Here is a 53,239-nt window from a genome sequence, read left to right as displayed (position 1 = left end):
CGGCAGGACGCCGGCGTCGTACTCCTCTGCAGCCACCAGGATCGGCTCGGACTGGTCAGTATCGACGAGTACCGGGGCCCCATAGGAGACCTGCAGTGCTCGCGCGCCCAGGACGCGGGCCTTCTCGTACCGATTGTACTGGGTTCGTCCGCTCATTGGTAGGGGGCCACGACGTCGACGAGGTCTTTGTGCGAGACCATCATCCGTCGACAGCAGTGCCTCTCGACCCCGAGGTCGTCGAGGACTTTCGCCGGGTCCTCGTCGCCCTCGCGGGCGCGGTCTTTGAATTCGTCCCAGTGTTCACCGACGACGTTGCCGCACGTGAAACACCGAACTGGTATCATCATAGGTGGATCACCTCAGCGGTAGGACTTCTGGTAGCGCGCTCGGGCACCCGGTCCGCCCCACTTCTTGGGCTCGGACTGGCGCACGTCGTTGACGAGCAGCGAGCGGTCGAAGTCCATATACGCGTCGCGGAGTTCGGCGTCGTTGAGATACTGCACCAGCCCGCGGGCGATCGCTGTCCGCGTAGCGTCAGCCTGTCCGGCGAAACCGCCGCCGGAGACGCTGACGTCGATGTCGACCTGCGAGCGGAGATCCTCGCCGGCGATGCGGAACGGTTCCAGCATCTTCAGGCGGGCCATCTCCGGCTCGACGAGTTCGACCGGCTGGGAGTCGATTCGGACGCGGCCCTCGCCCTCGCGCACGGTGGCGCGGGCGATGGCCGTCTTCTTCTTGCCAGAGGTATTCGTTACCATGTGACTTTTGCACCCAGGTTCTCGGAAATCTCTCCGAGCGAGAGGAACTTGATGTTCGAGAGTCGGTCGAGCGTGGTACCCTCGATCGCGTCGCCGTCCTCGTCGAAGGGGTTACCCACGTAGACGCGGACGTTGCCGACGGCCTCGCGGCCCTCGGTCTTGTCGGTCGGCAGCATCCCGCGCACCGCGCGCTTGAAGATGCCGTCCGGACGCGAGGGGTAGTTCGGTCCGCGGTCGGAGCCGACGTCCGCACGCTTGCGGTACGTCGACATCACGTCCTCCTCGGAGCCGGTAATCACGGCGTCCTCGGCGTTGATGATCGCGACGCGCTCGCCGTCGAGGGCGCGCTGGGCGACCTCGCTGGCGACGCGACCGACGATGCAGTTTCGCGCGTCGACGACGACGTCGGCGTCGAACTCGGAGAGACTCATCGAATCACCCGGACGTTGCTTCCTTCGGGGTTCTCTTCGATGGCGCGTTCGAGCGCCACCGTGTCCCCGACCTGTTCGATCTTTGTTCGAGCGGACGACGAGAAGTCGACCGCTGCGACTGTAACATTCTTCTGCAGCGCACCACTCCCCAGCACTTTGCCGGGGACGACGACGGTCTCGTCCTCGCGCGCGTACCGTTCGATACGCCCGAGGTTGACCTCCGCGTGTGTGCGCCGTGGCTTCTCCAGACGGTCCGCGACGTCCTGCCACACGTTGGCACCGGACTCACGGGAGACCGCCTTCAGCTCGGCGATGAGACTGTTGAGTCTCGGATTCGTCTTACTCATTGTCTACCTCCTGAGAGTTGGACGATCGGTGCACACTGGCACTGATCGTCCGAGAGAATTCGGAGTGCAGGGAGCAGGATTTGAACCGCTGGGAGACGCGTCGCGCCTCCCGTGGTGCAAATCGGTATGCTATGCACGCGGCTCGTCCGTTCGGTCGAGCCGAAAAGTGCAGGGAGCAGGATTTGAACCTGCGGACCCCTATGGGACAGCGCCCTGAACGCTGCGCCGTTGGCCAGACTTGGCTATCCCTGCTCGCACTCCGATGTACTGCGTGTCCCTTCAAACCCCTTTCGGTCTGGCGACGCTCGCTGCTCTGGAAGCCCGCGACGGACGCGGCGCTCCCGGCTGTCGTCACCGGGTTCGGTGACGGCGCGGCGGGCGAGCGTCGGGCAGTGGGTGAGGGGACAGAGATCATACGTGACGTTAGATCGCGACTTTGTCTTCGAGTTCGGCCGCGCGGTCGCCAAGCGATTCGGCGGCCCGCAGGACGAGTTCCTCGACGCTGAACGACCCGTCAGTCTCCACGTGGAAGACGAACGCTTCGGGCACGTCGTGGACCTCGACCTCTTTCCCCGGGTACCGGTTCGTGAGGTCGTTGTCGAACGCGTCCGTCGCGACGAGATCGCCGTCTTCGGCGCGCTCGTCAGCGGCGTGTTCGGCGGCCGCCTCTTCGATGACGCCCCGCAGGATGTTCGGCTCCTGTGAGGCGAACTCGCCGGCGTCGCCGACGACCTCCACGCGCTGGAGGTGTCGGTAGCCGACGGAGACGCCGCCCTGGTGTTTGGCGTGCGCCTTGCCGGTGTCGAGCACCGCATCGGCCTCGAACTCGAGGTGTTGGTTGTCTTTGAGTTCGACGATCGGGACGTTCTCGTCGGCCGGCTGGACGAGGTCGTCGGACGACTCGAGGTCGCCCGAGTACGCCGTCGCCGGCCCCTCGACGTCGAGTGCGAGGGTGACGACGTCACCCTCCTCGAAGTCGTCGAGCGGCGTCGTCAGGGGCACGAGCCCCAGACGCAGCCCGATCATCTCGTCGAACATCACCGACGAGTTCTCGACGAACCGGACGGTGTCGATACTGAACGTCGGCACGTCGGCCACCATCGCCCGGCGGATGCCGTTGGCGACCGCTGGCGACGCGCCGCGGACGAGGAAGCGGGCCTTCCGTTCGCCGCGTTCGATGAACTCGACCTCGAAATCGTTCGTCATTGGTTACTCACAGACGGCTGTTTTTCGGCGCACGCGTCCCGTCGTGCGGGATCGGCGTGACGTCCTCGATGCGGCCGATCTCGAGGCCGGCGCGAGCCAGCGCACGGATCGTCGCCTGCGCACCGGGACCGGGACTCTTGTTGCCGTTCCCGCCCGGACCGCGGACGCGAACGTGCAGGCCCTCGATGCCGGCCGCCTTGATGTCCTCAGCGACTGACTCGGCCATCTGCATCGCCGCGTACGGCGACGCCTCGTCGCGGTTCTGCTTCACCACGGCGCCGCCGGACGACTTCACGATCGTCTCGGCGCCGGTCATATCCGTGACCGTGATGAGCGTGTTGTTGAACGACGCGTGGACGTGGGCGATTCCCCACTTGTCTCGAGTTGTCTCGGATTCGCTCATTGGTTACTCCTGTCCCTCCGCGCGTTCGGGGTGGAGATCGTCCGCGAGCGGACTGTTCTCGTCGAACGCGATGGCATCTTCTTCGGCGACCTCGACCGTCTTCGAGGGGCGCGTGACGCGCGCTCCGTCGACGACGACGTGGCCGTGAACGATGAACTGTCGCGCCTGGTCGGGCGTGCTCGCGAGGCCCTTGCGGTACGCGACGGTCTGGAGTCGACGCTCGAGAATGTCGGTGACGTCGAGTCCGAGGACGCGACTGATGTCGTCCTCGTCGGAGAGGATGCCGTAGCGGCGGAGCCGTGCGAGGAACTCCTCGCCGGCTGCCTCCGCCACGTCGAGTTCGCCCTGCGCCTCGCCGATGAGACGTCGGGCCTCGCGTCGGTAGTTGCGGAGCTCGGACTGTGCGCGCCAGAGCTCCTCTTTGTTCTTCAGGCCGTAGCGTCCGAGCAGGTCGCCCTCCTGGGCGATTCGTTCACCCTGGAACGGGTGATTCGGAGTCTCGTAACGCTTCGTGTTGTTTCCGGTCGCCATCGGTTATTCTTCCTCGCCGCCTTCTGCGGCCTCCTCTTCGGCCTCTTCTCTGATCTCCTCGACGTTGACGCCGATCGTCCCCTCAGTCCGGCCGGTGGACTTCGTCCGCTGTCCGCGGACCTTCTGTCCGCGCTTGTGTCGGACGCCTTTGTAGGAGTCGATCATCTTCATCCGGTTGATGTCGTGACGGCGTTTTTCGTTGAGGTCCGAGCCCGTGACGTGGGTGGTCTCTCCGCTGAAGAAGTCGCTTCGGCGGTTGGCCATCCACTCGGGGACGTAGTCGTCGATGTTCTCGACGACCTCGACGACGGAGTCGATCTCGTCGTCGTCGAGCAGTCCGAACGTCGCGTGTCGGTCTACGTCTGCGGCCTCGGAGACGATGCGCGCTGTGCGCTTTCCGATACCTTTCATGTCAGTGAGACTCCGCTCGACCGCCTTCGTCCCGTCCAGATCGGTTTGCCCGATCCTGACGAAGTATCGGAGGTCTTCTTCCTCCTCGGGAGCGTCGTCCTGTGGTTCTTCTGCACTCATGACTTTTGGGAGTCTGGTGAGCGTTGCGGCGGGGATTCGAACCCCGGAGGCTTGACGCCACAGAGTTAGCAACCCTGCGCCTTGGGCCAGGCTTGGCTACCGCAACACACTCGATCTTGTACTGTCGCCCTCTCGGACTCGGGAGCCGACCCCCCTACAGCGTATCGCAGTCTGAACAAGTCGGGGTCGCTACTTAAACATCACGATAGGGTGTAGGGATGAGAGCGGGCCACACACGCGCCGATACGGCCGAAATCGGCCGACGACTGTGTCACGTCATCGCATACCGGGTGTGCGCTCGCGCGAACAGCGCGCGGATCATATATAGGTGTGGGCCGTCACTACACAACTGTGACTACCGCGACAGCAACTGACTCGACACCGGACCACCCCGCCACCCTCGAGAGCGAGCGCGCGCTCGACGAATTCCTGACGGCGCACGACCGCGTCCTCGTCGACTTCTACACCGAAGGCTGTACCCTGTGTGCGAGCATCGAGCCCGTGATCGGGAACGTCGCTCGCGCCCACGACGACCTCGCAGTCGCGACGATCAATCCCCGCGACGATCCGGCGCTGATCGATCGGTTCGCGATCACGAGCGCACCGACGCTCGTGCTCTTCGAAGACGGCGAGGAACGAGGCCGCCTCGCCGATGGGTTCCAGGGCGGCGACGCCATCGACGCGTTCCTGGACGGCGCGAGCGACGAGTAAGGAAGCCGAGATTGCCCCGAGAACGACGCTCAGGACTCTACTTCTACCGTTTCGGGCGGCTGTCCGTCAACCGCCTCGACGACAGTGAGGAAGTTCTCGAACACCCGCGCTGCCGTCTGTGTCTCGGCGTGGCGTTCCGGCGTGGCGTCGGCCAGAACGGCGTCGATTCGCTCCGGGTCGATCCCTTCGGAGCGCTTGCCCTCCGTGACTGACCGCACGGTCTCGATGTCGTACTCGGGGTGGAACTGGACCCCGAATGTCGGGCCGAGCGAAAACGCCTGACACGAGCGGTCGTTGCCGGCGAGTTCGACGGCGCCGTGCGGGAGTCGCACCACCTCGTCGGAGTGCGTCTCAAAGGCGACGAACTCCGCAGGGAAGTCCTCGAACAGCGGCGACTCGTCGTACCGTTCGATGGATCGATACCCGAGTTCGTACCGGTCCATCGAGGCGACGCACCCGCCGAGAGCCTGTGCGAGGAACTGATGGCCCCAGCAGACGCCCAGCATCGGAACGCCGAGTTCGTGGAGGTCTCGGACCAGTTCCTCGAGCGTCTCCATCCAGGGTTCGGTGTCGTAGACGGACGTCTGCGAGCCGGAGATCACGGCCGCGTCGTAGGCCCACGACCCGTCCGCGCCGGGCCACTCCGGGAACTCGCTCTCGCTCACTTTGAACGACGTGACCTGCGCATCGAGTTCGCGTCGGAAGTTGCGTTCCGCAGGCGTTGGTCCCACCGAGGCGTCGAACAGCGCGATGTGAGGCGTGGTCATATACTCGGATATGCGGTCAGCACGCTTTAATATTGGCTAGTATGTTATTTTCTATGCACAACCGGTGGCATACGCGGTGGACGAGAGCGGCGCTCGCGAACACGGGCGAGAAGCGCGATGTCGGGTCGGAGGGCCGAACGCGGGGGACGACGGGAGGGTCGGGCCAGCGGGAGGCCGGTCAGGAGTAGGTGGCGGCGGCGTCGATGTACTCGTCGTTGACGACCCACTCACCGTCCTCTTTGACCATATACTCCCCGTAGTAGGGAACGCGGTTCGCGACGGTCTCGCGGAACGTCTCTCGGATCTCCGCTTTGCTCATCGCGCCCATCGAGCGCAGGTCGTCGTTCCGGTTGAGGCATCCCTTGAGGTAGCCCTCGTGGGTGACGCGTACGCGGTGGCAGTTCGCACAGAAGTGGGGGTTCTCGACGGGGTCGACGATTTCGACCATCCCGCCCTCGCCGTCGCCGTCCTCGCCGACGAAGTACCGCCGGCGGTTGTGCATCTCCCGGGTCTCGATGCGGTCGGCTTTCTCGGTGAGCCAGTCGTGGACGCGCCCGATGTCGATGTTCCACTCGGGGTGCCCAGTCAGTTCAGGCATGTACTCGATCAACTGGAGTTGGAGCCCCGAGTTCTCGGCGACGTGGTCGACCATCCCCTCGACGTAGCCCGCGGTGTGTTCGAAAACGACCATATTCAGTTTCACCGGGTCTAGCCCGGCGTCGAGCGCGGCCTCGACGCCTTCGATGACCTTCTCGTAGGCCCCGGACTTCGTGATCTCCGCGAAGGCGTCAGGGTCGATCGCGTCCTGTGAGACGTTGACGCGTTCGAGTCCCGCTTCGCGCAGCGCCTCGGCGCGGCCGGGGAGGAACGAGCCGTTGGTCGTCATCGAGACCTCCATCGAGTCCGGCGTGCGCGAGATGATCTCCTCGAGATCACCGCGGAGCATCGGCTCCCCACCGGTGAACTTCACCTTCTTGACGCCGAACTCTGAGGCCACCTCGAGGAACCGAACGACCTCGTCGGCGGTCATCTCGTCGTCCTGCGGGTCCATCGGGCCACGAGTGTCGCCGAGCCCCTCGTTGTGACAGTAGACGCAGTCGAAGTTGCATCGGTCTGTCAGGGAGACGCGGACGCCCGACACCTCGCGCCCGAAGTCGTCTTCGAGCATCGTCGGATTCTTCGTGAGGAGGTAGTTAAATTCGCCGTCGTTCCGGCGGGTGATGTAACTATATTCAGTTTCGTTCGGCCGGTTGGTAACCGGTTCTCCCCCGGGTACTCGGTCACAACGCTTATCGGCCGCTCCGACCCAGGACGGATATGAACGTCGAAGCCGTCCGGGAGCGCCTCAGCGCGGTCTCGGACCCGGATCTCGGTGACGACATCGTCTCGCTGGGACTCGTCAACGCGATCGATGTCGACGACGACGCCGGCGTGGTACGGATCTCGCTCGCGCTCGGTGCGCCGTTCTCGCCCGCCGAATCGGCCATCGCCGACAGCGTCCGCGACGCCCTCTCGGATACCGGATACGACGTCGACCTCTCGGCGCGGATCGCATCGCCCATCTCGCCCGACGAGGACGTGCTCCCCGGCGTCCAGAACGTCATCGCAGTGGCCTCCGGAAAGGGCGGCGTCGGCAAGTCGACCGTGGCGGTCAACCTCGCGGCCGGACTCTCGAAACTCGGCGCGCGCGTCGGCCTCTTCGACGCCGACGTCTACGGCCCGAACGTCCCGCGGATGGTCGACGCCGAACAGGCCCCCCAGGCGACGGGCGACGACACCATCGTCCCGCCGGAGCAGTACGGGATGAAGCTGATGTCGATGGCGTTTCTGGTCGGCGACGACGATCCGGTGATCTGGCGCGGACCGATGGTTCACAAGCTACTCACCCAACTCGTCGAGGACGTCCAGTGGGGCGAACTGGACTATCTCGTCCTCGACCTCCCGCCGGGCACCGGCGACACCCAACTGACGGTGCTCCAGACGCTGCCGCTCACGGGCGCGGTGATCGTCACGACGCCGCAGGACGTCGCGGTCGACGACGCCCGGAAGGGACTGGAGATGTTCGGCAAGCACGACACCGACGTCCTCGGTATCGTCGAGAACATGTCCACGTTCCGGTGTCCGGACTGCGGGTCGAACCACGACATCTTCGGCGCCGGCGGCGGGAAGGCGTTCGCAGCCGAGAACGACCTCCCGTTCTTAGGCGCACTCCCGCTCGATCCCGACGTGCGGACCGGCGGCGACGGGGGCGAGCCGGTGGTCCTCGAGGCGGGCGAGACCGCAGACGCGTTCCGGGTGATGACCGAGAACGTGGCGGATATGGCCGGCGTGGTCCGGCGGCGCGAGGCGTCCCGGCAGAGTCAGTAACCGCAGTCGGGACCAGTCGGCCGAGCGGAGTCTTGCCCCGTACCCGACAGTTTTTGACCGATCGGGCCCACATTCGACTGTGGACGCCGAACAGGACACCCTCGAAAACCCGTTCAATATGGACGCCGACTGCCGGAACTGCGACGGGCTCTGCGACGCCCGCACGAACGTCGTCCACGGATACGGCGACGCGGGCGCGGAGTTCCTCTTCGTCGCCGAACGACCCCACACCGGCGCGGACCGCAGCGGCGTCCCCTTCACCGGCGACGACGCCGGACGGCGGCTCCAGTCGATGCTCGCCGAACTCGGGTTCGCTCGCTCGGATCCCGACAGCGACGAGCCAGACCTCCAGAACGTCTATCTCACGTACCTCACGCGGTGTCGGCATCCCGAGCGCGAACCGACCGAGACGGAGATCCGGACGTGTGAACCGTATCTCAACGCCGAGATCAGGATGATCAATCCCGAGATCATCGTCCCGATCGGACAGCGGACGCTCGACGCCCTGGCGACGGACTACACGACCAACCGCCCGGGCGACGTCGACGTCGCAGACGCGCACGCGACGACGATCCGCGGCCGCGGCTTCGAACTCGTACCGATGCTCGAACTGACGGCGCAGACCGACGCCGACAGCGACGCGTTCGTCGAGCACCTGGTGGAAAACGTCTTCTCGCGCGACTACCGCCAGACCAAGGGCCGTCGCGGGCGGTGAAGCGCTCCGGCGGACGGGACCGGAGAACGTCGGGTTGAAGAGCGCCGCCCGCCGAGGATACGCTATGACCGTCGTCGCCGTCTTGGCCGATCCCCCGCGTCCGGGACTCACACTGCCGCGACTCGCAGAGACCAGCCCGCTCTCGGAAGCTGAGGCCGCCGCCCTCGGCGAGGCGATGCTCCGTGACACCCTCCGCGCCGTCGAACGCTCGGGCGGCGAGTTGCTCGTGAACTACCGGCCGGACGACGCCCTGCCCGATGCGTACGTCGACACCGAGCAGTCGGCCGAGGAGGCGATCCGGACTCTCGCAGACGAGGCGCTCGACGCGCCCGAGGAGGCCCGCTTCGAGGTCCAGGTCGGGTCGACGTTCGATGCGCGCGCTGGCAACACACTCACGCACTTGCTCCGCGAGGAGGGCGTCCAGTCGGCGGCCGTCGTTCGCGCCGACGCGCCCTTCCTCCTCCGCTCGACGGTCGACTCGGCGGCGATGAAACTCCGGACTAACGGGGTCGTCCTCGGACCCTCGACGGACGGGCGGGTCTACTTCGCCGGCTTCCGGGAGCCAGTCGATTACGACGGCGCGTTCGCGCTCCCCGAGATGGAGACGCTCGTCGACCGCGCGAACGACGCCGACCGCGACGTCGGCTTCATAGGGATGCAACCCACGGTCAGGACGGGCGAGGACCTCACGACGCTGGTGTCGTCGATCCGTGCGCGGTGGCAGGCCGATCGCGTCGTCCCGGCGCACACCGCGGAGTTCGTCGTCGAGACGGGACTGGCGGTCGTCGCGGACGACGACGGCGAACCCACGCTCGTCCGGGAGTGACCGGGTCGCGGTCCCGACCGTGACCGACAATCATTAGATGCACCACCGAAAACGACCACGTGCGGTGGGATGGCAGAGTGGACTATTGCGCCTGCCTTGAAAGCAGGTGGCCTTTGGCCTCCGCATTACCCCGTCAGTTCACCCGGTAGACGGCTTCTACCAGATGCTCAGTTGACTGAGCGTTATAAAACTATAGGTCTGTTGTGTTAGGACTAATCGTTCCTATCTTGACCCTTCGGGGGGCTTCTTGCTACGTGTAAATAATGGGTCGACTTTCGTGACGCACCTGTATGTGCCGTTGAAGCGGGCCTGTGCTTCCCCGGTCAGCCCGTTACTGTAGACTTGGTGCTGAGAGCCGCGTGAAGCCTCGGAGAGCGATTCCTTTCTTTGCCGGGTCGCTTTCCTCACAGAGCACACTCCCACAAAGAGAGCGGTCGCTACGCCGTCTGCTGGTTTCGGAGATATGAGGGAACAAGTCTCGGAAATTTTTCCATAGACCGATACCGTTGCTTCGTCCGACACAGGAGGTATCAGTACGCCGCTCCAACAGTTGTGTATGGTTGACCGTCCCGACGAGGACGCGAGTGCCGCAGAGATAGCGCGGTGGATGGAGGAGGACTTCGGTGAAGCCCTCGCTGAGGGGATCGAGCAGGCCACCGAAGAAGACGAAGACGACGAGCACGACGAGTAAGCCGGCACGACGCGCTACGTCCAGTATGAAGCCGTCTGGAGCCACGTCTTCCGACCTCGAACCCCCACACTTGGACGGCTAAAATCCGAAGGTATGACCGCTACACCAGCAGTCCGAACCGTCTCGGATAATAAGTGGCTACGCGGGAGTCGTATTCTCGACGGCCTCAGCGACCCGGTCGAGAAACGCGGGGTCGTAGTCTTCTTCGACGTGGTTGATGTTCCACAGCCCGGAACCCCGTATCTCGTGTCTCGGTGATTCCTTCCCTAACCAGTCGTCGTCACGTCTGTCGAGAGCGTCTTTCTCGAAGTTGCTTACGAGTGCGATAGCGTTCCGTTCGATGTACGCTCGGTCGCTATCCGGGCCGGGTTCGTCGTCTACATCGACCCACAGAAACGGGAGGTCACGGATACGTTCGCTAACTCGTTGTTCGTGCTCGTGCTCGTCCAGTCGTCGGTCGCGGTCGGCACTTGACCCTTCCCCCCAGTAGGGGTACTCGTCGTGGAGGTCGTGGCGTTCGATGAGGGCTTCTCCGACGCGCTTTCGGAACACGGATCCTCGGTGGTTGCCGCCTCCTCCATACGTCCCGCTGTTTGCTCCTCGGTGTGTTCGAAGTCGGTTCCATAGCGACGTTCCTGAACCAGCGGAAACAGCGTGCGTCCCGATCCGTGTCAGACGGTGCTGGTCGCCTGTATCTATGTGTTCGTCGTGTGAGAAAAAGAAGTAGACACCACGCTCAGGCCAGTCCATATACCCGGTACAGTCTCCGAGTCGTTGCTTTCCACCGATACGGTCTTCGAGGTCGGTCAGTAGACGATATAGACGGTGGAGGTCAGACTCTCGTGACATTACCACCGGATTCACTCCGCAAGAACAAGATTCTCCGGGATACGTGTGGTGGTAGCCGTATGTTTAGGTCTACAGTCCTTCGGTGGGTATGGTTCAACCGACTGTTCCCGTCGCTGGCTTTTACTCAACAGTAGCGCAACTGGTTGTATGGTTGATGGACTGTCAGACCTTACTGAGGATATCGCGGAGGTGATACCTGACGTTGATAGCCGAACAGGTGGTCAGTACGGAGACGGGATCGGGTCGGAAAACGAAGAACGTCAGATCGAACTTCTACTCGACGAACTCCGCGAGCAAGACAGTCGGTATCAAGAAGTAGAACGAGAAGTTCCCTATCCGGAGAGTGCTGAACGGTGTGACCTGATGCTACCAGACGGGACACCAGTTGAAGCCAAATTAATCCGTTACTGGCGGGCGAACGGCGACCCGGAGCCAAATATGTACAAACACGTGTTCAGCCCGTTCCATAAGAACACGCTGTTGACTGACGCACATAGTCTCACAGAATCGGAAATCGGAGATCGAGGGGGCTTACTCGGGTTATTCTACAAACGAGCAGACGACGAACCCGAAACCGTTGACGCTCTCCCAAGTCGATACACCGCCGAGGACATAGCAGATAAAATCGCTAAAGACGTTGCTTACTGGTACGACGTGGAGGCAAGTGTTTGCGAGATATCGCACTTCTCCGGACTCCAACACACGATTCACAAGCAGGGCGCGATAATCTCGTGGATAGTCGAATAGAACGGCATTCCAAACTGTCTTTCCAACTCGAACCTACCTACCTAACGCTGGTAAAACCGCAAGCAGAATTACCTGTGTCCTGATACCGACCCGGTCGAGCCTCTCGAGTCGAAACAGAGGGGTAGTGACGGATTCACATACCTCTACAGGTTTGGTCGATACCAACAACTGTTCTGCGAACTCGCGCCGTATCGAGACCAACGAGACGATACAAAAAGCATAAGAAAGGCTTGGTACTTTCACACCGTCTCTCGGGGTCAGTAGTAGCGCGAGTTGCCGGCGTAGTAAGGGGGTCAACGAGGGTATCAGTAGAGCCAGCGAGCCACTCCCGTCATATTCTCCGGGTGGGGGTTTTCGCTTGATTTACGATTTTCAGACCTTCGAAGGGGGCGGTCAAGACAGCCAGAGCAGATCTCGTGATTTCTCCCCGTGGGTATCTACAAACTGTTCGAGTTGAACAACGACAAATGTGAGGTGGTTGCTGTCATCTTAAACGATCCCGACTAACCGCTATTATCGTAGTATCCTATAGGACAAGCAGCCTATTATCATATAGATGATAGGTTTAAGAAGATCGAGTGCCTACGCTGGGTAAGGAGGTCAGTTTACACAGTAGGAACGGAAAACGGATCGGGGCGTCCGTCCCATAGGAAAGCCCGATCCAACGGAAAGCACGGCGACGGAGTCTTTCGCTCCACGAGATTATACGTGCGGTTTCGATAAAAACCTCGCGGAGCCGAGACTTCTGAGACAGTCCACTTGGAGAACTGATAATGCCACCAAAACAGGTATGCGACACCCTGAGACCGAAGAACGACCCGGCGACACGACGACCGCGGAGCAGGCGAATAGCGTCGAAACCACCCCCAACACAGCGGACACGGTGCAGATACACATAGATATGACCACAGCAAAATCCGAACGAATAGAGCGTGAAAAAATAGCAACCAAAATCGCACAACGCCACCGAGTAAGACTGTCTACCGCACATAGTGCTGTTCAGGAGGCATTATTATCAGAAATGCTCGTTCCAGCGGGTAATGGCCGAGTGAGTCTGAACCCCGCGTTGTTCGGCCAGACGTGGGACGAGTGGAGTGAGCACCGATGATAGAACAAGTTGAGGATACTGTCACGGATTCTTTTGACAAACGGACGTGGCACGTTATCGAGACGGTAATGTCGTCTCATATGACGCTGTGTATCGACGGCCTGAAGAGTTGCTTTGGGCTTATCATAGTCGGGCAGAGCGGAACAGGCAAGACCACGGCCTTAGACGCGTTTGAGGGACTCCACGGGCAGTTCTACCGCACAGATGAGGTCACACCCGCCTCGTTCGTGAGTCACGACTCCTCGAAGACAGAAGAGGAGTTACAGCAAGATGACCTCCTCCCGAAAATCAAGCACCAGACTGTTCTCAACCCCGAAATGGCACACTGGTTCTCAGGGGACTGGGACACACGCTCCGACAAGTGGGCGACGTTGATCCGGGTAATGGACGGCGGAGGATACACCCGCAACTCAGGCACGCAGGGTGAACGTGGATACACAGGTAACTACCGGTTCAATTTCGTTGGGGCGACCACACCGCTTGACGAACGGAACTGGGAGACGATGAGCCACGCCGGTAACCGGTTCCTCTTCCACGAGATGCCAGCCAAAGCCGACCAAGACGTGTATGACGACATATACTACTCCGAGATAGAATACGGAGACAAAGTCCAAGCCATACAGGATGTCGTTCAGGACTTTCTCACCGACCGCTGGGAGCAGGTTGGCGGCCCAGAAGCAGTTGAGTGGCCGTCGAAACTGGGCGAAGAAGTCGGTGAACACCTGAGGTATCTATCGGAGTTAGTTCGCCACGCACGAGCACCCGAGGACGGCGAACCTGAGTCACCTCATCGTCTCGCTGAAAGCCTCCGTAACCTCGCTCGGGGGCACGCTTTACTGTACGGTCGGCAGGAGGTCACTATAGAAGACTTGGAGGTATGTGGTCGGGTCGCGTTGAGCACGATGCCCGCGAAACGTCGGCCTATCGTCCGTGAAGTCGTCCAGTTAGACACAGGCGAGAGGCTAACAAAAATGGATGTAGCCGACCGCTTGGGAGTATCACGACACACAGCGAAAGACCGGATAGAGTTAGTAGAAGAATTAGGTCTTGCCGCAGCGTTCGAAGAAACAGTACAGGGCGGCAGTACGATAGCGATAGGCCCCGAGACAAAGTTCCTATGGCCATCAAAAATCACATTCCCCGACCGCTAAAGACCTGTCAGCCTAACAAAGCTTGAAGAGTAAGCCGGGTTACGTGCTTGGTCATCCTCCGAAGTTCGGGTGTGGTAAGTTGGAGGCTTTGTAGTTGACAAACACGCATACCGGTTCACCGTTCAAGCTTTTCTGAAATTACATATCTAAACCGTTTATACGGTATCGTGGAGGACATTACAAATCGAGTCGCGCCGATATCACCCCCACTATATCCACAGGTGAGATTCAGCGAGACGATCCTAACTGACCGACTCGAACCGTTCTCTGCTATCGCCGTCCTGTTCGAAGCCGTGCTCTTCGGCAACGTCACAGACGAGGTTGGCGTCGTCGGGATCGAGCAGGTCGAACGTGACTCGCATACCCTGTTCGGTTCGGTCGGCGGATATGTTCGCCACGTCGGCGTCTGAAGCGGCGAGGGCGTGCATAAAGTCGGTCGTCCGGGCTTCGAGGTCGTCGTCGGTCATAGCACCTCGGAGAGCAGGCCACTCGGTCATAAGCGGAGGGGAGCAGTCCAGCGGAAACTTGAATATAGGGGATAGAGAGCCTGTCGATTCCGCTGAGAGCCGTCTCTCGGCGTCAGAGAGCCGAATAAGTGTGAGGGTAGGTCGGATGCGTCGTAGTGATTTCTTCCGTGACGAGCGACCCGTTTCTGCGCCGAGAAACGGAAGACGGCGTAGTGGTTAGTCCTCACGACGTTCCAAACACATCGAACAGAACTCCCCGACTTCGTCCACAGAAGACACCTCGACGGTTTCCTCGAACTCGTCTCGTTCTACGAACGTCTGTGCCCATCCGCAGTGGTCTGGTTCCGCGAAGTGCCACATCTTGCCTGCTTTACAAGCCAGTTTCATATCGGATAGTCAACTTTTGAATATATAATATTATCCCCAAACACCAAGAGGTGCGCTGTAGTAGAAAAGTGCTGATGCCCCGAAACCACCTCCCCAACGACTTCTACGAACGGCTTTCACCAAAGAAAGAGGCACTACTTCAGATACTGCTCGACATCGAAGGCGAGTGGATACGTGGTGTTGAATTACGACAACGAATGAGGGATGAGTACGGTTTGTCTGTTCCGGAGAAACCGGGAGCGATATCCGCTCATCAGGGGCATTACACTAAATGGTATTCCAAAGGTTTCAGCCGAGATCTAATTAACGCCCGGTGGACAGACGAAAGTCACCAACACGCAGAGTACCGCATAGGCGATAAATACGAAGACGAACTGCGTGAGTATTTTGCTGGATAATTTCGTTCTCGTCAGAACCAGAGTTAGTGAGCCCGGTCGCCCCGTCTGAACGACGCTACGGTCATACAACGGTCTAATACGCACAAAATATTACTGACAGCCGTTCGACCATCTATTCAGAATGATAGAGGGCCTCGAATACGAGACAGACAGACGGCAAGATATCACAGACGGTCGGCGTCGAAACTTCAAGCAGGGCTGGACGCGTGCCGTAGAGGGACAGGAGTATCAAGACGTTCTCGAAGAACTGACGTGGAATAACCTCGGCTGGCGACTTGGCAAAATGTTCGGTGAAACACCCGACGACCTTCGAGAGGAGATCCTCGACTGGTGTGTCGAACAACGGAACGCGACAGGTAGCCAGTAGCCACAAACACGGGGACTGCAACCTGTCTGCTTCGGTAGAGAGCCACATTCTCGTGCCGAGAAACGCAGGAGGACGTAGTACTATGTCCCGAGACTCACGCCGCTCCTGTTCCGATAAGGAATGAGCCTGTCATCCAAAGCAGTAAGAATATCACCACCGCGAGCCATCGTGAGATATTCCAGTTGCCAGTTATATAGTTACCGCCAGCCGACCCAGCCAGCCAAAAGAGAATCCCTGAGGCAAGGTTGCCAGCAGCAAATGTATAATAGAATCCCAAAAGTATCGAGGAGACCGACATAAACAGCCCCACAACAAAACTGAGCGTCCAGTCGATGTCGAGTTCGTCTGATTCTTCCGTATCCGACTGCGTCGTCGGTTCAGACGCTTCGTTCCTATCTTCCTGCTTCTGTATGTCTTCCACACGGTCTGTGGAGGACATTTCTACCTCCGAAGCGTTGGCACCGGTCGATTTGCTCTCGTCTGTACCGGCAGAACTTCCTAACTGCTCCACGCTGTTCCCACACTCGCTACAGAAAGCGTCGTCTGCCGTCACCTCCGCTCCACAGTCAGGACAAAATCTGGTTTCCGGTGGAGCCGTAGTTTCCTGCTCCGGGTTTGCCCCTCCTGTGTCTCCCTGAGCAGGTTCTTCGGAGCCCTCCGTGGCCGTTGAGTCAACCTGACTGTTGATATACTTCGCCGCATTTTGGACTGTATCGGTCTGCCAAGCGTTATTAACGAACTTGTATCTGCGTCCGTCTTTCGTGCTAAACTCTATTATCGACGCGCCCTTAGACTCGTAGCCCTCCACCGAGGTAATGTTGTCATAAGAAAACTCCTGTATCTTATCATCGGCTTCCTCATCTTCACCGACGATATAGAGAATCCGCTCGTCGGTCACCAAAAAGAACCGTTTGTTGGTTGTTCCAGTAATCGAAGTATGGTCTGGTGTTCGTTCTTTCCCGTCCGGCTCGAAGATCCGGAATCCCTTATTTTCGTGAAAGAAGACGAAATGGAGTTGTTCTTCTGAAGAAAGTCGCTCGATAATAGGCACGGCCACCGAGTTCGTCTGGGTAATGTATTCAGGTTTGTACTTCCCTCTTGCTCGTTCGGCTATCTCCTCAGCGGATCTCATTATGCCGAAATGTCACACCCCACCCTGAATAAAATAGGGGTAGATATGTGTCTGTCACCGTCTTAGGCGGCGTAAGCGACTGGAACAGTCAGTCTTCACCGTCGAGTTTCCCGGTGTCGAGTCCGCCGTTAAGATACTGGCTCCCTTTGTCGGTTAGTATGTGAACGCCGTTTCCAAGGTGACGGACAAGGCCGTACTCTTCAAGCACGTCGCACCGCTGGTGTAGGTAGGAACGCGAGAACCGCATAGTATCAACTTTTGCCATTTCGGAGGGAGTGCCGCTTTCGTGGTCGGCAAGATACTCCAGAATCCGGTCGTCGGCTATTGTCATCCAGTCTGCCGACTTTCGCATTACCTGAACCTCACATAGTCAGGGATTAGAGACGACGAATAGTAACCTATAGTTCTATAAAGTTAGTACAACTAACTCATAACGATGTCAAAGCCTTTAGACATCTCACTCCGGCGTAGAGAGTATTTGACCACCGCTACAGCCGTATCTGGTACTTTGGCGATAGCAGGGTGTATCGGATCCAACGGAAGCGGGTTGGAGCTGATAAATACGAGACAGTCGGGATATCAGTCGGACGGCTACTCCAACTGGTATTTCGAGGTAGAAAATACGGGTGACACTCAAAACGTTCGCGCTTACGTGGACTTAGTTCACACCACAGGTGAGAACGAGGGAGAAGTGTTTGAATCGTATGACCGAACAAAAATAATAATGGGCGGTGAGACAGCGGAAATCAAAGTCGTGAGCGCATTATATCTGGACAGCACGATAGACCAGTTCGACTACGGTATCGAACCAACTGACCGTCCACACGCAACGTTCGAAGTAACTTCTATGGGCCCGGAAGTTAGTGCCGATGCATCAGGGTCGACCTCTGTGGAGAATTCTGTCACGTCCTATGAGTGGTCGGCACACCAGTATGAACAACCCGAATATGGTGAATCACTGAACTGGGATGTTTCTGGCGGGGAAACAGTCGAGTTCGAGTGGGGCGATTCAGACGAGTACTTAGCCGATCTCGTACTGAAAGTTACAGACGAAGAAGGGCGTACTGACGACTCCAACAGACGTGTGAGAATAGAATAACGCGAAATAAAATTTCTATCGGGTCAGAACCCGAACCGCTGAGCGCGATCGTCTACGAGGTCGACCAGTTCCCGGATAGCACCCCACTTCCTGTCGTCGCGGGCCTCATAGTCGAGTCCGGGATCCTCGACCGTCGCCACCCACTCTCTGCCTGTATGCTGGACGTGAATAGCGACCACGTCGTCTTCACCGCCGGCTTCGTCGGATAGGTTAGCGGCTTCCTCAACGCTATCAACGGCGTGTGTGTCGCCGTCTACGGTGACTCTAAGGTTCTTAACCACGGGTTCACCCCATCCTATCGAGGGCGTCTCGACGGTCTTCAACCGGTGCTTGGTCGTACTTGGCCGTCGTCTCGATACTGTGGTGTCGTAGTTGGCTCTGTGCAGCGGCGAGGCCCTCCTCGCGGGCCATATATGTCCCCGTGGAGTGGCGGATCGCATACCACGATATGTCTCTATTAATCTCCGCGAGGTCACAGACAGCGTCGAGGACATACCGTAACGACGAACCGCTATACGGGTTCGAGTGACGCGTAAGCCACAGTCTGTCGGTGTCGTCGTACTTCTCGTATAGTTCGCGTTCTTCAAGCCACCGGGCAAGATACTCCGCCGTTTCCCGTCGAAGGCTGACCGTCCAGTTGTCTTCGTTTTTTGAGGAGTCATCCTCGGGGATCCGGAGTGTCGCGTTGTCAACGTCGACCCAGTAAGTACGAGTACGGGACACTTCTATAGGTCGCAGACCCGCGTCGAGGGCGGTGTGAAGAAGACTCGGATACTTGAAACCATTTGCCCGATCCCAGTCTTTTTCTGAGACCTCGGAAACGGGCTTTCCGTATCGTCGCGCCAACAGGAGTTTCCACTCCGTTCGTTCGTCGGGGTCTAACGCGGAGTAGGCAGGTACGGCTCCGTACTCTAACGCCCCTTCACGGAGTGCTGTTCGCTCCTCGTCCGAAAGGAAATCACGAGGTTGGGAGACCCCGGAAGACGAGGGGATAGTGATGTCCGGCTCCCACTTGTCGCCCGCGAAACGGAAATATGTCATCAACGCCAGTTTGACGTTGTGGAGGTGCGACTGAGAGTACTCGTCGTCGGCCATAACTAACGACCGAAGGTAGTCTTCAGCGGCGTCGTGGTTGATGTCGAGGGTGTATCCGTACTCCTCCCAGACGTATCTATGAAACTTGTCGATAATGCTCGCGTAGTTCTTTGCGGTGTCGTGCGCGTATCCTTCGAGCGCATCCGGGTTCTTCCCCTGCCGTGCGAGCCACTTTAGAAACTCCCGGCGGTGGCTACCGTATGCGACCAGTTTCCGCTCTGTAAGGAAATCCCGTGACGGCTCCGGAATAAGAACGATACCTTCAACTTTGTCGGGTTTCTTCGTACTCATAGTCCCTGTATGACGGCGACTTCGACGGTTTCGGAACAGTTCAACTGAGGCGCGGTGGAACGTGTTGGAATCATTCAGTTCACCTGTGAAGCCGTCAAAATCGCGTGACGTAACGGGGACAGTCTGGAACGTCGCGGTGGGATGGCAGAGTGGCCTATTGCGCCTGCCTTGAAAGCAGGTGGCGTTATGCCTCCTGGGTTCGAATCCCAGTCCCACCGCGTAGTCTGCGAGCGGTAGCGAGCATTATTCCGGATCGGTCTGGGAATCGAATCGGGGAGCAAATCTTTGATTTGTGACCGTGGTTCGAATCACAGTCCCACCGCATTTCTGGATCATAGAGATACCTAAGAGTACGGAATCTCTCACTTACTGTCTACCTTCGACGGGAGGGATCCACCCTCCGAGTGCCGCCACCTCCGAGAAACTTGGAGTGTCTATCTTGGTTGTTGGTGTCGGTAGCGCTGGGCGAGCGGAATCCTGCTTGACCGGATCGACCGGAAAGAATGACTGTGAGAGAGAAAATGAAGTGGTCGCCGCGGGCGGGGAGTGGGTATCTTCGGTGTGGGGTGCCTGTCGTTAGTGAGGTTACCTTCCGTATCTGGTTCCGGTGCGCTCGCTGATCCTGAACGGCGACTTTGCGGACAAACAGGCGAGCGGATCCATCTCAAACTCGCTCACGGTGAGTCGTTGGCGGAGCGAGAAGACCGCTATCGCTGTCCCGAATGTGGGCGGGAGGTCGAGACGAAACGAGGGCTGAGTAATCATCTCGCGAAGGTCCATCGGGACCGTTGGGAGCCCCTACCGGAAGACGGCCTCGTAGTAACGCTCGTCGGCGGGGGCTGATATACGACAACTTCCACTCTTCGAGAGGTTGACGAGGCGGATGACAGCGTTACAATAAACGGGTGCTCCTCGTCCTTCTGTGTATTTTTGCTAACAAGTTTTATCACTCTGCGTTTGGTAATATTTACCAGTGAAGCGACTGTTCGCGGTTTTGCTGATAGCGGCCATCGGTCTCGTGGTGGTGACACCGATCGGTCCTGTGCAGTTCGCAGACATCGGCGTGACGAGTATGGTTTCAGATAGTGTCGAGAACGCCGAGAGTAGATTTGGAGATTCCTCAGAGGCGGGCAGTAGCGAAATCAACGAGACAAAAATTAGCCTCGAGGTTCACGAACGGATCAACGAAATCCGTTCGGATCGCCGAGTGGATCAGCTCCAATATTCCCAATCAACCGCAGCAAATGCGGAGGACCATAGCGAATGGATGGCTGATCGCCTGCGCTTAGAACACGCGAATATCGAAGAACAATATCAGTGCGATACGGTTGGCGAAAACATCGGTTACACCTATGCCAGCCAGGACATCGCGATGGAGGGCGGTTATGTGAATTATGACGGCAATGAAACGAGGATCGCACACGGCATCGTCCGCCAATGGATGGATTCACCTGGAAATCAGGACACTGTTCTTCGAGAGGAGTTCTCCAGTCAGGGCATCGGTGTGGCGACGACGCAGACCGATGACGGACAGCGTATCTACGTCACGCAAACCCTGTGCGGGTGAGAAATGTCGGCGTTCGAATACCCTCGCGGCTACGATGACAAGACACGGACCGAGCAAACCTCTACTGCATCACCACGAGAGTAGCCGTCGCCATCAAGACACTGTGCGCCGAGCGATGCGTAACGGCTTTGCCGTGGCCACCCAACTCCCGGATATGGACTGGCCACACGACCCCGATGGCGAAGACGGATCCGAGGGACGGCGCAAGTACGGCCACGCCGTGATCGCGAAGAAGGTGAACGAAGAGGAAGACTTTCCGCTCGACCGCGACGAGTTCGTCGCGGAGTACAGCGACGACCCGATCCGCCTCGACGACGAACGGGTCGTCTCGCTGGGAGAGATCTTCGAAGGCGTCGAACAGTCCGAGTTCGAGGACTTCGTCGACTTCCACACGGCCGTCGGCGAGGCGATGCGCGAGAACGGATACTGGTCGTATGAAGGCGCCGACCAGTTCGTCGACAGCGAGGCCTGAGCGCGCCGCCGACGGGACACCGGGGATCATCACGTCGACACCGACGCGCATCCGCGACTGTCGCGCTCCTGACCCACAGCCGCTCTCTTGATTCTGCAGCCGACCGTTCCGTTCACGCCGGATCGCCGAAATCGCGGATCGCGCGGCGGAACATCTCTCTGTATCCGGGCTCGATCGCGTCGAGATCGCTCAGTTGCTCGTCGGTGAAGAACCGGGCGTCGTCGGCGTCGGAGCCCGCGACGGGATCGCCGCTCGTCTCCGCTCGATCGACGGCGTAGGCCACGATCAGTACCGGCGGGGCCTCGTCGGGATCGACGAACGCCGTATCGAACAGCGTCAGGGCCGTGGACCGCGTCGAGAGGCCCGTCTCCTCACTCAGTTCGCGGACGGCCGCGGCCGCCGGCGGCTCGTCGACTTCGAGGAACCCGGCGGGGAGGCTCCACATCCCGACCGGTGGGTTCGTCCGGCGGATCAGGAGGACCGAGTCCCGGTCGACGACGAGGACGCCGGCAGCGGGTTTGGGATTTCGATAGATCGGCATCTCGCAGGCGTCGCAGTAGTTGCGCTCGCGCCCTTCGAGCCGCACGGTGGAGAGCGACGCTCCGCACGAGGGGCAGTGGTTCGGACTCCCAGTGACCATCTGGTAGGGATCGAGCGCGACGGCGACAAAAGGGTAGTGGTCGGTAACGCAACCGGACAGTTTCGGGGTGGGACGGAGGCAGACAGCTTCGGGGGGACGAACGCAGATGGTTCCGGGGGAGGGGTATCGCGTTCGGCAGCTCAGATCTCGGTGACCCACGCGCGGTAGTCGCCGTCGTGGCCGTACACGTCGAGGAACACCCGGTCGGCGAACGTTGCGAGGCGGTTGGCGTCCGAACGGGCGGTGATCCGGACGTTCGTTCCCTCGGCCTCCTCGGGGGATTCGAGTTGGTCGATCCGGAACGTCGGGAAGTCGTCGACCAGGTCGTTCAGCCGGTCGAGTTCGTCGTCGTCGACGTCGAGGTTGAACGTGCTCTCGGCGAACTGCACCCAGGGGGCGGGCGACTCCTCGCTGTCGGCATCGGTGTCGTGATCGCCGTCGGTATCGTGATCGGCCTCGATCGTCAGGAACGCGCTCGCTCGGTTCCGGTGGGCAGCGATAGCGTCAGCGAACAGCTTCCGCCGGTCCTGTGGATCGTCGGCGTCGAAACGGGTCATATACAACCCCACACGGGGCGGCCTCAAAAGGCTGCTCGATGTGAGGCCGACCCGCGAACCGGAACGGCCGCGGCGGGTCGATCACAGCCGCGTTTCTTCAACGTTATACGGGCGGACCCTATCTGGACAGGTATGGGTATGCACATCCTGTTGCTCGGCCCGCCGGGGGCCGGGAAGGGTACGCAGTCGAAACGTCTGGCGGCCGAGTTCGACCTCGAACACGTGACAACCGGGGACGCGCTCCGATCCAACAAGGAGATGGACATCAGCGGGATGGACACCGAGTACGATACCCCCGGGGAGTACATGGACGCCGGCGAACTCGTCCCCGACGAGGTCGTCAACGCCATCGTCGAGGAGGCGCTCTCGAGCGCCGACGGCTACGTCCTCGACGGGTACCCGCGGAACATCGAACAGGCCGAGGAGCTCTCGGAGATGACCGATCTCGACGCCGTCGTCTACCTCTCGGTGGACACCGAGGAACTCGTCGACCGGCTGACCGGCCGCCGAGTCTGTCCGGACTGCGGCGCGAGTTATCACGTCGAGTTCGAGCCGCCCGACGAAGACGGCGTCTGCGACGAGTGCGGTGCCGAACTCGAACAGCGCGAAGACGACACCGAAGAGACCGTCCGCGAGCGACTCCGCGTCTACGAGGAGAACACCGCGCCCGTCGTCGAGCACTACCGCGAGGAGGGCGTTCTCGTCGAGGTCGACGGCGAAGGCACGCCCGACGAGGTCTTCGAGTCCCTTACCGACGTCGTCCAGTAGGGAGCGACAGGACCGAGCCGCGACCGGCGGGGTAGGACATTCCGGCTGAAGGCGGGACCGCGCCTGGGTCGGCGGCGCCGCGACACGGATCCGGCCCGCCAAGCGGGCATTTTCGGACGGCCGTCACACCCAGCCGCAGGTCCACGGAGAGAGTAAAAGGTTCATAACCGATGGGGGGCTATGCTCCGGTAGATGGCACGAATCGAATCGAAGGTTCGCACTCTCGTCTCGAAGGACGACGGGATGCGAGACGCCGTCGAGACGGTCCTCGACGCGACCGACGACGGCGAGGTCAAGTGGCTCGACGTGAAAGACGACCTCACGTCAGGGCAGTGGGGCCGACTCATCGAGAAAGAGATCCTCGTCGAGGGCGAGGAAGGGTTCCAGTTGGCCGACGAAGCGGCGACGCGCGACGGTCTCGAACCCGCGTCGGCCGCGGCATCGTCCGGTGGGAGCGACAGTTCCGACGATAGCTCGTCGTGGTCGACGTACGACAAGGGCGCTGCGGTCGTCACGCTCGGGCTCTTCGTCGGGTACTCCTGGAAGCCGCTCCGAGACGTCATCGGCACCGTGATGGACATCCCTCTGAACCCGTTGCGGGAGATGCTCCCGTTCTACGCCGTCGTGATGGTGCTGGCGCTGGCGACGGGCCTGTACTCCACGCTGCTGCAGGCGAACCTGATGGATATGGAGAAGATGTCCAAGTACCAAGAGCGGATGCAGGAGATCCAGGATCGCCGCAAGGAGGCCAAGGAGGCCGGCGACGACGAGGCGCTGGATGAGATCCAAGAGGAGCAGATGGACGCGATGGGCGATCAGCTCGGGATGTTCAAAGAGCAGTTCCGCCCGATGGTCTGGATCATGTTCCTCACCATCCCGGTGTTCCTGTGGATGTACTGGACGATCGGCGTCGGCGGGAACGCGACGGCCCAGCACACCCTGGAGCCGCTCGTCCTCCCGCTCCGCGGCGAGGTCCAGTGGACCGAGTCGGTGATCGGGCCCATTCAGGCGTGGATCATCTGGTACTTCCTCTGCTCGATGGGCTTCACCCAGATCATCCGCAAGAGCCTGAACATCGACATCTCGCCGTCGACGGCCTGACCCCGACCCCCCTACCGCCGGATCTCGACTGGCGGACGCAAAGACAACCTCTTTTAGTCGGCTGTTCCCAGGAGAAGTATGTTGCTGACCGTCTCTGGCCCACCCGGGGCCGGCAAGAGTACGACCGTCGCGGCGCTCGCGGACGCCTTCGATCTCGAACACGTGAGCGGTGGCGACATCTTCCGGGAACTCGCCGACGAGCGCGGGATGACGGCCGTCGAGTTCAACCGACTCGCCGAGGAGGACGATCAGATCGATCGCGATCTGGACCGTCGCCTCCGCGAAATCGCGCTCGAACGCGACGACGTTCTCCTCGAATCGCGGCTCGCGGGGTGGCTCGCCGGCGACGCTGCCGACCTCCGTCTGTGGCTCGATGCGCCGATCGAGGTGCGTGCCGCACGGATCGCCAAGCGCGAGGAGAAGTCCGCCGAGCAAGCGCTCGATGAGACCAGAGAGCGCGAACGGAGCGAGGCGCTGCGGTACCACGACTACTACAACATCGACATTACCGACCTCTCGATCTACGACGTGGCACTGAACACCGCTCGGTGGAGCGAGAGCGACGTCCCCGATATCCTGACTGCGGCCGTGCGGGCGTACGACCCCGCCGCCGACGAAGGGAAATACGCCGTAGAGGGCGTCAGCTACGACTTCTGATCCGGGACGATGACTGCACTTCGTGCCCCGCCGGCGGAACGCACGATCGAGGAGTTGCTCTCGTTCGGCGTCGTGAACCTCGACAAGCCGCCGGGGCCCTCGGCGCACCAAGTCTCCGCGTGGATCCGCGACGCTGCGGGCGTCGAGCGCGCCGCCCACGCCGGGACTCTCGATCCGAAAGTAACCGGCTGCCTGCCGGTCCTGCTCGGCGACGCCACGCGCCTCGCGCAGGTGTTCCTCCAGGGCTCGAAGGAGTACGTGGCCGTCCTGGAACTCCACGGCCCCGCACCGACCGATCTCGACGCCGTCCTCGAGACGTTCGAGGGCGAAATCTACCAGAAGCCGCCGCGCAAGAGCGCCGTCGCGCGTCGGCTCCGGACGCGAGAGATCTACGACCTCGACCTCCTGGAGGTCAGAGACCGGCAGGCGCTCGTCCGGATCCGGTGTGAGAGCGGCACCTACATCAGAAAACTCTGTCACGACCTCGGCCTGGCCGCCGGGACCGGCGCGCATATGGGAGACCTCAGGCGGACGGCGACTGACCCGTTCGACGACCGCACGCTGGTCTCGACGGCCGACGTGACCGACGGGCTGGCGTTCGCCGAGGACGGTGACGAGGCACCGCTCCGCGACACCGTCGCGCCCGCTGAGCGGGCGCTGTCGCACCTGCCGGGGCTCACGGTCGCGTTCTCGGCCGCCGAACAGATCGCCGAGGGCGCACCGGTGTACGCCCCCGGAATCGTCGACGTCGGTCCCGAGGTCGGTGACAGCGAGGACGGGCTCGTGGCCTGTTTCACCCCGGACGGGTCCGCGGTGTGTCTCGGGCGACTGGTCGGCGACCCGCAGGCCGAGACGGGCGAGGTGGTCTCGCTGGAGCGCGTGCTGGTCTGACGGAGTCCAGAGACCGTGCGACGGCTTCGCGCTCCCGGCCTGAAACGAAGGACTTAACGGGTACAGTTGCCTCTCACAGAGTGCATCCCGGGACCGTGGGGTAGTGGTATCCTCTGCCGATGGGGTCGGTAGGACCTGAGTTCGACTCTCAGCGGTCCCATAGCGGTTTTCTGCAACTCGTCTCCCACCGCTGAGCGGTGCGTCGGCACGCCGGGGACGAACTCGTATGGCCAGTCAGCGGCCCGCTGGGCGGACGATCGCAGGCCATCGCGTCCCAACCGGCGTTTGACACGACAGGGTCCAGTGGCCTCGTATGCCGATCAGTTCGAGGGGGGAGTCCAGTGAGTCGGATCGATCCCGCCTCCCGTCCCCGGTTACGCGCTTCGGCGTGATTCTCTCCGGAGCATCGCCACTGCGCGGCGGGCAGCCACGCGCGTCGGAGCCGAGACGGCGAGCAAGAGGACCCCGAAGCCGCCGAGACAGGCCACGGCGGCGGCGATCGCCACGGCAGTCGCCGACAGGTCGGTCCGAGTCGCGCCGGCGACGACACCGGCCGTCAACACGGTTGCGACCCCGCCGCCGAGCGTGAGGTGGAGGGCCGTTTGCGAATCAATCGGGACGTACCCGAACACGTCGCGGGCGTAGTAACAGACGTAGGCGAACACGACGAGGTTCATAACCCCGTACCCGACGGCACCCGCGATCGCTCCGAACTCCGCGCCGAACAGCGCCGGGATCGGGACGCTCACCACGAGTCCGTAGAGCTTCGTCCGGAAGCTGAGGCTCGGCTTCCCCAGCCCCTCGATCGCGTGGGACGTCAGCGTCCAGAAGCCACGGAGGATGTTCACGCCGCCGACGATGAGCACCGTCGTCGAGAACGCCCATTGCGCTTCGGCGAACGCGATTTGGGCCACGACGCCGTGTGCACCGAGCAGATACCCGAAGACCACGAACGTCACTCCCGTGCCGCCGGTGATGGCGCTCCGGAGATACGTGTCGTACGCGGCCCCCGAAGCGGCGTCACCGCTGACTTTCGTGAGCAGCGGCGAGGAGAGTCGCCAGGAGATGGTCGCGCCGAAGTCAGCGAACCGGTCTGCGGCCTCGTAGATCCCCACCGCGGCCGGCGTCCCGACCACGCCCAGCACGAACACGGGCATATTGTACGAGAAGCGATCCAGAATCTGATCCGGAATGCTCCACTTGGCGAACTCCCAGGCCCGGGAGACGGCGTGCCGGTCGGGGATCCGTGGGATCACGCCGAGGACGACCCCTACCGGGACGAACAGCGCGAGCCGCACACCGGCGTTCACGAGGAGCAATTCCGCCGCCGAAACCACGAACGCGTCGAACACGACGATGAGCAGCAACTGCACGCCGAGATGGGCCCCGCCGAGCCACGTCTGTGCGCTCGGGTAGCCGATCGCACCGAGCAGGCTCAGGACGATCATCGAGACCGACAGCGATACCGCGTACACGCCGACGGGAACGAGGAGTCCTGCGGTGAACACCGTTCGACGGGTGAGGATATCGGCGAGGAGCGTCGCGACGCCGCTGCCGACCAGCAAGTAGCCGGCCGCGAACAACAGCGCCACACCGAGATACGAACCGACGCGTTCGCCGGGTTCGCTGCCGACCTTCTGTAACGTCTGACTGATACCCCGTATCGGGCGGAGGACCAGAGCTGTCGCGATCGAGACGAAGAAGAACGTTCCGGTGGCTGCCGGCGAGGTCACTGCGGCGTAGACGACCCCACTGAGGACGTACAGCGGCGTGGAGACGAGGGCGCCGCCGACTGTTCGGATCGACGAATCCAGCAGACCGACCTCGTCGCCGTCGCGCTGCCGAACCATTACGTTCGGTTAGGGAGAGACGCACAAGACGCTGGCGCGTCCGGTTCGTTCGGGAGGTCTCACCGCGTCGAGTAGGGGTGAGTGCGGCCCGAAGAACCCGTCTCTCCGTGTCCGAATGCGAGACAGTGGCTGCGTCCCCAATCGGATGGCTCGTGGAGCCGCTACCGATGCAGGATGCGGTAGTGCCCGGCCAGAAGGCCGAATATCGCCCCGGCGCCGTGTGCGAACAAGGCACTGCCGGGGGCACTCCACTCGACGGTGAGCCACGTCGCGGCGATCGCCACCACGACGAGGCCGACCCGGGCCGAGAGGTTCAGCCACCCGGTCACGTACTGCGAGACCGGATTCGAGGTCATCACATAGCCGACCAATGCGAAGGCGGCCCCGCTCGAACCCAACACGGCGACCGGCGTCCCAAGGACTCCCGCGACGAGGACCTGCACGACACCGGCGGCGGCGCCGGTCGCGACGAAGAACAGGTGGAACCGGGCTGGAGACGTCGAGAGCGCGACGACGCCACCGGCGAGGACGACCAGTACGCTGTTCGCGAGCAGGTGTCCCGGCCCGAGGTGTGCATAGACGCTCGTCACCAGTGCCCACGGCCGGCTGGCGATCGGTGATGTGAGGACGAACAACCGCGCCGCGCCGACGAGGGTGGCCGTCCAAGTCGCCAGCGAGGCGATGGTCATCACCACGAGTGTCTGGACGACCGGGTTGCGTGCGATCGCCCCGGACAGGCTCCCGTCAGCGGGTGAGCCAGCGGCCATATACACTGCTTGGGGTGGTCGGGCGTAAAGCTGGCTGCAGTGATGAGAGCAGACTACCGAGCCGAGAGATCGCTGGGCGACTGCACATTGCGGGCTGTCTGGCGCGGTCGTGACCCGCGTCGGAGAGACTCGGGTACCGTCCCAATAACTCCCATTCCGGCCACCTACGGCTCGGAGAGCCGTGCGGCGAGTTCACGGGCCCGAGCGACGTGTTCGTCGGCCGCCGGGTGCCCGGTACCGTCGACTTCCGCGAGCAGGTCGGCGACGACCCCCGCCCGCTCGGTCGCGACTGCTGCGTCGTCGACGTCGCGAACGTCCGCCGCGACCGCCTGCGCCTCACCCAGCAGGCGACTGGCAGTTCGGTCGACGGGGAGTTCCGCCGTCGCTTCGAGGCACTCGTACAGTTCCGTCGCCGGATCGGTCGTCATGTGTGCACTCCAGTACTGGCTCTGGACGCCGGTGCTACTTGTGCGTGTGGGTCACGCCGTCGATCAGAAGACGCTCGCGACGCCGCCAACGATGGGGGCGAGAACGAGGAGATACACCGCCGCTTCGATGCTCCACGCGCGCCGGATCGCGGACAGTCGCTGACGGGACAGGCCCTGCGACCGCGGGAGCACGACCAGCGCGAAGAAGCCCACCATCAGCGGATAGCAGACCGCGACGGCCGCGACGACCGCGGTCGGCCCGCTGCCGAGGAGCACAGACGCTGTGAGGACCAACCAGACGAACAGCGGCCCAGTGAGCATCCCCGCGACGTAGTGCACGACCGAGGCCAGTCGCGCCGGCGCACGGTCTGGATCGGTGCCGGTCAGCACCCCGCTAGCGATCTGTGGCGGCGTTTCGCCCTCATCGAGGCGAGCCATCACGACGTCCATCGCGAGCGTGGCCACGACGCCCGCACCGATCCCGAGCAGAAACAGCAGCGGGACGGACGGCGAGGCGGCCACCTGCAACATCGACATATCCTCCACCAGAACCGCACTGGACCTATGCGTTCCGGCCGATCGGAGGTGATCACCGCTCGACGGCCCCCCGCGTTCGTCCCTCCGGCCTCGCCACAGCATTATATACCGATCGCGGTATTGTCAGCGCGTATGAGAGAGACTCGCGCAGCGGAGCCCGCATCCGAGGTCCAGGCCCTTCTCGACGCACGCAGTGCGGCCGACGCGCCGCCGCTTCACGAGATCCCCATTTCTGAAGCCCGCGCGATGCACCAGGAGATGCTCACGGTCGCGGAACCGACGATCGACCTCGCGGCCGTCGAGGATCGGACGATCGCCGGACCGGACGGCGAGATCGACGTCCGGATCTACGACCCGGGTGGGGAGCGACCGCGTTCGACGATCCTCTTCTTCCACGGCGGCGGCTGGGTCCTCGGCGACATCGAGTCCTACGACGAGACCTGTCGGAAGGTGGCCGAGGCGACCGACGACGTCGTCGTCAGCGTCGGCTACCGGCTCGCACCAGAACACCCGTTCCCCGCGGGGCTGAAAGACTGTTACGCAGCACTGGAGTGGGCACACGCGGCGGCGACTGATCTCGGCGGCGACGCGGATCGGATCGTCCTCGCGGGCGACAGCGCGGGCGGGAACCTGGCGACGGCGACGGCGCTGCTCGCTCGCGACCGCGACGGTCCCATGCCGGCGTATCAGGTACTGATTTACCCCCCGACGGGCGAGTGGGCCGAAACCGAGTCCGCGGAGACAAACGACGGCTACTTCATCGAACGGACCGAGATGGAGTGGTTCGACGCGTGCTATTACGCCGACGAGGCCGACAGGGGCAACGTCTACGCGCGGCCGCGGCGGGCGGCCGACCTCTCCGGACTGCCGCCGGCGACGGTGGTTACGGCGGGATTCGACCCGCTGCGCGACGACAGCGTGCGGTACGCTGAACGACTCGCGGACGCGGGTGTCCCGGTCACTCACCACCACTACGACGAGATGACTCACGGGTTCTTCAGCCACGTCAGTGAGCCGGTCGCTCTCGAGACAGCACAGGAGGCGCACGAGGCGATCGCCACGGACCTCGAAGCGGCGTTCGCGTAGCGTTCGGCGGTCGCCGAGGGCGACCGGAACCCGTCAGTCGAAGCCGCTGACGAGCGTGACGATCCACTGTGCGGGGTCGCCCCGACGGCGGACGTCGACGCGCTCGACCCACTTGACCCACTGGAAGCCGCGCCTCCCGGGCGCGATCAGACGCAGCGGCCCGCCGTGGCCGTGGCTCAGCCGTTCCTCGCCCACGTGCGTGGCGAGCAGCGCCTCGCGAGCCTCCTCGATCGGCAGCGACCACCGGTAGCCCGTGACCGAGACGAACCGGACGTACGCGGCATCGTCGACGGCGGCGGCCGCATCGAGAAGTGCCCCGACGCGCACCCCCTGCCAGCGTTGGACGGTGTACCACCCGCTCGTGCAGTCGAGGAGCGCCTCGCATTCGCTCTCTGGGGACAGCTGGTCGTAGGAGAGTGATAGCGGCGTCTCGACCGCACCGCGGATCGAGAGCGACCACGCCTCCGGGTCGATCGGCTCAGGGTCGTCCGCGACCCACGAGGTCACCGGAAACGCCTCGTTGCCGTCACCGGATCTGGGCTGTGAGCCGGTGAACCGACGGTCGGTGCCGGGCGTGTCGAGGACTTCGTTGAGAAACGTCTGCGCACGGAAGAGGAGCGCTCCACCGGCCAGGAGTCCCGCGTACTTGATCGTCGTCCGCCGGCGATGGAAGTCCCGACGGGTGGGCAGCCGGAACCGCGTCGTCAGATGGGCGACGACGAGGGGGACCAGCACGAGCCCGAACCCGACGTGGACGCTCAAGAGCGTCCAGTAGGCGAGGCGGACGTCCACGCCGGCGACCCACCCGATGCCCGTCGCCAGCGCGCCGACCGCCGCGAGGAGCGTCACCACTGACAGGGCTGTCGTTGGCCGCCAGTGCGTGCTGTCGGTGAGCCGGTGACGGACGCGGGCCAGTTTGTATCCGAGCAGGAAGATGAGCGTCAGCCCGGCGATCCGGTGAGCCCAGAACAGAGGCCACCCCTCCGGGGTGGCAATCGTGAACGAAACCAGTCCGGAGACGGCCTCGAACACGACGACGGCGAGGATGGACCAGTCGACGAGTCGCGGCGGCGGCCGGAGCGCAGACACGAGGTCGCGAGCGCGGGACTGGGGGCGCACACCGGACGGTTAGGCCTCGTCGCGCAAGAATGGCCGGGTTGGGCCGAGTGTGACCGGGGGCGGACGGGGTGCCGCAGGCAAACAGTCGGCACCCGCACGTTCGCCCGCGCCGGTGTGCCGAACAACCGCTGCCCGACGCGGGATCGCTGTCAGTGCACACGGCTGCTGGCCCCGTCATCGTACATAAACTCCGGGCGGCGACGGGACCCTGGGTACAGCCGATACTGCCGGCAGGTGCCGATGGAGAACCGCCTCCGACAGTATAATACCCGGGCGGTGACGCTGTAGCGGTATGGAGCGATTCGACGTGGCAATCGTCGGCGGGGGTCCAGCCGGCGCGGCGGCCGCACACGCCGCCGCGTCGGCCGGCGCGTCGGCGGTAGCCTTCGAGAAGGGCGTCCCGCGGTCGGATCGGCCGGACCGGCTGGGGCCGGACTCGACAGACGCGGCTGGCATCCTCGATTACTGGGTCGACATTATGGGCATTCACCCCGACGAGATGCCCGAAGAGGTCGTCCTCGGCGAACTGGATCGCGCGGAGTTCATCGGTCCCTCGGAGTCGCTCACCCTCCGCTCGACGGGGATCGAGTCCTCCTACGACAACTTCGGGTTCTGTATGCACCGGGCGCGCTTCGACGACTTCCTCCGCGACCGCGCCGAGGAGGCCGGTGCCGAGTACCGAGCTGGCGTGTCGGTCCGCGACGTCGAGACGGATCGAGCGGGCGACGGGCCGCGACACCGACTCGAACTCGCGGGCGGCGAGGAAATCGGCGCGGCGTTCCTGATCCTCGCCGACGGACCGCAGCGACAGGTGACCAACCGCGTCATCGACGAGTACCTGCCGTTCGACGTGACCGAGCGGCTCTCGACTCGGAAGACGAACCACATCGCCTACCAGGAGCACCGGCGCCTCCCCGAAGAAGTGTTCGAGGAGGTCGCCGGGGCGATCAAGTTCTGGTGGGGGCATATGCCGGGGCACACAGCCTATCCGTGGATCTTCCCGAACGACGGCAACGTGGCCCGGATCGGGCTCACGATGCCGATCGGACTGGACATCGAAGAGATCGAGAACCGTGAGGCGTACCCCCTGCTCCAACCGGGCGACGAACGGATACCCCAGGGGAGCGAGTACATCCGCCGCCTCCTCGAACACGAGTACGGCGACGAGTACGACATCGAGGCCGACTTCCCGCTCGTCGAAGACCGGGGCAAGTCCGACGGGACAGAGACCTACGCGATTTCCTCGACGCAGCCGATCGACTCCCCGACCGGAGCGGGAATCGCCGTGGTCGGCGGCGCGATGGGTGCGACGTCGGCCTTCCACGAGGGCGGCGATCACACGGCGGTCCGCACCGGCGCGATTGCAGGTGAACTCGCCGCATCGGGCGATCTGTCGCCGTACAACGAGCGCTGGAAGGACGCGATCGGTGACGAGGTGCTCCGGAACGTCGCGATGGCCGATATCGTCCACGATTACGAACCCGACGACTGGGACTGGGCGTTCTCGACCGCGCGGAAACTGCTCGAAAACAGCGAGGGGTACGGCCTGTTCGACACGAGCAACCTCAAGGCGGGCTTCGGTGCGGCCAGACTCGTCACGACGTACAAGCGCACGAAGTTCTCATTCCGGAACGGCAAGTACGTGCAGATCACCGAGTCCGACTACGCGCTGTAACGGCAGTCGGGTCGGTGGAGTCGGAACGACCTTGCGTCTTGACCGTGTCTACTCAGATGCGCACCCTTAGTCCCCGCCCGAGTACTCCTGTCACGGGAGCGATGACACGGCGGCGAACCCGGGTGTGCGACATCTGTGGACTGTCCGCGCCCGAAAGACGGACCGCCCGACACGAGGGTTTCCCGGCCGACACGGCACGCAGCCCTGGGATGAGGCCGGCCGTTAGTGTTCCGGGCGACATTTCAGATGTGTTAATAGTATTATCTGCAAATAATATAAATAGCTTCAGTCAGAGTTGATTGTTGAATAGGAGACACCCGTAGTAGCATCTCTTTCTCGCCGGATCATGAAAACTACCGATGATGACGAGCCTGGAATGAGGGCTGCCGGGAGTACTGGCAGCTGTCAGCTTCAGATGGCCGTGCTGTATACACAGTGCGTCTCTTGCACACTCCGCGTTCACGTTGACCGATACGGCAGCCCCCACTGATGGGACAGATCCAGATTTTTCGTCGCTAAGTCGCTACAGTGAGTCACTGTTTGTGAACACGCATCCGAACATCCTCGGAAGGCTGCAACGTCAACTCCATATTTATCTCGGGCTGAGGTGCACTCAACAGCTCGAATTCCACATTTCGGGCAAGCATCGGGACGATATGTTTCAACTCCATCATCGCAAAGTGCATCCCAATACACTGGTGGGGACCACCGCCAAAGGGGAAGTACGCAAAGTCCGGCCGTCCGTCACTCCGAGCATCGGTAAAACGCTCGGGCCGGAACTGCTCGGGCGCGTCGAACCATCGATCGTCCTCGTGGACAGTGAACTGTGGCAGTAGAATTTTCGTTCCTTCGGGAATGTGATACCCTCCAAGCGTTGTCTCCTCGACAGATTCGCGGAACAGCATCCCCGCTGGCGGATAGAGCCGCATCGCTTCCTTTGCGACGTGCTCGGTAACGGTGAGGTCGGCAAGGTCTTCCGCCGTAGGTGGGCCGTCAAGCACAGTCGTGGCTTCCTGCGTTAATCGGTCCCGCTCATCGGGATGGGTCGCCAGCAACAACCACGTGAACGTCAGCGCCATCGCTGTCGTCTCGTGACCAGCGATGAGGAACGTAATCAAGTGGTCGTGAATTTCTGCATCGGCCATCGCATACTCGTGGTCGTCCTCCTTTTCCAGCATCATCGTCAGGAAGTCGTCGTACTGCCCAGGGTTCGCTCTCCGCTCTTCAATGAGCGTATCGACCGTGTTATCGAACGCATCCATAGCCTGCGTATACCGTCGGTTCCTGTGGGTCGGTACCCACGACGGCAAGAGCATTTCTACGGCACTGAGTCCACTCATATCGGCCACGGTCTGTAGCTCGTCGGCGGCCTTGGTGATCACTTGCCGATGCTCGCCGAGGTCGAAATCGAACAGCGAATTCGTGAGTATCGACAGCGTCAGCTCCGAAAATTCCTCGTTGATGACGATTTCTTCGCCGTCGTCCCACTCCCCGATCAGTTGTTCCGTGGCAGCAACCATAGCCGAACTGAACCCTCGCAACCGGTTCAGCCCGAACATCGGCTGAAGGAAGTGGCGCTGTTGTTTCCATTCCTCACCACGTGTGAATGTGAGGCCTCGCGGTGCGATTTCGTAGCCGAGGAGTTCTTTCAGTTCGTCGAAATTCCACCGCTCGTAGGTGCCTTGTCCCAGTAATACCTCTCCGATGTGCTCGGGGTGGAAGACAGCGACGGCGTCGATACGCGGAAATTCACAGTGGACGACATCCCCGTAATCAGCAAGCTCGTCGAAAAATCCCATTGGCTGCTTGACGTACTGATGGGTGTTTCCCAGCACCGGGAGCCCATCCGGGCCCGGCGGAAGCTTGTCGATTCCACCATCAGGACCTGAGCCGGTGTCACCACCAGTCATATGTAAGCTTACATGAATGATTGCCAATAGTCATTTTCCCGCCAGAGCGTGTCGTAGAAACATCCTCACAGAGTTTGCGTCACCGATTCACGGGTGAATCAGGTGATCAGTGAGGGCGTCAGTAGTCCGACAGCCACGTCAGGCGATGACGCGTTGTATGTCCAACGCGGACGCTCGTCGAACGATCGCATCGACCGGGTCCGCGATGCCCGAGAGGTTGTCGGAATCGCCGTCAAGTACCAATAGTGCGGCCCGGCGGCCCGGTTCGATGACACCGCAGTCGAGATTGACAGCCTCGGCTCCAGCGGTCGTCGCCATCTGAAGCACCGTCCGCGAGGGGAGGTCAAACGTCTTTGCGGTGTACTCCATCTCACGGAACATCGAGGGGGAGTTCAGCATCACATTATCACTCCCAAGCGCCACGGATGTGTACTCGAGCAGTGTCTCTATCGGCGGGCGCCCGACTCCCAAGACACGGTTTGCACGGGGACAGACAGCGATGGGTACGTCTTGATCGGCCACCCGTCTGAGGTGCTCCGCTTCAGCGTGGACCATATGGACCAGTAGGTCCGGTTCCAAATCCAGTGCCGGGTGTATATCGGTGGCGTCCGGTTCGCCGGCGTGGATCGCAAACGGTACTCCACGTTCCTCGGCGGCGGCCCGCCGGGCGGTGAACTCATCATCGTTTGCGCCACTGGCACCGAATCCGTCCGCCACGTCCAACACAGCGGGGTCATCGCTCCCGAATATGAAGGCCGCAATATCGAGTCCCGCAGCGGCTTCGCGTAACGCCCTTGCACCGTCGACGCCGAACTCCCGGAAGTCGAGGAACGCCGCGGTGCCGGTTCGCTGCATAAATCGGAGTGTGCGATGCATCGAGGTGACGAGCGTCTCGTTGTCGGCCGCTTCGATTCGTTGGTGTTTCAGACTGTCTGGCGGTGCCACTGCCTCTTCCAAGCCGAGTCCGACAGCCGCCTCCTTGGCAACTGAGTCACCGACGTGGGTGTGCGCGTTCACGAACGCCGGCAGGATGATCCGGTCTGGATCGCCATCCCGCTCGGATACCTCCTCAACGGCCGTTATGTATCCGTCCTCAACGACGACTCGCCCGTGGATCGGCTCAAACGACTGTCCGGCAAGGACAGTTCCCTCGATCTCTTCCATATGGTAGACAGAGAACAGAGCTATATGTGTCTCGTGGAGGAGGGTGTAGCGACCGTCGCAATTCGGTGGGCTGTCGCCATCCTCTGCTACCTGCCGACTACTGTGTTCACATCCGCCATTGCTTGGCGAGCCACCGATTGCAGAAGCCTGGTGAATCGTGGGCTTGATACTGTCGGACAGAAGTTCGTGAATCGTTTTGGCACCCACGAGGTGCCGATAATTTTCACATAGTTCTGTCCGACAGTATGAGGCTATCTCAACAACTGTCGAGTGCTGGGGTGCGGCACACATCCTCTGTATCTTGCAAGCTGATTTTGACAGATAGTTGTCATTTTTTGTTGGGTGCTTGAAGATTACTCGGGAAACCCGGCTACGGAATGTACAAGCAGGGAGACGATGATCGAGAGGTTCTTTCGCAGCGAATCACCCGTTCATCGGGCCTCCCGGTCGTTTCTCGTTCGGTAGTGTCTTGGGCGACACGTCGGCTTTTGCTGCCGCGGGATCTGCGCTCTTGGCTCGGGTCGTGTATGCACATTTAATTACCCGAGTCGGGAACTGCACTCCGTGGAGCAGTCGGTATCGCCCGCGTGGTGTATAAACCGATCGGAGCAGCCGACACACCGACGACGGCAGTCTGTCCCCCGGTGGCAGCGTCGCGTGACTGCTCCGGCGGGCACCATCGTGCAGCGCCCCCGCTTCGTCGGTCTCGGTGGCCCGTCGGGATGAGTGTCGAGGTGCGATCGCGGTGATGAACGCGACGAACGCCGTGAACACCGCGCTCGGGATCGGCGTCCTCGTGCTGGGAGCGATCGGGGCCAAGGCGCTCGGTGCGGTCCTTCCGTGGCCGGATCCCCTCCTCCTCGCGGTCGTGATCGGCCTCCTTCTCGGCAACGTCGTGGGCATCCCCGGACGAATCGAGCCGGGCATCCAGACGCACGGGCTCTGGCTGAGTGCGGGCATCGTGTTGATGGGCGCGTCGGTGTCGCTGGGGGCGTTACTCGATGGGGGTCCGATCGTCCTCGCGCTGGTGGTCGGGACTGTGGTCCTGACCGTGATCGTCCTCGAAGCGACCGCCCGGAGTGTGTTCGAGATCCGCGAGGAACTGGGATCGCTGCTCGCTGCCGGGACGGGCATCTGTGGCGTTTCGGCGATCGCCGCCGTCGCCGGGAGCATCGATGCCGATGAGGAAACGATCGCGTACGCGGCCGGGACGGTGTTGCTGTTCGACGCGGTGACGCTCGCGCTGTACCCCGCGCTGGGATCGGCTCTGGCGGTCCCCGAGCAGGTGTTCGGGATCTGGGCCGGGTTGAGTATGTTCAGCACCGGCCCGGTCGTCGCGGCCGGATTCGCCTACGCCGAAATCGCGGGCCAGTGGGCGACGATCACGAAGCTCGGCCGCAACGCGCTGATCGGACTGGTGGTCCTCGTCTACGCCGCGTACTACGCGCGGCGTGGAACCGACGCGAACGCGGGCGCTGCCGCACTCTGGGCGGAGTTTCCGACGTTCGTGCTCGGCTTTCTGGTGCTGGCCGTCGCGGCCACCGCCGGCCTCCTCTCGGCCGAACAGGTGCAGTTCCTCGAAACCACGTACGACTGGCTGTTTCTGCTCGCGTTCGTCGGCCTGGGGACCGAACTCCGCCGGTCGGTGTTCGTCCGGGGCGGCAAAGCGCCGGTCGTCGTCGTGCTCCTGACGTGGGCTGTGGTAGCGTCGGTGACGCTCGCTGTGACCTGGACGCTGTTCGGGTGAGCCGTTGACGTCGATGGGTGCTGCGACCGGGCAGAAGATTTTCCTCGGCAGAGCCCCTGCCGACGGTATGCTCACTACCGGTCGAACGCTGGACGGCGATGGCCGACCCATCCCGGGAACGGGATTCGATCTTCCTCCCGACGGGGAACTCGCGGACCTGCTCGGCCGGCGGACCGGCGCGATGACGTCTCACCCCTCGCAGGCGGTCTGGAGCGCGCCGCTTCCCGCTCCGAAGTCGGATTCGGAGACGGCCCGCTCGGTCGGGATCTACCGGCCGGGATACGACGGGCCGCCGGAACACTACCACGAGCACAGCGTCGAGCACTTCGAGATCCTGTCGGGGGAAGCGACGTTCGCGATCAACGACCGGGTCGAACACGTCACGGCCGGTGAGACGGTGACCGTCGAGACGGGCGAACGCCACACGTTCAGCGTCGGCGGCGACGACCTCTGTTATATGTTGGTCGAGATCCGCTCACCGGGGCGTCTCCGCTACGTGCTGCCGACGCTCGGCGGACTCGCACACGACGACGAGATGACCCTGAGCGACCCGCTCCAGCAGGCGGCCATCGCCCAGCGACTCGACGGCAACACCGAGTTCACTGAACTGGATCCGGTCGTCGGTCGACCGCTGCGTTCGGTGCTCGCTCCGCTCGCTCGCCTCGGCACCTACCGCGGCGCGTACGACAAGTACACTCGGGACGCGTTCTGGGAGCGAAAGGTCGAACAGCCGGAACTGTAGCGGCCTCCATTGCCAGCCGACGGAATCCACCTCCGGATCCGTCGGGTGGTCTCCAACGACAAGGGAATCAGTACTGATATTTAGGGATATAAACTGAAATACCTCCATCGAGGTGCGTGAAGTAATGGCACAGCAAGCCCGCGTCTCCAGCGAAGCGACCTTGGCCCCGGACGTTTCCGACAGCGCGAGCGAAGCAGAACAGTACCGGAGGGAACGAGACTACTGGCGGCATCTCTTCGAGGAACTGATAGCGCAATTCCCCGATCCGGCGTTCACCGTCGACGCGGGGGGCCGGGTGACCCAGTGGAACGAGGTGAACGAGTCGTTCCTCGGAGTTTCGGCCGACGAGGCAGTCGGCGAGCACGCTTACGAACTCGTCGGGACCGAGAGCGAGAGCGAAACGCTCGCAGAGACCGTGATGGAGTCCGGAGAGGCGATCCGGGAAGCGGAGATCAGATCCGGCTCACACCCCGACGGCGAAGACTGGCACATCAGAGCCAAGAGCGTCCCGCTCGAGGGCCCAGACGGGGACGTCGTGGGCGCGTTCGAGGTCGTCACCCGGGTTACAGACCTCGTCGAACAGCGCAAGTCTATGCAGCGGGTCCAAGAGCAGGTCCAGGAGGAACTCGAGTCGACGGTCCGCGACCTCGAAGGAACCTCCTCGCAGGTGACAGAGAACGTCGACGTGATCGCCGACGTGGCCGAACAGGAGGCCGAACACGTCCGGGAGGTCGACGACGAGATCCAGACGTTCAGCGCGACCACCGAGGAGGTCGCCGCGAGCGTCGAGACCATCTCGACGCAGAGCTCCGAGACCGCCGACCTCGCGGCGGACTCTGAGGCATCGACGACCGAACTGCTGGGCACGGTCGAAGACGTCGCCGACGCGAGCGACCGGATGGCGGACGACGCAGCGGATCTCGCCGATCGTGTCGAGGAGATCGACGACGTCGTGGCCGTGATCGACGACATCGCCGACCAGATCAACATCCTGGCGTTGAACGCGTCGATCGAGGCCGCGCGCGCCGGTGAGGCTGGGGAGGGCTTCGCCGTCGTCGCCGACGAAGTGAAATCGCTGGCGACGGAGTCGAAGCAGGAGGCCGAGCGGATCGAAGGACTCGTCGAGTCGGTCGCGACGATCGCGACCCAGACCGTCGACGGGGTCGAACAGACCGCCCAGCGCGTCGACGAGATCGAGGCCCAGATCGAGACCGTGAACGCGAACCAGCGCGAGATCCAGGACGCGATCGCGGACGTCTCAGAGCAGTTAGAGCAGATCGCAACCGCAACCGACGAGCAGGCGACGAGCGCGGAAGACATCTCCGCGATGCTGGGAACGACCGTCGAAGGCGTCGAGCGAATCGCCGAGGAGGTCGCCGAACTCGCCGCCGCCAATCAGCGACAGACCGACCAGGTCGCCGAGATCCGTCACAGCGTCGAAGCGCTGGAGCGAAACCTCAACTCCGCGGTCAGCCACGACGGATAGCGGCTGAGGATCACCCAGCGGCGGCAGGAAGTTCCAGGTGGGGCGGCAGTACTCGGCGGGTGTCCCAACGGATCAGGACGCACTCGTGACGTGATCGACGCCGTGTGCCACACGTGGGTCCTCGACGATCGAGGAATGTGATCTGTGAACGGGGTCTGAAAGTGGGACGATCCCGGAAGTCGCTCGGCGTGATCTGCCACGAGAAGCGTGCGGTCGTGGTCGGCACCGGAGAGGGACCGCCACACCGGAGGGTGGTCGGTGGGAATAATTAACGGGATTCAACCACAACCCGTCGAGAGTGACCGCCACACGAACCACTGCACGGATGGAGGGTACCGAATGACGATCGCCGTCTACGGTGCGGGCGGCGTGGGCGGCTACCTCGGCGGCCGGCTCGCACAGGCTGGTGCCGACGTCCACCTGATCGCTCGGGGGGAACACCTCGACGCACTCCGTGAGGACGGCATCCGCGTGGAGAGCGTCGCTGGCGATTTCGCCGTCGACGTGCCCGCGACCGACGACCCGGCGGATGTCGGGCCGTGCGACTACGTCCTGTTCACCGTGAAATCGTACGACACCGAGGCGGCCGCACAGGACCTGGATCCGCTCGTCGGCGAGGACACCGCCGTGCTCTCGCTACAGAACGGCGTCGACAACGAGCGGCTCATCGCCGACGAAATCGGCCGCGAACACGTCCTCGGGGGCGTCTCCTACATCTTTTCGACCATCGCGGAACCCGGCGTCATCGAGCACACGGGCGGCCCGACGAGCTTCACCGTCGGCGAACTCGACGGGTCGCACAGCGAGCGCGTCGAGCGATTCGTCGAGTGGTGCGAGCGCGCCGACGGCGTGAGCGCCGAGGCGTCGACGTCGATCCGGACAGAACTCTGGGAGAAGGCGGCGTTCATCTGTGCCCACGCGGGAATGACAGCAGCGACTCGACTCCCGCTCGGCGACGTCCGCGGCCACGAGGCGTCCTGGGAGATGTACCGCCGGCTCTTCGAGGAGGTCTGTCGCGTCGGGCGGGCCGCCGGCGTCGAGTTGACCGACGAGACCGTCGAGGAGTGGATGGAGTTCGCCGAGGGACTCGACGGGGACTCGTACTCGTCACTGCACTACGACCTGACGCACGAGAAACCGATGGAACTCGACGGGCTCCACGGCGCGATCATCCGCCGGGCCCGCGAGCACGACATCGCGGTGCCGATGAACGAGGCCGTCTACGCGATACTCCGGCCGTGGGCGGCGCGGAACGAGTGGCTCGAAGACTCGTAGCGTCAAGCCGTCGCGATCGCCATCGCTGGCGCTCTCGGGGCGCAGGTATCAGAAAAACGTTGAGCCGTCGTGTCGCCGTGAAGCGATCGTACGAAACGTAGCGTTTAGTTGCGGACGACGTTCGTCGCGCGGGGGCCCTTGGGGGCCTGTTCAATTTCGAAATCGATCTCCGTCCCTTCGGTCAGATCCTCGCCGCCAACGTCTTCCATGTGGAAGAACACGTCGTCGTCAGAGTCGTCCGTCGAGATGAAACCGTAACCGCCTGTGTCGTTGAAGAAATCAACCTTACCGTTTGCCATTGCAATACAACGAACGTCTCCTCGACTGATAACTCTTCCGTATTCGTATTACTATCGCACCGGAGAATAGACGATCATCCAGAAAATACGTATATTGAAGAATTTCTGTGCAGACACGAGATTCCGTCTGTGATCACGACGGAAACCACACAACGCGGCCGATTCGTCGAGGAATCAGCAGTTCCGGAGCGGCCGCGCAGCAGGGAGCTAGTGACCGCCTGAAGCCGATGCTCCCGGACGAGCGGGCTCTATCGGTTCCGGCCGTCACTCGGCCCCGCCGTCGACGACGGTGCCGGCCGACTCGCCGGCCAGAAACGCCGGGAGCGACTCGGGGCCGAAGATCTGGGCGGGCGAATCGAGTGCCAAGAGCGCCCGGACCTTCTCGGCCATTCCCCCGGTCACGTCGGTCGACTCTGAGCCCCCGAGGACGGCATCGACCTGCGCGAACCCGGAGATTCGCGGGATCACCGCGCCGTCGTCGTCGTAGACGCCCGGGACCGTCGAGCAGAGACCGACGCGGTCCGCGGAGAGCCCGGTGGCGAGGCGCGTCACCAGTTCGTCGCCGCTGATGATGGTCGCGCCCGCTTCCGCCTCTGCGACGACGTCGCCGTGGAGAACCGGGACGAACCCCTCTGCGAGCATCGTCCGAGTCGGTTCGAGCGGGAGCGTCAGATCCGCGTTCGCGTCACGAACGGCGACCGACAGCGGGTGGACCGGGAGCGCCGGGACGCCGGCCGCCTGGAGGCGCTCGACGATCACGTCGTTCAGTCGGCGCATCGCGTCGTGGATCGCCCAGACGCCGGGAGCGTCGTGACTCCCCACCGAGAGACTGACGCCGTGTCTGTCGGCCTGGTAGTGGCCGAAACTCCCGCCGCCGTGCACGAGGACGAGGCGGTCGAGGGCGGCGTCGCCGATTGCGTCCACGGCGGCGTCGAGCGCGTCGTCGTCGACCGTCTCGGGCGTCTCCTTGTCGGTGACGACGCTGCCGCCGAGTTTGAGGACGACAGTCACGTCCGATCGCCCCCGGTCCCGTCCGCGTCGGTGTCGCCGTCGGGGTCCGAGGCCGACTCCGCGCGGACGCCTTCCCGATCCAGTTCGGCTCGGAACGTGTCGCGACACTCGGCGGTGTAGCGGAGCGCAGTCCGGGTTTCCGGCGTCGCATCGAGCGCGACGATGCAGCCGCCGCCGCCCGCACCGGTGAGTTTCGCGCCGTGCGCGCCGGCCTCTCGGGCGGCCCACACCATATTATCGAGCGTGCGCGAGGAGACACCGAGCGCTTCGAGCAAGCCGTGATCGAAGTCCATCAGGCGGCCGAGCTCAGCGAGCAGTTCGGGCGTCGGCTCGGAATCTGGGTCGGCGTCGGCGAGGAGTGCTTCGCCCGATCGAACGATGTCGCCGATGCTCTCGACGGTATCGGCGGCGAAGTCGTACTCCTCGCGGAGCGTTCGCACGCCCGCGACCAGTTCGCCCGTATCGCCCGCACCGCCGTCGAACCCGACGACGAAGGGGAGGTTCGGCGCCTCGATCCGCCGGCAGTCGTCGCCCTCGACGCGGACGGCTCCGCCTATGGCCGAGCAGAACGTGTCCGCGCGCGACGCTTGCCCGTCCTGTACGTCGTACTCCGCGCGGTAGGCGCGGTCGGCGATGTCCGCCGGGCTGAGTTCGACGCCGAGTTCCCGGGTGGCCGCGTCGATGCCGGCGACGACGACAGCGGCCGACGAGCCCAGTCCCGCGCCGAGCGGGATCTCGCTCTCGACGGTGATATCGAACCCCGCGTCGGGGGCGTCGGCCGCGTCGCGCGCCTGTTCGACGGCAGCGTCGATGTAGCCCATCGCGGCGTCGACGAGGCCTTCCGGAACGTCGACGTCGGGACGCTCCGCCGTATCGCCGGCGTACTCGACGGTGAACCCGTCGAGGCTCAGGTCTCGGGCCTCGACTCTGATGTGGTCGTCCTCGCGGGCGTCGACGGTGACCGTCGCCCGGCGCTCGATGGCGCAGGGGACCGCCGGTTCGCCGTAGACGACCGCGTGCTCCCCGAAGAGGTACACCTTCCCGGGGGCGCTCGAGACGGTCATACGGGACGAATGCGGGGGGTCCCGCTTAAGCCATCCGACCGGCGGCGGCGCAGCGCAGACGGGTGGCGCAAAACAGACGGGTGGCGCAGAGCAGGCCGTTGCATAGCGCAGACGACCGGCGGCCTCACTCCTCGTCGTCGACGTCGGCTCTTTCGGTGCCGTCGTCGCCCTGCTTCGAGTACGCGAGTGCCACGGCGGCCACGAGGGCCAGCAACAGGAGGCCGGCCGCGAGGACGGGGCCCGAACTGACGACGCTATCGTCGTCGTCCCCGGACGGCGCATCGGCGCCTGAGACTGCGGTGTCGTCGGCAGCGTCGTCGAGCGCCTCCTCACCGTCGGTGGCGGCGTCGCCGGCCGCGAGCGTTCCCTCACCGTCGTCGGCAGCGTCGTCGGTGTCGAGCGCCTCCTCACCGTCGTCGGCAGCGTCGTCGGTGTCACCCGCACCGTCGACAGCGGCGTCGTCGTCGGTGTCGTCCGATCTGAATAGGCCGCCCAGACTGCCGATCGCAGGGGCCGTGTTCTCGGCGGTGGCGGTGAAGTCGAATCCGTCGTGCAGGTGCAGTTCGAGCAGCGTGATTGATTTGTTGCTCATATCACATATCCACCGCCAACCGACAAAAAACCGTTGTGGACGTTAGTGTCGATGGAAGCGACGGCACGAAGAGCCAACTGTCGGTCGACGGCGACGAGCGTGTCGAACCCTGACACGGCCGTTCGGTCGAAAGAAAACCGTTAAAAGTCGGCGCAGGGTGTTGTGAGGTATGGCTGGAACCATCGAAGTACTCGTTCCCGGCGGAGAGGCCAATCCCGGTCCGCCGCTCGGTCCGGAACTCGGCCCCACCCCCGTGAACGTTCAGGACGTCGTCCAGGAGATCAACGAGGAGACGGCGGCGTTCGACGGGATGGAAGTTCCCGTGACCGTCGAATACGAGGACGACGGCGCCTTCTCCATCTCTGTCGGCGTTCCGCCGACGGCCGAACTCGTCAAAGACGAAGCCGGCTTCGAGACGGGGTCGGGCGAACCGCAGGAGAACTTCGTCGCCGACCTCGAGGTCGAGCAGGTGAAGAAGATCGCCGAGCAGAAGTCCTCGGATCTGCTCTCGTACGACTCGTTCAACGCAGCGAAAGAAGTCGTCGGAACGTGTACCTCGCTCGGAGTCACGATCGAAGGCAACAATCCGCGCGAGTTCAAAGAGCGGATGGAAGACGGCGAGTACGACGACGTCTTCGCCGAATAACGGAGAAATCGCAGCCGTTCGCGGGAACGTCGGTCCTCTGCTCCGACTCGGGTACCGTTTCGACACGATTCACAGCTCCGAGCCACGTCTCTAGCCACCCGCATTCGGGTCGCGAGAGCCCGCTCGGTCACATCGACGTCCAACGAACAGAGTCAACCCGAAGCGCGGCGAACCCGGTCAGGCCCCGGACTCGGTCGGCTGTCCGCCGTCCCCGCCGCCGTCCCCGCTGCCCCCGCCGGAACAGCCGGCGAGCAGGACGCTCCCGGCCCCGGCCGCAGTTGCGACGAAGGTGCGTCGTCTCATAGGGCTCCGCGGTGGGCGGTCGTCTCAATCCGGCTTCCGCGCGTCGAGCGCTGAAATCTCGCTATCATCGCTCGTTTTCGGCTCTGGCGACCGAGACGTCTCCCGGTCGGAGCGGACACCGTGCGTAGCCGTCCCGAGACAGTCCGTGTCCACGATTCCCACGAATCCGGCGGTTCGGGGCCGAGAACGGACGGTACGCGGGCTCCGCTTCGACGGACTTAAGTCCGCCATCCCCGTTCGATTCGACGAGACAGGCAGACGCCTGTTTCACTGACCCGTAGGAGCAATCCTGCGTACTACGGAGGTGAATAATGGCAGATACGATAGTTGACGCAGTCTCTCGCGCACTCGACGAGGCCCCCCCGCGGAACTTCCGTGAGACGGTAGACCTCGCCGTGAATCTGCGCGATCTCGACCTAAACGACCCGTCGAAACGTGTCGACGAGTCTGTCGTTCTCCCGTCCGGGACCGGACAGGAGACGCAGATCGTCGTCTTCGCGAGCGGTGAGACAGCGCTCCGAGCCGAGGAGGCCGCCGACCAGGTTCTGGACGGCGACGACCTCGAAGAGCTCGGAGACGACACCGACGCGGCAAAAGACCTCGCGGACGAGACCGACTTCTTCGTGGCTGAAGCCGATCTGATGCAGGACATCGGCCGCTACTTAGGGACGGTCCTCGGTCCGCGCGGGAAGATGCCGACCCCGCTCCAACCGGACGACGACGTCGTCGAGACGGTGAATAGAATGAAGAACACGGTGCAACTCCGCTCCCGCGATCGCCGAACGTTCCACACCCGAGTCGGTGCTCAGGACATGGACGCCGAGGAGATCGCGGACAACGTCGACGTCATCGTCCGTCGTCTCGAAGCGAGCCTCGAGAAGGGCCCGCTCAACATCGATTCGATGTACGTGAAGACGACGATGGGCCCGTCCGTGGAGGTACCCGCATGAGCGAGAGTGCCTCCGCGCGGCGCACTGACACGATTCCGGAGTGGAAGCGCGAGGAGGTCGCCGAACTCGTCGAGTTCCTCGAGCGCTACCAGTCGGTCGGCATCGTCGACGTCGCTGGCATCCCGAGCCGGCAGCTCCAGAGTATGCGCCGTGAACTCCACGGCAGCGCGGAGCTCCGGATGAGCCGTAACACGCTCACTGTCCGCGCGCTCGAGGAGGTCGACGACGGTCTCGAAGAGCTGACCGAGTACGTCTCCGGCCAGGTCGCATTCGTCGGCACCAACGACAACCCCTTCGGGCTCTACCAGCAGCTGGAAGCCTCGAAGACGCCCGCGCCGATCAGCGCCGGCGAGGTTGCGCCCAACGACATCGTCATCCCCGAGGGTGACACGGGCGTCGACCCCGGCCCGTTCGTGGGCGAACTCCAGCAGGTCGGTGCCGCGGCTCGCATCCAGGACGGATCGATCCAGGTCACCGAGGACTCGAAGGTACTGGAGGCCGGCGGGGAGGTCTCGAGCGACCTCGAAGCCGTCCTCGCCGAACTCGGTATCGAGCCCAAGGAGGTCGGTCTCGACCTCCGTGGCGTCTTCTCCGAAGGCGTCCTGTTCGAGCCCGAGGAACTCGCCCTCGACATCGACGAGTACCGCGCGGACGTCGAGTCCGCCGCGGCGGCCGCTCGGAACCTCGCGGTCAACGCGGCGTTCTCGACGGCGGAGTCGACGCCGGCGCTGCTCTCGAAGGCCGCCGGCGAGGCGAAGGCCCTCGGCCTGTTCGCCGCGATCGAAGACCCCGACGTGCTGCCTGATCTCGTCGCGAAAGCCGACGCGCAGGTCCGCACGCTCGCGGCCCAGATCGACGACGAGGAGGCGCTCCCGGAGGAACTCCGGGGCGTCGAGGCGCCCGAACCGGCCGCCGAGGCGGCGGACGAGGCGGGCGACGAGGAAGACGAATCGGCAGACGAAGACGACGCGGACACTGACGCCGACGACGGCGGGACCGACGACGACGATGACGACGACGGTGCCGAAGGACTCGGCGCGATGTTCGGATAACACACGAGGTACACAACAATGGAATACGTTTACGCAGCTCTCATCCTGAACGAATCGGGCGAAGAGATCAACGAAGACAACGTCACGGAGGTCCTCGAGGCCGCCGGCGTCGACGTCGAAGAGTCCCGAGTGAAGGCGCTCGTCGCCGCGCTCGAGGACGTCGACATCGAGGAAGCCGTCGAGACCGCCGCCGCCGCTCCCGCGCCCGCCGCGGGTGGCGCTTCGGGCGAAGTCGAGACCGCCGACGAGGAAGACGAGGCCGCCGACGAGGCCGAAGACGAGGCCGACGAGGCCGAGGAAGCCGACGAAGGCGACGACGACGAAGAGGCCAGCGGCGAGGGCCTCGGCAACCTCTTCGGCTGAACCGGGACGGACCCGAAGACGCCGACCGTCCGATCCGGACGTCGTGCCGATCCGTCTCGAGATCGCTTTTTTTGGACCACCTGCGAGTGGTGACGCCGCCGACCGCAGTCGGTACTAGAGCGAAAAGCGGGGCCACGAACGGCTCGTCCGCCCGAGTGGTCACTGACAGTAAGCGAGTATCTCTCGGTAACTGTTATGCACGCCACGCGTGTATGAGAGAGTATGACAGACACGACTGACGAGTCCGAGGCCGCGGGGCAACTCGAAGTGTGGTGTGCGGGCGAAGAGTGGTGTCCGGTGACGACCACGTCGTCGCTCATCGGCAAGAAGTGGCATCCGGTCATCCTCCACCGATTGCTCGAACACGGCCCCAGCGGGTTCAACGAACTCAAAGACGACGTCGACGGAATCTCGAGCAAAGTGCTCTCAGACAGCCTCGATGATCTCGGCGAAAAACAGCTCGTCGACCGCGAGGTCGTGAGCGAAAAGCCGTTCCGCGTCCAGTATTCGCTCACGTTGCACGGAGAGTCGCTCGGACCCGTGATCTACGAGATGCGAGACTGGGGGCTCGAACACCTCAGCGAGCCCGCCGAGGAGGAATCCTCGGCTGGGTAGCGCCAGTCCCGACCGATAGCCGTCCGGCGTTCGGCGTCTCGAATCGGTGGTCGAACGGTCGCTCTCAGACCCTTCAGTCGTCGCAGAGCGGATCGGTCCGCGGTTACGTCGTGGTTAGCGCGGCCTTTTGTCGGTCGAACGACAAGGCGTGTGTATGAGTGACACACCGACTCGCAGAGCCGTCCTCGCTGCGCTCGGTGCCGGCGCATTCGCCGGGTGCCTGGGCGGGTCGGACGGCTCGACGACCCAGCGGTCTCCCGAGACCGAGGCACCAGAGACCGGAGGCGACACCACCACGGCGTCGACCGCGACACCGGAGCGCCCGCCCGTTCCGACCGTCGACGAGCGACTTCCCCTCCCGATGGAGCCGGCCTCGATCGAGGACAACGCGGTCTCCGGTGGACCGCCGAAAGACGGGATCCCGTCGATCGACGACCCGTCGTTCGTCGCTGCGGCGTCGGCGTCGGAGTGGCTCAACCCCGGCGATCCGGTATTCGGGGTCACGCGCGGGGAGGAGACGAAGGCCTATCCGCAGTCGATCCTCGTCAGCCACGAAATCTGTAACGACGTCCTCGACGGCACGCCCGTGAGCGTCACCTACTGCCCGCTCACCGGGACCGCAATGGGGTTCGAGCGCGGCGAGACGACGTTCGGCGTCTCGGGACGCCTGGTAAACAACAACCTCATAATGTACGATCGGGCCACCGAGACGTGGTGGCCGCAGGTCCTCTCGACAGCGATCCCCGGCCCCTGGCGGGAAGACCCGCAGATCCAGTCGCTGTCGCAGTTTCGGGTCGTCTGGACGACCTGGGAGCGGTGGTCCAGCGCGTATCCGGACACCACGGTGCTGTCGCGAAATACCGGGTTCGCCAACAACTACGACGGGGATCCGTACGGGTCGTACAATCCACGCTCGGGCTACTACCAGCCGGACTCCGGCACGATGTTTCGGTCGCTGTCTGACGACGATCGCCTCGAACCAAAGCGGGTCGTCATCGGCACTCGAACCTCCGAAGGGGCAGCTGCCTTCGAGAAACGGGCTCTCAGGGACCAGAAGGTGCTCCACGGAGCGCTCGGCGACACCCCGATCGTCGGAGTGTACGAACCGACGCTGGACACCGGCTACGTCTATCGCAACCCGGACGAAGAACAGTACGAGTACCGCGACGGACAGGTCGTCGATGCGGCGGGCGAAGCGCACGATCCGACCGGGCTCCCTGGCGAGAGACTACTCGCGCTCGACGCAATGTGGTTCGCCTGGAGCGGCTTCTACCCCGACACGACACTGTATGCCAGCGACTGAACACCGAATCGCGGCGGCGACGGGCACGTTCGGTCGGACGAGGGCCGCGCTCGAAGTAGCCGGGGGCCGCACAGACTCTCGGCTCGTCTTCGCCGTTGCGGGCGTGTGCTACCTCGCTGCCTACCTCGTTACCGTCGGCGACCTCGCCGTCGTCGACGGCGGGTCCGGCAGGCTCACAGTCCGAACCGCGGCCGACTTCTCGCGGGCGTTCGTGAGCCTCGGGTTCTTCCGATTCGACGCGATCGCGATACTTTCTGCAGGGCCGATCACCTACCTGTTTTCGCCGCTCAACGTGCTTCTCGGACTCTCGCTCGGCGCGCTCGTAGGAGCCAACCTCGCACTCACGTATCTCGGCGTCGTCCAGCCGCGGGCCTGCGGGCTCGAGAGTTCTACCGGGGTACTGGCCGGCGTGCCGGCGCTGGTGTCGGGGGCCGCCTGCTGCGGACCGACGATCCTGCTCGTCGTCGGCGTACAGGCGAGTGCGACCATCGTCACCGGCTTTCAGTTCCTCGTCCCCATCGCCTTCGCGATGCTGATCGGGAGCCTGCTGTTGGTCGGTCGGAAGGTCGATCCGGAGTTACTCTGAGCCCCCGGCACAGAGCCGAATCGGGCGACAGCTCCCGACTCCGGCCCTTGCTCCGACGCCGTCGAGACCACCCGATCCCGTCTCAGATCCGGCCGCCCGCGTGGCGGGCGACAGTATATATACGATCACGCCGAAACGCCACCAGTGATCGTCGTCGCGACCGACGACTTCGAACTGTACCACGATGTCGTCGCCGAACTGCGGGACCGAGGCGTGAGCTTCACCACCCAGGAGCCGGGCGAGGACCTTCCCGATCGCACGCGGGTCGTGATCAGGGCCCCGTCGGACGCGTCGGCTCCGGCTGCCGTCGAGGCGGTGACCGCCGAGTCCGACGACGCCCGTCGGGCCGTCGAGGAGGCGGTCTCGATGCTCCGCGGGGGCGGCGGCCAGACGGTCGTCGGCGTCGACCCCGGAACGCGGCCGGGCATCGCCGTCCTGACCGGCGAGACCGTGGTGGCGGCGTTTCAGGTTCCGCTAACCGACGCGGTCGAGACCGTCCGCCGGGAGGTCGCGGACGCGCCGGACCCGGTCGTCCGGGTCGGCGACGGGGCACGGCTGCAGGGGGCGCAACTGGTCAACGAACTCGACGACGTCACGGTCGAACTCGTCGACGAGACCGGAACCACGCCGTATCTCGGGACCGGTGCGCGGGGGATGGACGACATCCTCGCGGCAGTCAACATCGCGCTCACTTCCGGTGAGGAAGTGAACAGCAGAGACATCGAGCCCACCGCGGGGGAACTCCAGCGGATCAAAGACCGATCCCGGCGGGAGTCCGATGACGACCGCACGATCGACGAGGGACTCGCGAGACGGGTCGCCGCGGGTGAACTCAGCGTCACGGAAGCGCTCGAGACCCACCGCGACCGCGACGGCGGGCCGGACGGCGGGACGGGGAGAGAGTAACCGAGCGAAGCGGCCGCCCCGACTATTCGTCGCGAACGGCGTTCTCGGCGCGGCGGAGCACCTCGCGGACGGGCAGGTCCGTCGCCTCCGCAACGGCGAGCGCGTCGTCGTACTCGGCGCTGTAGTCGTATGGCTCTCCGCTGGCGTCGGAGGCGATCTTGACGGCGACGTCGTAGGTCTCGTCGTCGATCTCCAGCGAGGCGGTTCGGAACGTCCGAGCGGCGACCCAGCGGTGGCCCGCCCCGTGTTCGCGCACCCCGAGTGTGCCGGTTTCGAGGGCCAGTCGGTGAGCGACGCGCTCGGCGTCCTCGGGGGCGACGATCACCTTCACCAGATGTCCCGGCCGGGACTTCTTCATCGTCGTCGGGACGATGCTCACGTCGCGGGCCCCCGCTTCGGTCAGCCGCTCCTGGAGGCCGCCGAGGAGTTCCGGCGAGGCATCGTCGAGGTTGGTCTCTAAGACGGTGATCGGCTCTCGGTCGAGCGCCGCGCCGCCGTCGCCGACGATCGCACGGAGCACGTTCGGGCGGTCGGGGAAGTCGTATCCGCCCGCGCCGTACCCGGCGTCTGCGACGTCCAGCGTCGGGAGGGTGTCGACGCCCTCTGCGACGTGTGCGAGGATGGCCGCGCCGGTGGGCGTGAGCAGTTCGGCGTCGACCGGGCCGCCGCGGAGCGACCACGACGCGTCCGCGGCGATTTCGACGACGGCAGGCGCGGGGACGGGGTACTCACCGTGGGCCATCCCCGCCGAGCCACCGCCGGTAGCCAGCGGCGTCGTGACGACGCGCTCGACGCCGAGGTCCGCGAGAAGGAGCACGGCGCCGACGACGTCGGCGATGGCGTCGTCAGCGCCCACCTCGTGGAACTGCGTCCCGTCGAGCTCGGTGTCGTGCACCGTCGATTCCGCCTCTCCGAGGAGTCTGAAGATGGCTTTCGCATCGGTTTCGGCGGACTCCGAGAGGTCCATCGACTCGACGATGTCGAGCACCTCGGCGTAGGTTCGATGCGGGCCGTGACCCTCTGCAAGCGTCGCGTCGGTGTCGTCGTGAGCGTGGGAATGATCGTGCGAGTGGTCGTCGTGAGCGTGGGAATGATCGTGCGAGTGGTCGTCGTGAGCGTGGGAATGATCGTGCGAGTGGCCGTCGTGAGCGTGATCGTCGGTGTTCGAGTGGTCGTCGTGCGTGTGAGTCCGGTCGTGAGCGGTCTCCTCGTCTTCGGACCCCTCCATCACCACGTGGACGCTCGTGGCTGCGATCCCGTGCTCGTCGACGGTCTCGACGTCGTAGCGGATATCGAGCGCGTCCTCGACCGGGGCGAGCGCGTCCCGGTCGGCACCGGCGGCCAAGAGAGCGGCCAGCAGCATATCGCCGCTGGCACCCATCCGGCCGTCGAAGGCGAGTGTACGCATACGAATGTCGTCGTGACGCGGCGGCAAAGACCCACGCATCGATGCCGCTGTCGGTAAGGATTTGTACCCCGGAGGCCAAGGTTGTTACAAGGTGTCACGGATCCGGCCGAGAGTTCCATCGAGCGGCGGCAGGGAAGGACTTAACCCCGGCCGTGACCGACTGGCGGGACGTATCCCCGCGACCCAATCATGAACGAAGTTCAACTCGAAGTGGCGAAGGCGTACCCCAACGACTCGGGGCGCGGCATCGCCCGTCTCGACCCGGACACGCTGCTCCATCTCAAGCTCTCACCGGGTGACATCATCGAAATCGAAGGCGCAGAGACG

General features: G+C 63.4%; 65 protein-coding genes and 4 tRNA genes (2 of these 69 only partly in view). 34 read left to right on the top strand and 35 right to left on the bottom strand.

What is annotated here, in order from left to right; translation table 11 throughout:
• From BLU74_RS09670 to BLU74_RS09620, 11 genes are all read right to left on the bottom strand, one after another.
• Nucleotides 1–156, bottom strand: partial view of a DNA-directed RNA polymerase subunit K gene (locus BLU74_RS09670; RefSeq protein WP_089767065.1) — the 5' portion only. It extends 27 nt beyond the left edge of the window; the window shows 156 of its 183 coding nt (coding positions 1–156); the start codon lies at nucleotides 154–156; the stop codon falls past the left edge of the window.
• A complete protein-coding gene (locus BLU74_RS09665) occupies nucleotides 153–347 on the bottom strand; it encodes a DNA-directed RNA polymerase subunit N (protein ID WP_089767064.1) in 195 nt (64 codons plus the stop codon). The genes BLU74_RS09670 and BLU74_RS09665 overlap by 4 nt, the downstream gene beginning before the upstream one ends.
• A gap of 12 nt (nucleotides 348–359) precedes the next feature.
• Nucleotides 360–758, bottom strand: a complete 399-nt coding sequence (locus BLU74_RS09660; protein WP_089767063.1) for a 30S ribosomal protein S9 — start codon at nucleotides 756–758, stop codon at nucleotides 360–362.
• Nucleotides 752–1,189, bottom strand: a complete 438-nt coding sequence (locus BLU74_RS09655) for a 50S ribosomal protein L13 (RefSeq protein WP_089767062.1) — start codon at nucleotides 1,187–1,189, stop codon at nucleotides 752–754. The genes BLU74_RS09660 and BLU74_RS09655 overlap by 7 nt, the downstream gene beginning before the upstream one ends.
• Entirely contained in the window at nucleotides 1,186–1,536 is a 351-nt protein-coding gene (locus BLU74_RS09650; protein WP_089767061.1) for a 50S ribosomal protein L18e, read from the bottom strand. Before BLU74_RS09650 ends, BLU74_RS09655 begins: the two co-directional genes overlap by 4 nt.
• A gap of 167 nt (nucleotides 1,537–1,703) precedes the next feature.
• Nucleotides 1,704–1,788 (bottom strand) — tRNA-Leu (locus BLU74_RS09645).
• 171 nt (nucleotides 1,789–1,959) lie between these two features.
• Nucleotides 1,960–2,742: a DNA-directed RNA polymerase subunit D gene (locus BLU74_RS09640; protein WP_089767060.1), complete on the bottom strand. Its 783-nt coding sequence runs from the start codon at nucleotides 2,740–2,742 to the stop codon at nucleotides 1,960–1,962.
• A gap of 7 nt (nucleotides 2,743–2,749) precedes the next feature.
• Nucleotides 2,750–3,145: a 30S ribosomal protein S11 gene (locus BLU74_RS09635; RefSeq protein ID WP_089767059.1), complete on the bottom strand. Its 396-nt coding sequence runs from the start codon at nucleotides 3,143–3,145 to the stop codon at nucleotides 2,750–2,752.
• 3 nt (nucleotides 3,146–3,148) lie between these two features.
• A complete protein-coding gene (locus BLU74_RS09630; RefSeq protein ID WP_089767058.1) occupies nucleotides 3,149–3,676 on the bottom strand; it encodes a 30S ribosomal protein S4 in 528 nt (175 codons plus the stop codon).
• 3 nt (nucleotides 3,677–3,679) lie between these two features.
• A complete protein-coding gene (locus BLU74_RS09625) occupies nucleotides 3,680–4,207 on the bottom strand; it encodes a 30S ribosomal protein S13 (protein ID WP_089767057.1) in 528 nt (175 codons plus the stop codon).
• Between the two features lie 21 nt (nucleotides 4,208–4,228).
• A tRNA-Ser gene (locus BLU74_RS09620) sits at nucleotides 4,229–4,313 on the bottom strand.
• 245 nt (nucleotides 4,314–4,558) lie between these two features.
• On the opposite strand from BLU74_RS09620, the gene BLU74_RS09615 reads away from it, so the two are divergent.
• Entirely contained in the window at nucleotides 4,559–4,918 is a 360-nt protein-coding gene (locus BLU74_RS09615) for a thioredoxin family protein (protein WP_089767056.1), read from the top strand.
• A 29-nt stretch (nucleotides 4,919–4,947) separates the two neighbouring features.
• Here the strand turns inward: BLU74_RS09615 and BLU74_RS09610 are convergent, their stop codons facing one another.
• Nucleotides 4,948–5,685, bottom strand: coding sequence for a type 1 glutamine amidotransferase (locus BLU74_RS09610; RefSeq protein WP_089767055.1), 738 nt, complete (start codon nucleotides 5,683–5,685; stop codon nucleotides 4,948–4,950).
• 53 nt (nucleotides 5,686–5,738) lie between these two features.
• On the opposite strand from BLU74_RS09610, the gene BLU74_RS19480 reads away from it, so the two are divergent.
• Complete coding sequence (locus tag BLU74_RS19480; RefSeq protein WP_281241840.1) at nucleotides 5,739–5,873, top strand: hypothetical protein; 135 nt, start codon at nucleotides 5,739–5,741, stop codon at nucleotides 5,871–5,873.
• On the opposite strand, the gene moaA is transcribed toward BLU74_RS19480, so the two are convergent.
• Complete coding sequence (moaA, locus tag BLU74_RS09605; protein WP_089767054.1) at nucleotides 5,864–6,853, bottom strand: GTP 3',8-cyclase MoaA; 990 nt, start codon at nucleotides 6,851–6,853, stop codon at nucleotides 5,864–5,866. The two genes, BLU74_RS19480 and moaA, sit on opposite strands and share 10 nt — an antisense overlap.
• Nucleotides 6,854–7,002: 149 nt before the next feature.
• On the opposite strand from moaA, the gene BLU74_RS09600 reads away from it, so the two are divergent.
• The 4 genes from BLU74_RS09600 (at nucleotide 7,003) to BLU74_RS19475 (ending at nucleotide 10,284) form a co-directional block, all read left to right on the top strand.
• A complete protein-coding gene (locus BLU74_RS09600) occupies nucleotides 7,003–8,052 on the top strand; it encodes an Mrp/NBP35 family ATP-binding protein (protein WP_089767053.1) in 1,050 nt (349 codons plus the stop codon).
• Nucleotides 8,053–8,131: 79 nt separating this feature from the next.
• Nucleotides 8,132–8,767: a uracil-DNA glycosylase gene (locus BLU74_RS09595; protein ID WP_394327869.1), complete on the top strand. Its 636-nt coding sequence runs from the start codon at nucleotides 8,132–8,134 to the stop codon at nucleotides 8,765–8,767.
• Between the two features lie 64 nt (nucleotides 8,768–8,831).
• Entirely contained in the window at nucleotides 8,832–9,593 is a 762-nt protein-coding gene (locus BLU74_RS09590; RefSeq protein ID WP_089767052.1) for a DUF2064 domain-containing protein, read from the top strand.
• A gap of 556 nt (nucleotides 9,594–10,149) precedes the next feature.
• Nucleotides 10,150–10,284 (top strand): hypothetical protein, encoded by a 135-nt coding sequence (locus tag BLU74_RS19475; protein WP_281241839.1) that lies wholly within the window; start codon nucleotides 10,150–10,152, stop codon nucleotides 10,282–10,284.
• Nucleotides 10,285–10,422: 138 nt separating this feature from the next.
• Here BLU74_RS19475 and BLU74_RS19580 read toward each other — a convergent pair whose 3' ends face one another.
• Complete coding sequence (locus BLU74_RS19580) at nucleotides 10,423–11,133, bottom strand: GIY-YIG domain-containing protein (RefSeq protein WP_089767051.1); 711 nt, start codon at nucleotides 11,131–11,133, stop codon at nucleotides 10,423–10,425.
• 147 nt (nucleotides 11,134–11,280) lie between these two features.
• On the opposite strand from BLU74_RS19580, the gene BLU74_RS09580 reads away from it, so the two are divergent.
• Nucleotides 11,281–11,880, top strand: a complete 600-nt coding sequence (locus tag BLU74_RS09580; protein ID WP_089767050.1) for a hypothetical protein — start codon at nucleotides 11,281–11,283, stop codon at nucleotides 11,878–11,880.
• A gap of 1,104 nt (nucleotides 11,881–12,984) precedes the next feature.
• Complete coding sequence (locus BLU74_RS09575) at nucleotides 12,985–14,139, top strand: hypothetical protein (RefSeq protein ID WP_089767049.1); 1,155 nt, start codon at nucleotides 12,985–12,987, stop codon at nucleotides 14,137–14,139.
• 242 nt (nucleotides 14,140–14,381) lie between these two features.
• On the opposite strand, the gene BLU74_RS09570 is transcribed toward BLU74_RS09575, so the two are convergent.
• Both BLU74_RS09570 and BLU74_RS18925 read right to left on the bottom strand, forming a co-directional pair.
• A complete protein-coding gene (locus BLU74_RS09570; RefSeq protein ID WP_089767048.1) occupies nucleotides 14,382–14,606 on the bottom strand; it encodes a hypothetical protein in 225 nt (74 codons plus the stop codon).
• Nucleotides 14,607–14,822: 216 nt separating this feature from the next.
• Complete coding sequence (locus tag BLU74_RS18925) at nucleotides 14,823–14,993, bottom strand: hypothetical protein (protein ID WP_175454610.1); 171 nt, start codon at nucleotides 14,991–14,993, stop codon at nucleotides 14,823–14,825.
• Nucleotides 14,994–15,067: 74 nt separating this feature from the next.
• On the opposite strand from BLU74_RS18925, the gene BLU74_RS18455 reads away from it, so the two are divergent.
• Both BLU74_RS18455 and BLU74_RS09565 read left to right on the top strand, forming a co-directional pair.
• Complete coding sequence (locus tag BLU74_RS18455) at nucleotides 15,068–15,391, top strand: hypothetical protein (RefSeq protein WP_139175709.1); 324 nt, start codon at nucleotides 15,068–15,070, stop codon at nucleotides 15,389–15,391.
• A gap of 121 nt (nucleotides 15,392–15,512) precedes the next feature.
• Nucleotides 15,513–15,758, top strand: a complete 246-nt coding sequence (locus tag BLU74_RS09565) for a hypothetical protein (protein WP_089767047.1) — start codon at nucleotides 15,513–15,515, stop codon at nucleotides 15,756–15,758.
• Nucleotides 15,759–15,852: 94 nt separating this feature from the next.
• Here the strand turns inward: BLU74_RS09565 and BLU74_RS09560 are convergent, their stop codons facing one another.
• Both BLU74_RS09560 and BLU74_RS09555 read right to left on the bottom strand, forming a co-directional pair.
• Nucleotides 15,853–16,890: a PH domain-containing protein gene (locus tag BLU74_RS09560; protein ID WP_089767046.1), complete on the bottom strand. Its 1,038-nt coding sequence runs from the start codon at nucleotides 16,888–16,890 to the stop codon at nucleotides 15,853–15,855.
• Between the two features lie 88 nt (nucleotides 16,891–16,978).
• Nucleotides 16,979–17,242 (bottom strand): MarR family transcriptional regulator, encoded by a 264-nt coding sequence (locus BLU74_RS09555; RefSeq protein ID WP_089767045.1) that lies wholly within the window; start codon nucleotides 17,240–17,242, stop codon nucleotides 16,979–16,981.
• A gap of 84 nt (nucleotides 17,243–17,326) precedes the next feature.
• On the opposite strand from BLU74_RS09555, the gene BLU74_RS18450 reads away from it, so the two are divergent.
• On the top strand, nucleotides 17,327–17,989 hold the full coding sequence (locus BLU74_RS18450) for a hypothetical protein (RefSeq protein WP_139175708.1): 663 nt from the start codon (nucleotides 17,327–17,329) through the stop codon (nucleotides 17,987–17,989).
• 23 nt (nucleotides 17,990–18,012) lie between these two features.
• Here BLU74_RS18450 and BLU74_RS09545 read toward each other — a convergent pair whose 3' ends face one another.
• Nucleotides 18,013–18,312 (bottom strand): hypothetical protein, encoded by a 300-nt coding sequence (locus BLU74_RS09545; RefSeq protein ID WP_139175706.1) that lies wholly within the window; start codon nucleotides 18,310–18,312, stop codon nucleotides 18,013–18,015.
• Nucleotides 18,275–19,375 carry a tyrosine-type recombinase/integrase gene (locus tag BLU74_RS09540; protein ID WP_089767042.1) on the bottom strand — a complete coding sequence of 367 codons (1,101 nt, stop codon included), beginning with the start codon at nucleotides 19,373–19,375 and terminating at the stop codon, nucleotides 18,275–18,277. Before BLU74_RS09540 ends, BLU74_RS09545 begins: the two co-directional genes overlap by 38 nt.
• A gap of 135 nt (nucleotides 19,376–19,510) precedes the next feature.
• On the opposite strand from BLU74_RS09540, the gene BLU74_RS09535 reads away from it, so the two are divergent.
• From BLU74_RS09535 to BLU74_RS09520, 3 genes are all read left to right on the top strand, one after another.
• Nucleotides 19,511–19,593: transfer RNA gene (locus BLU74_RS09535), tRNA-Ser, on the top strand.
• A 755-nt stretch (nucleotides 19,594–20,348) separates the two neighbouring features.
• Nucleotides 20,349–20,942 carry a CAP domain-containing protein gene (locus BLU74_RS09525; RefSeq protein WP_089767040.1) on the top strand — a complete coding sequence of 198 codons (594 nt, stop codon included), beginning with the start codon at nucleotides 20,349–20,351 and terminating at the stop codon, nucleotides 20,940–20,942.
• Between the two features lie 154 nt (nucleotides 20,943–21,096).
• Entirely contained in the window at nucleotides 21,097–21,414 is a 318-nt protein-coding gene (locus tag BLU74_RS09520) for a DUF5785 family protein (RefSeq protein ID WP_089767039.1), read from the top strand.
• A gap of 112 nt (nucleotides 21,415–21,526) precedes the next feature.
• Here the strand turns inward: BLU74_RS09520 and BLU74_RS09515 are convergent, their stop codons facing one another.
• Together BLU74_RS09515 and BLU74_RS09510 are read right to left on the bottom strand one after the other, a co-directional pair.
• Complete coding sequence (locus BLU74_RS09515; RefSeq protein WP_089767038.1) at nucleotides 21,527–22,054, bottom strand: NUDIX domain-containing protein; 528 nt, start codon at nucleotides 22,052–22,054, stop codon at nucleotides 21,527–21,529.
• Nucleotides 22,055–22,194: 140 nt separating this feature from the next.
• Nucleotides 22,195–22,611, bottom strand: coding sequence for a DUF7975 family protein (locus BLU74_RS09510; RefSeq protein WP_089767037.1), 417 nt, complete (start codon nucleotides 22,609–22,611; stop codon nucleotides 22,195–22,197).
• Nucleotides 22,612–22,743: 132 nt separating this feature from the next.
• On the opposite strand from BLU74_RS09510, the gene BLU74_RS09505 reads away from it, so the two are divergent.
• From BLU74_RS09505 to BLU74_RS09485, 5 genes are all read left to right on the top strand, one after another.
• Nucleotides 22,744–23,379, top strand: coding sequence for an adenylate kinase (locus tag BLU74_RS09505; protein WP_089767036.1), 636 nt, complete (start codon nucleotides 22,744–22,746; stop codon nucleotides 23,377–23,379).
• Nucleotides 23,380–23,571: 192 nt separating this feature from the next.
• Nucleotides 23,572–24,480, top strand: coding sequence for a DUF106 domain-containing protein (locus BLU74_RS09500; protein ID WP_089767035.1), 909 nt, complete (start codon nucleotides 23,572–23,574; stop codon nucleotides 24,478–24,480).
• 78 nt (nucleotides 24,481–24,558) lie between these two features.
• The gene (cmk, locus tag BLU74_RS09495) at nucleotides 24,559–25,137 is read left to right on the top strand and encodes a (d)CMP kinase (protein ID WP_089767034.1); all 579 of its coding nucleotides are present in this window, start codon (nucleotides 24,559–24,561) and stop codon (nucleotides 25,135–25,137) included.
• 9 nt (nucleotides 25,138–25,146) lie between these two features.
• Complete coding sequence (locus tag BLU74_RS09490; protein ID WP_089767033.1) at nucleotides 25,147–26,028, top strand: RNA-guided pseudouridylation complex pseudouridine synthase subunit Cbf5; 882 nt, start codon at nucleotides 25,147–25,149, stop codon at nucleotides 26,026–26,028.
• Nucleotides 26,029–26,117: 89 nt separating this feature from the next.
• Nucleotides 26,118–26,188, top strand: a tRNA-Pro gene (locus tag BLU74_RS09485).
• Between the two features lie 214 nt (nucleotides 26,189–26,402).
• Here BLU74_RS09485 and BLU74_RS09480 read toward each other — a convergent pair.
• The 4 genes from BLU74_RS09480 to BLU74_RS09465 all read right to left on the bottom strand — a co-directional run bounded on the left by BLU74_RS09480 (nucleotide 26,403) and on the right by BLU74_RS09465 (nucleotide 29,610).
• The gene (locus BLU74_RS09480; protein WP_089767032.1) at nucleotides 26,403–27,878 is read right to left on the bottom strand and encodes a lipopolysaccharide biosynthesis protein; all 1,476 of its coding nucleotides are present in this window, start codon (nucleotides 27,876–27,878) and stop codon (nucleotides 26,403–26,405) included.
• Between the two features lie 161 nt (nucleotides 27,879–28,039).
• A complete protein-coding gene (locus BLU74_RS09475; protein WP_089767031.1) occupies nucleotides 28,040–28,645 on the bottom strand; it encodes a rhomboid family intramembrane serine protease in 606 nt (201 codons plus the stop codon).
• 164 nt (nucleotides 28,646–28,809) lie between these two features.
• Nucleotides 28,810–29,073 carry a DUF8152 family protein gene (locus BLU74_RS09470; protein WP_089767030.1) on the bottom strand — a complete coding sequence of 88 codons (264 nt, stop codon included), beginning with the start codon at nucleotides 29,071–29,073 and terminating at the stop codon, nucleotides 28,810–28,812.
• A gap of 63 nt (nucleotides 29,074–29,136) precedes the next feature.
• On the bottom strand, nucleotides 29,137–29,610 hold the full coding sequence (locus tag BLU74_RS09465) for a hypothetical protein (RefSeq protein WP_089767113.1): 474 nt from the start codon (nucleotides 29,608–29,610) through the stop codon (nucleotides 29,137–29,139).
• 132 nt (nucleotides 29,611–29,742) lie between these two features.
• On the opposite strand from BLU74_RS09465, the gene BLU74_RS09460 reads away from it, so the two are divergent.
• Nucleotides 29,743–30,696, top strand: coding sequence for an alpha/beta hydrolase (locus BLU74_RS09460; protein WP_089767029.1), 954 nt, complete (start codon nucleotides 29,743–29,745; stop codon nucleotides 30,694–30,696).
• 33 nt (nucleotides 30,697–30,729) lie between these two features.
• On the opposite strand, the gene BLU74_RS09455 is transcribed toward BLU74_RS09460, so the two are convergent.
• Complete coding sequence (locus BLU74_RS09455) at nucleotides 30,730–31,815, bottom strand: molybdopterin-dependent oxidoreductase (protein WP_089767028.1); 1,086 nt, start codon at nucleotides 31,813–31,815, stop codon at nucleotides 30,730–30,732.
• Between the two features lie 292 nt (nucleotides 31,816–32,107).
• Here BLU74_RS09455 and BLU74_RS09450 point away from each other — a divergent pair, with 292 nt between their 5' ends.
• Complete coding sequence (locus tag BLU74_RS09450) at nucleotides 32,108–33,490, top strand: NAD(P)/FAD-dependent oxidoreductase (RefSeq protein WP_089767027.1); 1,383 nt, start codon at nucleotides 32,108–32,110, stop codon at nucleotides 33,488–33,490.
• A gap of 533 nt (nucleotides 33,491–34,023) precedes the next feature.
• Here the strand turns inward: BLU74_RS09450 and BLU74_RS09445 are convergent.
• Together BLU74_RS09445 and BLU74_RS09440 are read right to left on the bottom strand one after the other, a co-directional pair.
• Nucleotides 34,024–35,400: a cytochrome P450 gene (locus tag BLU74_RS09445; RefSeq protein WP_089767026.1), complete on the bottom strand. Its 1,377-nt coding sequence runs from the start codon at nucleotides 35,398–35,400 to the stop codon at nucleotides 34,024–34,026.
• 138 nt (nucleotides 35,401–35,538) lie between these two features.
• On the bottom strand, nucleotides 35,539–36,564 hold the full coding sequence (locus BLU74_RS09440; RefSeq protein WP_089767025.1) for an amidohydrolase family protein: 1,026 nt from the start codon (nucleotides 36,562–36,564) through the stop codon (nucleotides 35,539–35,541).
• A gap of 748 nt (nucleotides 36,565–37,312) precedes the next feature.
• Here BLU74_RS09440 and BLU74_RS09430 point away from each other — a divergent pair.
• From BLU74_RS09430 to BLU74_RS09415, 4 genes are all read left to right on the top strand, one after another.
• On the top strand, nucleotides 37,313–38,311 hold the full coding sequence (locus tag BLU74_RS09430; RefSeq protein WP_089767023.1) for a YeiH family protein: 999 nt from the start codon (nucleotides 37,313–37,315) through the stop codon (nucleotides 38,309–38,311).
• A 67-nt stretch (nucleotides 38,312–38,378) separates the two neighbouring features.
• Entirely contained in the window at nucleotides 38,379–39,053 is a 675-nt protein-coding gene (locus BLU74_RS09425) for a cupin domain-containing protein (RefSeq protein WP_089767022.1), read from the top strand.
• Between the two features lie 124 nt (nucleotides 39,054–39,177).
• Nucleotides 39,178–40,539 carry a methyl-accepting chemotaxis protein gene (locus tag BLU74_RS09420; RefSeq protein ID WP_089767021.1) on the top strand — a complete coding sequence of 454 codons (1,362 nt, stop codon included), beginning with the start codon at nucleotides 39,178–39,180 and terminating at the stop codon, nucleotides 40,537–40,539.
• 339 nt (nucleotides 40,540–40,878) lie between these two features.
• Nucleotides 40,879–41,814 carry a 2-dehydropantoate 2-reductase gene (locus BLU74_RS09415; RefSeq protein WP_089767020.1) on the top strand — a complete coding sequence of 312 codons (936 nt, stop codon included), beginning with the start codon at nucleotides 40,879–40,881 and terminating at the stop codon, nucleotides 41,812–41,814.
• Between the two features lie 104 nt (nucleotides 41,815–41,918).
• Here the strand turns inward: BLU74_RS09415 and BLU74_RS09410 are convergent, their stop codons facing one another.
• The 4 genes from BLU74_RS09410 to BLU74_RS09395 all read right to left on the bottom strand — a co-directional run bounded on the left by BLU74_RS09410 (nucleotide 41,919) and on the right by BLU74_RS09395 (nucleotide 44,780).
• Nucleotides 41,919–42,113 (bottom strand): cold-shock protein, encoded by a 195-nt coding sequence (locus tag BLU74_RS09410; RefSeq protein ID WP_089767019.1) that lies wholly within the window; start codon nucleotides 42,111–42,113, stop codon nucleotides 41,919–41,921.
• A gap of 264 nt (nucleotides 42,114–42,377) precedes the next feature.
• Complete coding sequence (locus BLU74_RS09405) at nucleotides 42,378–43,124, bottom strand: isopentenyl phosphate kinase (protein ID WP_089767018.1); 747 nt, start codon at nucleotides 43,122–43,124, stop codon at nucleotides 42,378–42,380.
• Nucleotides 43,121–44,188 carry a mevalonate kinase gene (gene mvk / locus BLU74_RS09400; RefSeq protein ID WP_089767017.1) on the bottom strand — a complete coding sequence of 356 codons (1,068 nt, stop codon included), beginning with the start codon at nucleotides 44,186–44,188 and terminating at the stop codon, nucleotides 43,121–43,123. The genes BLU74_RS09405 and mvk overlap by 4 nt, the downstream gene beginning before the upstream one ends.
• A gap of 124 nt (nucleotides 44,189–44,312) precedes the next feature.
• Nucleotides 44,313–44,780, bottom strand: coding sequence for a hypothetical protein (locus BLU74_RS09395; RefSeq protein WP_089767016.1), 468 nt, complete (start codon nucleotides 44,778–44,780; stop codon nucleotides 44,313–44,315).
• Between the two features lie 169 nt (nucleotides 44,781–44,949).
• Here BLU74_RS09395 and BLU74_RS09390 point away from each other — a divergent pair, with 169 nt between their 5' ends.
• Nucleotides 44,950–45,426: a 50S ribosomal protein L11 gene (locus tag BLU74_RS09390; RefSeq protein ID WP_089767015.1), complete on the top strand. Its 477-nt coding sequence runs from the start codon at nucleotides 44,950–44,952 to the stop codon at nucleotides 45,424–45,426.
• 177 nt (nucleotides 45,427–45,603) lie between these two features.
• Here the strand turns inward: BLU74_RS09390 and BLU74_RS19470 are convergent, their stop codons facing one another.
• Nucleotides 45,604–45,729 carry a hypothetical protein gene (locus BLU74_RS19470; protein WP_281241838.1) on the bottom strand — a complete coding sequence of 42 codons (126 nt, stop codon included), beginning with the start codon at nucleotides 45,727–45,729 and terminating at the stop codon, nucleotides 45,604–45,606.
• 311 nt (nucleotides 45,730–46,040) lie between these two features.
• Between BLU74_RS19470 and BLU74_RS09380 the strand changes: the two genes are divergently transcribed.
• From BLU74_RS09380 to BLU74_RS09350, 7 genes are all read left to right on the top strand, one after another.
• The gene (locus BLU74_RS09380; RefSeq protein WP_089767013.1) at nucleotides 46,041–46,679 is read left to right on the top strand and encodes a 50S ribosomal protein L1; all 639 of its coding nucleotides are present in this window, start codon (nucleotides 46,041–46,043) and stop codon (nucleotides 46,677–46,679) included.
• Nucleotides 46,676–47,731, top strand: coding sequence for a 50S ribosomal protein L10 (locus tag BLU74_RS09375; protein ID WP_089767012.1), 1,056 nt, complete (start codon nucleotides 46,676–46,678; stop codon nucleotides 47,729–47,731). Before BLU74_RS09380 ends, BLU74_RS09375 begins: the two co-directional genes overlap by 4 nt.
• Nucleotides 47,732–47,749: 18 nt before the next feature.
• Nucleotides 47,750–48,094, top strand: coding sequence for a 50S ribosomal protein P1 (gene rpl12p / locus BLU74_RS09370; protein ID WP_089767011.1), 345 nt, complete (start codon nucleotides 47,750–47,752; stop codon nucleotides 48,092–48,094).
• A 222-nt stretch (nucleotides 48,095–48,316) separates the two neighbouring features.
• Nucleotides 48,317–48,709, top strand: a complete 393-nt coding sequence (locus BLU74_RS09365; RefSeq protein ID WP_089767010.1) for a winged helix-turn-helix transcriptional regulator — start codon at nucleotides 48,317–48,319, stop codon at nucleotides 48,707–48,709.
• Nucleotides 48,710–48,863: 154 nt separating this feature from the next.
• Nucleotides 48,864–50,012, top strand: a complete 1,149-nt coding sequence (locus tag BLU74_RS09360) for a DUF3179 domain-containing protein (RefSeq protein WP_089767009.1) — start codon at nucleotides 48,864–48,866, stop codon at nucleotides 50,010–50,012.
• The gene (locus tag BLU74_RS09355; RefSeq protein ID WP_089767008.1) at nucleotides 49,999–50,598 is read left to right on the top strand and encodes a hypothetical protein; all 600 of its coding nucleotides are present in this window, start codon (nucleotides 49,999–50,001) and stop codon (nucleotides 50,596–50,598) included. Before BLU74_RS09360 ends, BLU74_RS09355 begins: the two co-directional genes overlap by 14 nt.
• Before the next feature lie 144 nt (nucleotides 50,599–50,742).
• Entirely contained in the window at nucleotides 50,743–51,504 is a 762-nt protein-coding gene (locus BLU74_RS09350; protein ID WP_089767007.1) for a hypothetical protein, read from the top strand.
• 22 nt (nucleotides 51,505–51,526) lie between these two features.
• Here BLU74_RS09350 and larC read toward each other — a convergent pair whose 3' ends face one another.
• Complete coding sequence (gene larC / locus BLU74_RS09345) at nucleotides 51,527–52,912, bottom strand: nickel pincer cofactor biosynthesis protein LarC (protein WP_089767006.1); 1,386 nt, start codon at nucleotides 52,910–52,912, stop codon at nucleotides 51,527–51,529.
• Nucleotides 52,913–53,101: 189 nt separating this feature from the next.
• Between larC and BLU74_RS09340 the strand changes: the two genes are divergently transcribed.
• Nucleotides 53,102–53,239: the 5' end (the start) of a CDC48 family AAA ATPase gene (locus BLU74_RS09340; protein ID WP_089767005.1), read on the top strand. The gene runs 2,088 nt beyond the window's last position; the window shows 138 of its 2,226 coding nt (coding positions 1–138); it begins with the start codon at nucleotides 53,102–53,104; the stop codon falls past the right edge of the window.

The organism is Halobellus clavatus (genome assembly GCF_900107195.1).
Taxonomy (GTDB): domain Archaea; phylum Halobacteriota; class Halobacteria; order Halobacteriales; family Haloferacaceae; genus Haloquadratum; species Haloquadratum clavatum.
This window is presented reverse-complemented; position numbering and strand designations above follow the sequence as displayed.

Coding starts and splice junctions, on each gene's coding strand:
- BLU74_RS09565 (WP_089767047.1), top strand. CDS start 15,513: ATGATAGAGGGCCTCGAATACGAGACAGACAGACGGCAAGATATCACA.
- BLU74_RS09520 (WP_089767039.1), top strand. CDS start 21,097: ATGGACTGGCCACACGACCCCGATGGCGAAGACGGATCCGAGGGACGG.
- BLU74_RS09610 (WP_089767055.1), bottom strand. CDS start 5,685: ATGACCACGCCTCACATCGCGCTGTTCGACGCCTCGGTGGGACCAACG.
- BLU74_RS09500 (WP_089767035.1), top strand. CDS start 23,572: ATGGCACGAATCGAATCGAAGGTTCGCACTCTCGTCTCGAAGGACGAC.
- BLU74_RS09600 (WP_089767053.1), top strand. CDS start 7,003: ATGAACGTCGAAGCCGTCCGGGAGCGCCTCAGCGCGGTCTCGGACCCG.
- BLU74_RS09650 (WP_089767061.1), bottom strand. CDS start 1,536: ATGAGTAAGACGAATCCGAGACTCAACAGTCTCATCGCCGAGCTGAAG.
- BLU74_RS09425 (WP_089767022.1), top strand. CDS start 38,379: ATGCTCACTACCGGTCGAACGCTGGACGGCGATGGCCGACCCATCCCG.
- BLU74_RS09660 (WP_089767063.1), bottom strand. CDS start 758: ATGGTAACGAATACCTCTGGCAAGAAGAAGACGGCCATCGCCCGCGCC.
- BLU74_RS09475 (WP_089767031.1), bottom strand. CDS start 28,645: ATGGCCGCTGGCTCACCCGCTGACGGGAGCCTGTCCGGGGCGATCGCA.
- BLU74_RS09450 (WP_089767027.1), top strand. CDS start 32,108: ATGGAGCGATTCGACGTGGCAATCGTCGGCGGGGGTCCAGCCGGCGCG.
- BLU74_RS09395 (WP_089767016.1), bottom strand. CDS start 44,780: ATGAGCAACAAATCAATCACGCTGCTCGAACTGCACCTGCACGACGGA.
- BLU74_RS18455 (WP_139175709.1), top strand. CDS start 15,068: ATGCCCCGAAACCACCTCCCCAACGACTTCTACGAACGGCTTTCACCA.
- BLU74_RS09420 (WP_089767021.1), top strand. CDS start 39,178: ATGGCACAGCAAGCCCGCGTCTCCAGCGAAGCGACCTTGGCCCCGGAC.
- BLU74_RS09465 (WP_089767113.1), bottom strand. CDS start 29,610: ATGTCGATGTTGCAGGTGGCCGCCTCGCCGTCCGTCCCGCTGCTGTTT.
- BLU74_RS09505 (WP_089767036.1), top strand. CDS start 22,744: ATGGGTATGCACATCCTGTTGCTCGGCCCGCCGGGGGCCGGGAAGGGT.
- BLU74_RS09570 (WP_089767048.1), bottom strand. CDS start 14,606: ATGACCGACGACGACCTCGAAGCCCGGACGACCGACTTTATGCACGCC.
- BLU74_RS09470 (WP_089767030.1), bottom strand. CDS start 29,073: ATGACGACCGATCCGGCGACGGAACTGTACGAGTGCCTCGAAGCGACG.
- moaA (WP_089767054.1), bottom strand. CDS start 6,853: ATGCTCGAAGACGACTTCGGGCGCGAGGTGTCGGGCGTCCGCGTCTCC.
- BLU74_RS09560 (WP_089767046.1), bottom strand. CDS start 16,890: ATGAGATCCGCTGAGGAGATAGCCGAACGAGCAAGAGGGAAGTACAAA.
- BLU74_RS09375 (WP_089767012.1), top strand. CDS start 46,676: ATGAGCGAGAGTGCCTCCGCGCGGCGCACTGACACGATTCCGGAGTGG.
- BLU74_RS09410 (WP_089767019.1), bottom strand. CDS start 42,113: ATGGCAAACGGTAAGGTTGATTTCTTCAACGACACAGGCGGTTACGGT.
- mvk (WP_089767017.1), bottom strand. CDS start 44,188: ATGACCGTCTCGAGCGCCCCCGGGAAGGTGTACCTCTTCGGGGAGCAC.
- BLU74_RS09635 (WP_089767059.1), bottom strand. CDS start 3,145: ATGAGCGAATCCGAGACAACTCGAGACAAGTGGGGAATCGCCCACGTC.
- BLU74_RS09665 (WP_089767064.1), bottom strand. CDS start 347: ATGATGATACCAGTTCGGTGTTTCACGTGCGGCAACGTCGTCGGTGAA.
- larC (WP_089767006.1), bottom strand. CDS start 52,912: ATGCGTACACTCGCCTTCGACGGCCGGATGGGTGCCAGCGGCGATATG.
- BLU74_RS19475 (WP_281241839.1), top strand. CDS start 10,150: ATGGTTGACCGTCCCGACGAGGACGCGAGTGCCGCAGAGATAGCGCGG.
- BLU74_RS09440 (WP_089767025.1), bottom strand. CDS start 36,564: ATGGAAGAGATCGAGGGAACTGTCCTTGCCGGACAGTCGTTTGAGCCG.
- BLU74_RS09390 (WP_089767015.1), top strand. CDS start 44,950: ATGGCTGGAACCATCGAAGTACTCGTTCCCGGCGGAGAGGCCAATCCC.
- BLU74_RS19580 (WP_089767051.1), bottom strand. CDS start 11,133: ATGTCACGAGAGTCTGACCTCCACCGTCTATATCGTCTACTGACCGAC.
- BLU74_RS09460 (WP_089767029.1), top strand. CDS start 29,743: ATGAGAGAGACTCGCGCAGCGGAGCCCGCATCCGAGGTCCAGGCCCTT.
- BLU74_RS09590 (WP_089767052.1), top strand. CDS start 8,832: ATGACCGTCGTCGCCGTCTTGGCCGATCCCCCGCGTCCGGGACTCACA.
- BLU74_RS09640 (WP_089767060.1), bottom strand. CDS start 2,742: ATGACGAACGATTTCGAGGTCGAGTTCATCGAACGCGGCGAACGGAAG.
- BLU74_RS18925 (WP_175454610.1), bottom strand. CDS start 14,993: ATGAAACTGGCTTGTAAAGCAGGCAAGATGTGGCACTTCGCGGAACCA.
- BLU74_RS09445 (WP_089767026.1), bottom strand. CDS start 35,400: ATGACTGGTGGTGACACCGGCTCAGGTCCTGATGGTGGAATCGACAAG.
- BLU74_RS19480 (WP_281241840.1), top strand. CDS start 5,739: ATGCACAACCGGTGGCATACGCGGTGGACGAGAGCGGCGCTCGCGAAC.
- BLU74_RS09555 (WP_089767045.1), bottom strand. CDS start 17,242: ATGCGAAAGTCGGCAGACTGGATGACAATAGCCGACGACCGGATTCTG.
- BLU74_RS09480 (WP_089767032.1), bottom strand. CDS start 27,878: ATGGTTCGGCAGCGCGACGGCGACGAGGTCGGTCTGCTGGATTCGTCG.
- BLU74_RS09580 (WP_089767050.1), top strand. CDS start 11,281: ATGGTTGATGGACTGTCAGACCTTACTGAGGATATCGCGGAGGTGATA.
- BLU74_RS09415 (WP_089767020.1), top strand. CDS start 40,879: ATGACGATCGCCGTCTACGGTGCGGGCGGCGTGGGCGGCTACCTCGGC.
- BLU74_RS18450 (WP_139175708.1), top strand. CDS start 17,327: ATGTCAAAGCCTTTAGACATCTCACTCCGGCGTAGAGAGTATTTGACC.
- BLU74_RS09540 (WP_089767042.1), bottom strand. CDS start 19,375: ATGAGTACGAAGAAACCCGACAAAGTTGAAGGTATCGTTCTTATTCCG.
- BLU74_RS09575 (WP_089767049.1), top strand. CDS start 12,985: ATGATAGAACAAGTTGAGGATACTGTCACGGATTCTTTTGACAAACGG.
- BLU74_RS09655 (WP_089767062.1), bottom strand. CDS start 1,189: ATGAGTCTCTCCGAGTTCGACGCCGACGTCGTCGTCGACGCGCGAAAC.
- rpl12p (WP_089767011.1), top strand. CDS start 47,750: ATGGAATACGTTTACGCAGCTCTCATCCTGAACGAATCGGGCGAAGAG.
- BLU74_RS09630 (WP_089767058.1), bottom strand. CDS start 3,676: ATGGCGACCGGAAACAACACGAAGCGTTACGAGACTCCGAATCACCCG.
- BLU74_RS09515 (WP_089767038.1), bottom strand. CDS start 22,054: ATGGTCACTGGGAGTCCGAACCACTGCCCCTCGTGCGGAGCGTCGCTC.
- BLU74_RS09365 (WP_089767010.1), top strand. CDS start 48,317: ATGACAGACACGACTGACGAGTCCGAGGCCGCGGGGCAACTCGAAGTG.
- BLU74_RS09490 (WP_089767033.1), top strand. CDS start 25,147: ATGACTGCACTTCGTGCCCCGCCGGCGGAACGCACGATCGAGGAGTTG.
- BLU74_RS09510 (WP_089767037.1), bottom strand. CDS start 22,611: ATGACCCGTTTCGACGCCGACGATCCACAGGACCGGCGGAAGCTGTTC.
- BLU74_RS09355 (WP_089767008.1), top strand. CDS start 49,999: ATGCCAGCGACTGAACACCGAATCGCGGCGGCGACGGGCACGTTCGGT.
- BLU74_RS19470 (WP_281241838.1), bottom strand. CDS start 45,729: ATGAGACGACGCACCTTCGTCGCAACTGCGGCCGGGGCCGGGAGCGTC.
- BLU74_RS09430 (WP_089767023.1), top strand. CDS start 37,313: ATGAACGCGACGAACGCCGTGAACACCGCGCTCGGGATCGGCGTCCTC.
- BLU74_RS09380 (WP_089767013.1), top strand. CDS start 46,041: ATGGCAGATACGATAGTTGACGCAGTCTCTCGCGCACTCGACGAGGCC.
- BLU74_RS09625 (WP_089767057.1), bottom strand. CDS start 4,207: ATGAGTGCAGAAGAACCACAGGACGACGCTCCCGAGGAGGAAGAAGAC.
- BLU74_RS09360 (WP_089767009.1), top strand. CDS start 48,864: ATGAGTGACACACCGACTCGCAGAGCCGTCCTCGCTGCGCTCGGTGCC.
- cmk (WP_089767034.1), top strand. CDS start 24,559: ATGTTGCTGACCGTCTCTGGCCCACCCGGGGCCGGCAAGAGTACGACC.